Here is a 54,318-nt window from a genome sequence, read left to right on the forward strand (position 1 = left end):
GGTAGTGACCTTGATCGCCGACGCCGGGGCGGGGCAGAGCGTGACCCAGGCCGCGCGCGATGCGCTGCGGCGGGTTGACACTGTACTAGCTGAGAACTCTGGTCCGCTGAAGGATACGATAGCCAATGTTAGGACCTTCTCGGACGGACTGGCGCGCAACACAGGCAAGCTCGACGGCATCGTCGCGGGGCTGGAAAGAATGACCGCGGGCGGAGCGCAAGGTCCGAAGGTCACTTATGATCTACATGCTCCAAGAGATCTCGGATTGGCAGGAAAGGCCCTGACCGCATCATTGGCGGTTCCGGAGCCCACTGCCGTTGCAATGCTGCAGACGCAGCGCATGTTATTTGCCCCGGGCTACGACAATGCGGGCTTTGCCGATTTCCTGTGGGCCGATAGCGTTCCAAAGCTGCTACAGGCGCGGCTGATCGACAGCTTTGAGAATTTCGATATCGCACATGCTCCCTTGCGTACCGCCGATTTGAGCCAGGCTGACTACCAGCTCTTGATCGATATCAGGCGCTTTGGCATCTCCACGGACACCCCGCAGGTCGAGATCGAATTCTCCGCGAGGATCGTTGACAAGGAGGGCAAGGCAATAGCATCCCGGTTGATGGAAGCGAACGAGAAGCTCGAGAAGATCGAGCCAGCCGCCGCAGTCGCGGCATTCGATGTCGCATTCGCACGAATCGTGAAGAGCCTGATCAGCTGGACGGTATCATCAGTGGTGAAAACCTAGCTCGCTCTCCGCGGATAGGGCGAGCGAAGTCCACCACAATTCGTCGAGACAGACCAACCACGGAAGGATGCGAACAACCACCCGGACACGTGCGTCAGCCGAACCATAATCGTAGAGCGTCCAGTGCACGACCTCCGATGACAGCCGCTGCCAGGGCTGGGAATGCGACGCTTGTCTTGATGAGGATCAATTGGTTGGGCTGGACGAGGCTTAGCTTGGCGGGCAAGGAGAACTCAGATGGCCATCAAGGACGTCTTTTTGCCGCTGGTCGATGAACCCACCGCCCCGGCGCTTGCTGCAATCGAGAAATGCGTGGCCGTCGCAGCCCATCTAGGCGCGAGGATCACAGCGGTTGCAGCTGAACAAGACATAGTGGCGCGACCGAAAGTGGTGATCTCCGCCGACCTGGACAATGCCGCAGAAACTGAAGCCTTTCGCAGTGTCACAGATGCGAGAAGTCTTCTGAAGGCGTTCGAGAGCGGCGCTTCGCGCGTCGGGGTCCGGGCCGAAAGCCGTTTGCGTAAAGTTGCGCCACAAATGGTTGCGCCGGTCCTGGCAGAATGCGCAAGATTCAGTGATCTCACGTTGATACCCGTCAAATCACACGACAGCCGGACGGAAGCAATCGTCGAGGCGTTGCTGTTCGAATCCGGTCGTCCCCTTCTCCTCTGTCCCGAGGACCGCGCGGGCGAATTGCGGCCGACCTTCGACGATGTCATGATCGCCTGGGACAGTTCGGCGCGTGCGGCTAGGGCAGTCGGTGATGCATTGCCGATCCTTCAGGAGGCGAACTCGGTTCGGCTGGTCACTGTCACGGATGAGAAGAGCGATGCCATCATGCAGTCCGGAGCGCAGGTGCTCGATCACCTCAGGGAACATGACGTCTCTGCGGAATTTGAAACCGTGCCGATCGACGGTAGCTCGATCGGCAAGGTGCTCGCGAACTGGGCACACCTTAACGGGATCGACATTATCGTGATGGGGGCCTACCGCCATTCTCGGCTCAACGAGAACATCTGGGGCGGCGTCACCAAGACCATCCTCGGCAAGCCGCCGTGCTGGGTTATGATGTCGCATTAGGGCGCATTGCCTCACTAAAAATGTTACCGGACAACTTTCCTGTCGTGTCTGGGGCGGAGCTGCCGAATCAGTTCGGTGGCGGGTATGGCAGGGAAGATCAGCATGCGCGCAAAGCGCGAGATCACATCAGCGCTGGTGGAGCGTTATCGGGCGAGCGGACGGCTCGAGAAGGCACGGATCCTGGACGAGCTGTGTGCCCTTACGGGATGGCATCGTAAGCACGCGATCCGAGCACTGTCGGTGGACGGGGCATCGGGATCGGCCGTGCCGCGGCGACGGGGCCGCAGTTACGGAGCTTCCATTCGCGTTGCACTGATTGTGCTCTGGGACGCCTCTGACCGGCTCTGCAGTAAGCGGCTCGTCGCGATGATCCCGTTTTTGCTTCCGGCACTTGAACGGCACGGCAGATTGAAGCTTTCTGCCGATGAGAGGTCGAAGGTTTTGAAGGTGAGCGCGGCGACGATCGATCGCCTGCTGAGCGACGTAAAGATCGCAGCAGCCGGAGGGCGCCGACGGCGGGCGGGCTTTTCTAGTGCCGTACGGCGGCAAGTCCCGGTGCGTACATTCAATGACTGGGGATCACCTCCGCCGGGGTACTGCGAAGCGGATCTGGTTGCGCACGGCGGCATGTCCGTATCTGGCGCGTTCATTCAGACGCTAACAATGGTGGATATCGCAACGGGGTGGACCGAATGCTTTCCGCTCGTCGTGCGTGAAGCAGCTCTTGTGATCGAAGCTCTCGAGCGGGCGCAGAACCTATTTCCCTGGCCCATTCGGGGGCTAGATTTTGATAACGACAGCGCCTTCATGAACGACACGGTCGTGTCGTGGTGCCGTTCTCACGACGTCGAAGTCACTCGTTCCAGGGCCTACAAGAAGAACGATCAGGCATTCGTTGAACAAAAGAACGGAGCTATCGTTCGCCGCCTGGTGGGCTACGGGCGGTTTGAAGGCATTGATGCCGCTCGCTCATTAGCTCGCCTGTTTGCTGCGGCACGGCTGCACATCAATTTCTTCCAGCCCTCGTTTAAGCTGAAGGAGAAGCACCGCGAAGGTGCCAAGATGATCAAGCGCTATCTTCCTCCCGCTACGCCGTACGAAAGAGCATTGGTCCACCCGAGGCTCAATGAGGCATTCAAAGGTCGGCTGCGGGAGATTTACCGGACGCTTGATCCGGTGGCATTGCTGGCACAAATGCGGGACGCTCAGAATGAGCTGGGTAAGCGCGTCGATCAACGGGCTGGAAAGCCAGCGATGACTGTCGCGCAGGGGCATAGCGACTTAGCGGCCTTTGCCCGAGAGCTCGGCGACGGTTGGAAACAGGGTGAGCAGCGGGGCATTCATCGTCGTCGCTATGTGCGGCGCAAGCCTGTGCCACGTCGGCCATCGATGCTCGACCCCTACATTCCCATCATCGAGGAATGGCTCGCCGCGGCTCCGCACTTGTCCGCGGTCGATCTTCTCTCCCGGCTGGAAGCGCATGCGCCCGGTCGGTTCAGCGGCCATCAGCGGCGCACGGTGCAGCGATTGGTCAAGAATTGGCGATCAAAGGCCGCTCGACAGCTCATCAGCAGCACAGAGATCACACTATCGGGCCAAGCTTCGTGCCTTAGTATTTAAATCCTTACAGGTTCTTTCGCCGAAGCACCGCAAGCCGCTCGCTCGCTACGGCGCTCTGTAGGGCGCGCTTCGCGAGCAGCTTGCTCCGACTCGCGGCAGCCGATCCAGAAAAACACCAGGGTGCGCTTCGGTAACATTGTCATCTGAGGCAATATGTAGGGGCGCCGAGCCTCGTCGCGAAGCAGGATCCAGCCCGCGGCCCTCGCCCACACGAGGATCGACGTTGACGTCGACTTACCGTCTGGACAATTTTGCTGTCGCCTCGTTCGGCGGCGCTCGTCGGGTCCAGCCCTCGCCAGGTTTCTGTTGGCCGCGGCGATGAAAGGCTTGGCGGACCGGCCGACAGCGCCTCGAGGCGCCTTTCTGCAACGATTTCGGCGCCGGGTCAGGGCCGATTTGGCCCTCGCAGGGCGACCTGTTCGGCGGGCATGGCGCCAAAGCCTGACAACTCCACGGCCAATGACCGACCGCCCGGGCGTTCCACCAGAGAGCCCCGGCAATCGGCGCCGGTCTCGCGATGTGCTACCTAGCGATATCGCCTCGGTCCGGAGCCTCGATGCAACCTCCTCGTCCAGCCCTGCTTCGACACACGCTGATCGCAATATTCGCACTCGCGGCGATCGGGGCGGCGGGTTGGCTGGCTTACGTTCTGGCGCTCGATGCCGGCTTTGCGCGCATGCAGCGCGAGGCCAATGACCGGCTTGCGCTGATCGCCAGCACCTTCGATGCGACGGTCGCGCGCTATCGCTATCTGCCGGCGGTGCTGTCGCTCGCCGATCCCATCCGTGAGCTTTATCGCAGTCCAAAGGACGCCGCGGCGATCGCCGCCGCCAATCGCTACCTTCAATCCCTCAACCAGAGTGCGCGATCCGCGGAGCTATATGTGCTCGACAGTACCGGCCTCGCGCTGGCAGCGAGCAATTTCGACCAGGAGTCGAGTTTCGTCGGGCACGGCTACGCGTTCCGCGGCTACTTCGTCGATGCCATGCGCTTCGGCGAGGGCCATTATTACGCCGTCGGTGCAACGACCGGACAGCCCGGCTATTTCCTGTCGCATCGGATCACCGAGGGCGGCAAGACCCTCGGCGTCGCCGTGGTCAAGATCGATCTCTCCGCGCTCGAGGCCGAGTGGGCGCGTGCGGGCGACCTCGTGGCGATGGAGGATGAGAACGGCGTGATCTTTCTCGCCAGCCGCGAGGACTGGAAATATCGCCCGCTGGTGCCGGTCCCCGCCGCGCGCCTCGCAGAGCTGAACGCCGTGCAGCAATTCGGTCAGGCCATCGACCCGGCGCCGGTCTTCGTGCCCAAGGGCAATCGTCAGCGCATCCAGATCGGTCACGCGCGCGGCCGCGGCGATATCGAGCTCGGTGAGTACGCGCTTCAGATCCGTCCCGGCGACCAGGGCTGGAAGCTGCTGCTGTTCTCTGACGTGGTGGACGCCCGGCGCAACGCGGCGACGGTCGCGATCGCCGGCATGTTCGCCCTCATCGCGTCGCTGCTGGTGGTGCTGGTTGCCTATCAGCGGCGTCAGGTCGTCAGGGCCAAGCTCGACGCGCATGACGTTCTCGAGCGACGGGTAGCCGAGCGCACGGAGGAGCTGCGCCGCACCCTCGAAAGCCTCGTGCAGAGCGCCAAGCTCGCCAGCCTCGGTCAGGCGCTTGCCGGTGTCGCGCACGAGATCAACCAGCCGCTGGCGGCGCTGATCACGTACCTCGCGAGCAGCCGCGTCCTGCTCCGCCGCAACGAGGTCGATCGGGCGGCCGCAAACCTCGATCTGATGTCGTCGATCGCCGAGCGCATGAAAGCGCTGATCGATCATTTGCGGACGTTCGCGCGCAAGGAGACCGGCACGCGCAGCGCCGTCGCGCTCGCGCCCGTCATCGACAATGCGGTCCGCCTGCTGCACTACCGCATCGACCACGAGCAGATCGAGGTGGAGCGCCTCGCGCCTGCCGAGCCGCTCCATAGCCTCGCCAACCCGATCCGGCTCGAGCAGGTCGTGGTCAATCTGTTGTCGAATGCGATCGATGCCATGCGCGGGTCCGACCGGCGGGTGCTCCGGGTCGCGCTCTGCAAGGAAGGCACCAGTGCCATGATCGAGGTCGGCGACACCGGCGCCGGCATCCCACCCGAGCACCTCAAAGCGCTGTTCGACCCGTTCTTCACCACCAAGGAGACCGGCGAGGGGCTTGGCCTCGGGCTCTCGATCTCGTACGGGATCGTCAGGGAATTCGGAGGAGATATCTTGGTGGACAGCGCGCCGGGCAAGGGCTCGACTTTCAAGGTCGTCATCCCGCTCATGGATATCGCGTCGGGTGCGCAGCGGCAGGAATTGCAGGCATGAGCGGCTCCGTGCTCGTCGTCGACGACGAGGAGATCGTCCGCAATTCGGTGCGGCAATGGCTGGAACTCGGCGGCTTCACGGTCCGCGCCGCGGCCGGCGCCGACGAGGCCATGCGCCTGGTGAAAGACCTCCCGCCAGACGCCGTCCTGACCGATTTTCGCATGCCGCAGCGATCCGGCCTTGAATTGATGCGCGACATTCACCGCGCCGACCCGGACATTCCCGTGGTGCTCCTGACCGCGCATGGCGACGTGCCGCTGGCGGTGGCCGCGATGCGCGACGGCGCCTACGATCTGTTGCAGAAGCCTCACGATCCCGAGCTGCTCTCGGCGGTCATGACGCGCGCGGTCGAGCGGCGGCAGCTGAAATTGCAGCTTCGCCAGCTCGCAGATCGTCTCGCCGCGCCCGGCGCGATCGATGCGCGCCTGATCGGCCTGTCCAGGCCGACGCAAGCGGTGCGGGCCAGCGTGCTCGAACTCGCCGGCCATGATCGCGACGTGATCATCACCGGCGAGACCGGGACCGGCAAGGAGGTGGTGGCGCGGGCTCTGCACGATTTCGGGCCGCGCGCGAACGCCCCCTTTGTCGCCGTGAACTGCGCTGCGATTCCGGCCGAGCTGTTCGAGAGCGAATTGTTCGGCCATGAGGCCGGCGCCTTCACCGGCGCACGTGGCCCGCGCATCGGGAAATTCGAGCACGCCCATGGCGGCACGCTGCTGCTGGACGAGATCGAGAGCATGCCGCTTCCGTTCCAGGCCAAGATCCTGCGCGCCCTCCAGGAGCGCACGATCGAGCGGGTCGGCTCCAACAAGCTCCTGCCCGTCGATGTTCGCGTGGTCGCCGCCGCCAAGGGCGATCTCGCGGCCGCGAGCCGCCAGGGACGCTTTCGCTCCGACCTCTATTTCCGGCTTGCGGCGGCGGAGATCCACCTGCCGGCGCTGCGCGAGCGCGGCAACGACGTCCTGCTGCTGTTCGAGCATTTTGCCGCCGCTGCTGCCAGGGGCGCTGGTCGCGAGCTGTCGCCGCTGCGGGCGGACGATCTCGATGCGCTGCTCGCCCATGACTGGCCGGGCAATGTGCGCGAGTTGAAGAACGTTGCCGAGCGCTACGCGCTGGGGCTCGCGGCGACCGGCCGCAGCGTTGCCGAGATCCTTCGGCGCGGCGAGCCGGGAGCGCCGCAGCGGACGCTCGCCGATCGTGTCGCGGCCTATGAACGCGCGCTGATCGAGGCCGCCTTGCGCGAGCACGACTGGTCGATTGCCGCCGTCACCGAGGAGCTCGGCGTGCCGCGCCGGACGCTGAACGAGAAGATGGCGAAATACGCGTTGGCGCGGCCCGGCCGCAAGGAGCCCTGAGCCGGGAAGCCGTCGGCGGAAATCCGCTGATGGCGGCCGTCGCATCGGCGGATTCTTGCCGATGCCTTGGCCCTCGCGAGGCGATCCTCCTCGAAGATCTACCCTATTTCCAGCAGCTTTCCGTATTTCCGACGCGCCCCTCACGCTTGGCATGGCCGTTGCTGGAGCAGCGACGAAACCATCCGGTTTTCCAATAAATCAGCGGAGGAATGTCGTGAGTTCACAGGAAGCCTCAATTCAAACTGTCGGCGCACCCGTCACGGAGAGGCGCGCGAACACCGCCGACATGAAGCGCCGGCTGCGCGCGATCTTCGTCGGCTCGGTCGGCAATCTCGTCGAGTGGTACGATTTCTACGCTTATGCGGCGTTCTCGCTCTATTTTGCCAAGGCGTTTTTCCCTGACGGCGACGAGGTGGTGCAACAGCTCAATGCGGCGCTGCTGTTCGCGGCGGGCTTTCTGGTGCGCCCGCTCGGTGGCTGGCTGTTCGGCTATCTCGCTGATCGCCACGGCCGGCGCAATGCGCTGACACTGTCTGTCGTGATGATGTGCTTCGGCTCGCTGATCATCGCGGTGACGCCGACCTATGCCTCGATTGGCCTGGCCGCTCCCATCGTCCTCGGCCTTGCGCGAGTCCTGCAGGGGCTGAGCCTGGGCGGCGAGTACGGCACCAGCGCCACCTATCTCAGCGAGGTCGCCGACGAGAGGAATCGCGGCTTTTACTCCAGCTTCCAGTACGTGACGCTGATCGGCGGACAGCTCTGCGCCATCCTCGTGCTGCTTCTCCTGCAGAAGGTGTTTCTCTCGACCGACGAGATCCGCGCCTGGGGCTGGCGCGTGCCGTTTGCGTTCGGCGCCGTGCTCGCGGTCGTCGCTGCACTGATGCGCAGCAACCTTCACGAGACCGATGCCTTCAGGAGCAGCCAGGGTGCGACGAAGAGATCAGGCTCCATCCGCGCATTGCTGAACTATCCGCGCGAGCTGATGCTGGTGGTGGGCTTGACCATGGGCGGCACAGCGGCGTTCTACACCTACACCACCTATATGCAGAAATTTCTCCGTCTCTCGGTGAAGCTGACCGACGATCAGACCACCATGGTGACGGCGGGCAGCCTCGTCTTCGCGATGGTGCTGCAACCGGTCTATGGTGCGATATCCGACCGCATCGGGCGCAAATGGCTGCTGATCGGCTTCGGTGTGTCGGGCACGGTGTTCACCATCCCCCTGTTGACGTCACTGCAGGCCGCTCACGATGCATTTTCGGCGTTCCTGCTGATTGCCGCCGCCTGGATGATCGTATCGGGCTACACCGCGATCAATGCGGTGGTGAAGGCCGAGCTGTTTCCGACCAGCGTCCGCGCGACGGGGGTCGGGGTGCCCTATGCGCTGACGGTCTCGATCTTCGGCGGCACCGCCGAATCGATTGCGTTGTGGTTCAAGTCCGTTGGTCACGAAAGCTGGTTTTACTGGTACCTGACCGGCTGCATCGCAGTGTCGCTGCTGGTCTACCTGACGATGCGTGACACGAGGACGATGTCTGCGATGAACCGCCACGAATAGGTTTGTTCAGGCAAACGGCGCGGCCGAGATCGACCGCGCCGTCCTGAGTTTCCAGTACAGAGCGTCAGTACTCGTCTGGTGCGAACGCGCGACATCATCTGCGCGCCACCAATACCCCCACCAGGAACGCCACCATCAAAGATGGCAGCGGGGCCTCACGCACCATGCCGCGAACGATGTCGGACCAGTGCTGATCCGGAACGAGTCTCGGCGACCTGACTTCGGCGACCGGCTTGATACCCCACTCTGACGCGAGGTCGGCGATTTCGCTTGAGGCCAGGCGCACGCCGTCACGCACACGGAAGATCGCCGCATCCGCACGGTCGCGGGGCGCAAGCGGCATCACCGTCGCAATCGCTGTGCGCAACGTCATCTCGCCGTAGCCTTGCAGCCGTACCAATTCCTCGGGGTCGGAGGTCATGCGATTGTTTCCTCACAGCGCGAAGTGGCGCGCGATGGTGAAAACCATCGTCGCACACAGGACCAGCGTGGAAACCGCGCCGGCCACACCGCGTGCGAGATGGGCTCGCGTCAGGTGCCTGGTCATGATTCTGCTCCATGCTCACCATGGAAATGGCCGGGCTGGATGTTGGTTCCTTGAGCCGAGCCGAATCATCGAGGCCTGACTACTTCCGCAGCAATTCCCCCAGCGCCGCCGTCGCCTCCGCGCAGCGGATGTCGTCGATCTCCCGCGACAGGCTGAGCGCGCTGGATTTCAGCTCGTCGATCTTCCAGCTTTCCGGATGCTGCTTTTCGAGCTGGCTGAGACGCTTATTCAAATCGTCCAATTTCGACTGAAGCTGCCCGATGCTGGCGGCCCCATTCACGTTCCAAACGCGCTGTGCACGCATTCTCATTCCCCTGATAGTCTCACGGCCTTGTGAGCAGGGTTCGTGGCGGCAATGGGCGTTTCTTTTGTCCAGTCTTAGATCGTCTGGAACCGTTGCAGATCGGCAACGAAAGCGGCGGTGCGCACCGCGCGGCAGCTGCCTCGTCCTCCCTGGAATATTCCATTTTGCCGAAATTTGGAGGGGCGCGGCGGTGATCAGATCAGCCAAAAGCTCGGGCGAACGGCGCTCGGAGTGGTTCCGAGGACGGAATTCACAACGTCGTGTCTTTATTCGGAAACGATCATTTCCTAATATGTCACAATGCAAAAAGCCGTCGCAAAATCCGAGCCATCGGTCCATCCGCCCGGCCGGCCCCGGGAGTTTGACATGGATACCGCGCTGGACGGTGCCATCAGGGTATTTTGCGAGCGCGGCTATCATGCCACCTCGATTGGAGACCTCACCGCGGCCATGCGCCTTGCGACGGGCAGCGTCTACAAGGCCTTTCGCGACAAGCATGCCGTTTTCCTGGCCGCGTTCGAGCGTTACGTCGCGGTGCGTGGGGAGCAAACCCGCAGGGCGGCCGCGCGCGGTGCGAACGGCCGCGACAAGGTGCGCCGTGTGCTCCTGTCCTATGTCGAGCACTCCCAGGGCAGCGAGGGACGCCGCGGCTGCATCGTGGTCGGCAGTGCGATCGAGCTGTCGGCGGTCGATCCGGTGATGCGTGCGCGCGTCACGGCGCAGCTCAAGACCAACGAGGCCTTCCTCGCCGGTCTGATTCGCGAAGGGCAGGCTGACGGCTCGATTGCCCACCATGTCGAAGCCGACGACACCGCGCGGCTGATGATCTGCGTGACGCAGGGCCTGCGCGTCGTCGGCAAGGCACGCGTGCCGCTCGACGGCGAACGCCTGGTCGGCGTCGCGATGAAGCTGCTTGCCTGAATTTTTGCCAAATTAGGAAATGAACGTTTCCTATATGAGGAAATCGGAGACGCTGCAATGACGATGAATGCCACGATCGACGCCACGCCCGGGAGGGATTGCGGTGTCGCAGCGACTGACCTTCGTGCTCGCCGCGGCCTGTGGCATGGTCGCCGCCAACATCTACTACGCCCAGCCACTGATCGCCCCGATCAGTGCCGCGCTCGGCCTGTCGCATGCCGCCGCCGGCCTCATCGTGACGATGACGCAGATCGGCTATGGCACGGGCTTGCTCTTCATCGTGCCGCTCGGCGATCTCGTCGAGAACCGAACGTTGATCTGCACCGTCATTGCGCTCGGCGCGGCGGCACTCGTCGCGGCCGGGTTTGCGACCCATGCGTTGCCGTTCCTGATCGCGGCACTGTTCATCGGGCTCGGCTCGGTCGCGGTGCAGATCATCATCCCCTATGCCGCGCATCTCGCGCCGGAAGCCATTCGCGGCCGCGTCGTCGGTAACGTTTCGACCGGGTTGATGCTGGGCATCATGCTGGCGCGACCGGCCTCGAGCTTCGTCACCGCGGCGTTGTCGTGGCACGCGGTGTTCTTCTGCTCGGCGGCATTGATGGTCTCACTGATTGCTGTGCTTCGCCTCACGCTGCCGAAGCGCAAGCCGGTTGCGCGGATGCATTACGGCACGCTGCTGCTGTCGATGCCGCATCTGGTGCGCACCATGCCGCTGCTCAGGCGGCGCGCGCTCTACCAGGCCGGCCTGTTCGGCGCCTTCACCCTGTTCTGGACGGTGGTGCCGCTGCAACTCGCGAGCCAATTCGGCTTCGCCCAGAGCGGCATCGCGCTGTTCGCGCTGGCCGGCGTCTCCGGTGTGTTCGCGGCGCCGATCGCGGGACGGCTGGCCGATCGTGGTCATAGCCGCAGCGCCACGATTGCCGCGATGCTGTCCGTCGCGCTTGGCTTCCTGGTGACCCATATCGGCGCGGCCGGATCGATGCTCAACCTCGCCTGTCTCACTGTGGCCGCGATCGCGATCGATTTCGGCGTGCAGGGCAATGTCGTGCTCGGCTTCCGCGCCATCTTCGTGCTCGGGCACGAGCATCGCAGCCGCCTCAACGGGCTCTATATGGCGACGTTCTTCGCCGCCGGTGCGGCCGGATCCGCGCTCGGCACCTGGGCGTTCGCGCAAGGCGGCTGGACGCTGGCCTCGGCCATTGGCCTTGTGCTGCCGGTCGCCAGTCTGCTCTACGCGGCCACCGAATAGCGGTATGATTGTATTCCGAGGCCGTTTACCACGCCTTGGATCGGGCGGTCCCGCGGGTGCAGTTTCGGCCTCGCAGATTCCCTGCAGCTGTAGTACTTTGGTCGCAAGCGGCCGGGTCAACGGCGGCAGGGGAGGCGCTATGAGGCGTGCGGGACTGGTTGACGTAGCGCGACTACGGCCATGGTCGTGGCAGGCATTTCTGCTCGGATTCGTTTTGGTCGCATCATCGGCTGCACTTCAGGGCATCTGCGTCGCCCTCGGCGTAAAGCTCTATTTCGCGGCGTTCGTGCCCAGCATTTTCGTCGTTGGCATCCTCGCCGGCGCACCGGCGGCGGCGTTCGCCGCGCTGATCACCGTTCCCCTGGTATGGTGGGCCTTCATGCCGCCCTTCTTCGAGATCACCCCGCTGAGCACCGCCGATGCGGATTCCATCAACCTGTTCTTCCTGCTCGCCGTGCTCGCGATCGGCCTCGCCGATCTCTGCCGCGCGAGCATGATGATCAATCGAGGCGGCGGGTTGAAGCCTTCGGGCGAGAGCGCGGCAACGAATTCGCAATGAACGGCGGCGCGCGAGCAGCGCGTTGCGCTTGCGCAACAGTCCGGCAACCATCCGCACAGCTGCATCGCGCCGCTAACTTTTCAAAAAAGATTTGGCCGCAATTTCTCCCGCGGGATTACGAGGGAGTTTTCGACATGAACGGACTCGCCATTTTCGAGAACGTGCGCCGCTATCGCGGCATCGCATCGCTCTATCGCCAGACCGCGGCGTTTCGGCCGGGCCAGCGCTGGTCGCTGTTGGAGCAGGCCGGCGAGTGGGAAGCTCGCGCGCTCTCGGAGCTGGAAGCCTATTTCGCGGCCCGCGCCGATCACGCGGCTCCGCTCGCTGCCTGAAGCATTGGGCCATACCCGTGGCGACTACGGAGTTACCCCGGCATCTGCGTGTGCTAGCGACTTGCCGGGATCTCCACGACGGCCGGGACGCGCGATGACCACCTTCAACCGCATTTTCACGACAGAACGCCTGCTCCAGATCATCGTCATCCTGGCGGCGACGATCGCGATGAAGCTGATGGGCTGAACGCTCGCCGAGCGCCATCGCTCGCCGAGATCGGGCACCTCGGACAGATGGTTCGAGCCTTCCGAGCCCGGGAAATCGAACATCGCCTGCGCCGGCGGCAGGCGCACCTGGTCGCTGCGGCGGATCAGATGCCATTGCCGCACGATCGGCAGGCCCGCGGCGTCGAGCACGATGAGGCGGCCTTCGGCGAGTTCGGCGCCACCGTGTGCGCCAGGATGAAAGGCGATGCCGAGCCCGCGATCGCCGCCTGCTTGACGGTCTCGTTGCCGCGTGCCGCCGGTTGTGCCAAGGCATGTCACTTCCCCGGTGTGCTACGGGGATTGCCGCTGAGACAATCAACCTCTTTCAGGCCGCGGTAACCAACGCGTCCGAGGCGAACTTTCGATTAACGGTCGCGCAATCCTAAGCGTCGCAACCTGCAGTCCAGGGGCGCCGAGAGAGCGTGGGGATGCGGATCGAAGACATTTGCGGGCATGACGCCCGCACGCGGCGTCAAGCGATGGTTTGAGCATGCACCGCTTGTTCGTCGAGCAGCTTCGCTGCGCCACCGATGAGTCCGGACAGGTTGATCTCGCCAAGCTGGGCGAGCTCGTCAGCGCGGCCTATGAGGCCAGCGATCGCGAGCGCCAGCGGGTTATCGAGGCAAGCGCCCACTCGCCCGATGAGGTCGAGCAGGATCTGCTGCGGACCCAGGAATTCCTCGATACCATCGTCGAGAACATTCCGATTGCCGTGTTCGCGAAATGCGCGAAGGATTCCCGCTACATCCTGCTCAACCGCGCCGGCGAGGACTATTACGGCCTGACGCGCGAGCAGATGCTGGGCCGGACGCCGGAGGAGATATTCCCGCCTGACGTCGCCCGCATGGTCAACGAGCAGGACCGCAGGGTTGTCGCCAGCGGCATGCCGATGTTCCTCGAGGAACATCTGATCGAGGTCGGCGTGAAGGGCCATGACCGCGTCATCAACTCGCGCAAGATGCTGATCACGGACGGCTCAGGCGATCCGCAATATCTCGTTGGCGTAATCGAGGACGTGACCGAGCGCGTCAACACCCAGGAGCGCATCAGTCACCTTGCGCAACATGACGCGCTGACCGACCTGCCGAACCGCAGCGCATTCAACGCGGCGCTCGCCGAGCGGCTGGAACGCGCGCAGAAGGCGTCGACCAGCTTTGCGGTGCTGAGCCTCGATCTCGACCGCTTCAAGGACGTCAACGATGTGTTCGGCCATCCCGTCGGCGATATGATGATGCGGGCAACCGCCGAGCGTCTTGCCGCGGAAGCCGACGGCGCCTTCGTCGCCCGCATCGGCGGCGATGAGTTCATGATCCTGATGCCCGACGACGCCAGGCGCGAAGACGTGCTGTCGCTGGCCGAGCGCCTGGTCGAGGCAATCGGCAAGGAACTCGAGGTCGACGACTATCTGCCCCATGTCGGCCTCAGCGTCGGCATCGCAGTTTATCCCGATGACGGCCCCGATGCCGCGACGCTGCTGGCGAACGCCGATTCGGCGCTGTATCGCGCCAAGCGCGAGGGGCGGGGCAGGGTCTGCTTCTTTGAAACCGAGATGGACCGGGAACTGCGCGACCGCCGGCTGCTGCAGCACGATCTGCGTCAGGCGATGGAGCAGAACGAACTCCTGATCTACTTCCAGCCACAGGCGCGGATGGACGGCGAGATCATCGGATTCGAGGTGCTGCTGCGCTGGAAGCATCCGACGCGCGGTTTCGTGCCGCCGGACCAGTTCATTCCGCTTGCCGAGGAGAACGGGCTGATCATCCAGATTGGCGAATGGGTCTTGCGGGAGGCGTGCCGGGAGGCAGCTTCCTGGCCGCGGCCGTTGCAGGTCGGCGTCAATCTGTCGCCGGTCCAGTTCCAGGCTGGCGATCTCGAACGATCTATCCATCAAATCCTGCTGGAGACGGGGCTCGCGCCGACACGGCTCGAAGTCGAGATCACCGAGGGCGTGCTGATCGGCGATTTCGGCCGCGCCGTCAACCTGCTGCGGCGGCTGAAGGCGCTCGGCATCCGCATCGCGATGGACGATTTCGGCACAGGGTATTCATCGTTGTCTTATTTGCAGTCGTTCCCGTTCGACAAGATCAAGATCGATCGCAGCTTCATCCTGAACCTCGGGGCGACGCCGCAGTCGGCGGAGATCGTCCGTGCGGTCCTGAGCCTTGCACACGCCCTGCACATTCCGGTCGTTGCGGAGGGGGTGGAGACGGAGTTGCAGCGCGCCTTCCTGGCAGGTGAGACTTGTGAGGAGATGCAGGGCTATCTGATCGGCCGCCCCGAACCGATCGAACATTATTTCGATTTGATCAGCATCAACGTCGAACGTCGCCGTTACGCCTTGTGAGTTCCGATCGCGTGGCCCGATAGGAACCAACGCGCCTCTGCGCATTTCCTAAAAGTTAACGCAGGTTAAGCGCGGGCGCGCAAAAAATGTTTTGCACAACCGCCATCGGCGTGACGCAAATCAGGGTAATAAGACCTGCAATTGCGAGGGAGGGTCTCATGGAGAACGTACGTCGCTACCGCGCGCTGGCGTCCCTCTGTCGCCAGCAGGCGGCCTATCGGCCGCTCCAGAACTGGCAGCTGCTCGGTCAGGCCGAACATTTCGAACATCTCGCCGAGATCGCATTGAAGGCGCATTTCGACGCTTGCAATGCGCAACCCGAAGAGGACGCCACCGGCGACGCGGCATGGGAACATCCAGCTGCGGCCTGAGGGTGCTTTCGTCATTGCTCGGAAGAATTCCCCTGCGGCGGCCCGCCGCACGACCTTTGCCAAGAATTAATCGCGTGGACGGGACGTCGTAAGGTGACGATCTCCATGTTGGGTGCAAGGCGACTTACCCAACATGGAGATTTCGACATGACCCATCGCGAGAATTCCGACACCACCAGGACCCGTAGGATTCTGAAGCCGCGCCGGATTGCGCTGCTCGGCACCGTGGCCGCGCTTGGCGTGGCCGTGCTGGTTGCTTCTCCCGCGTCAACGCCGTTCGGCGTGACTTCCCTGATTTCGCCGGCGCAGGCAGCTGACAGCGCAGCGACGCCGCCGGGCTTCGCCGACCTCGTCAGCAAGGTCAAGCCGGCCGTCATCTCCGTGCGGGTGAAGATCGACCGCGACAACGACAAGAGCGCGATGCTGCAACAGAACCGGATGGATCAGGACGAGGATTCGCCGTTCGAGCAGTTCGGCTTCCGCTTCCCGGGCGGGATGAATGGCATGCCGCACCAGCATCACCAGGTGATCACGGGCGAGGGCTCCGGGTTCTTCATCTCCGCAGACGGCTATGCCGTGACCAATAACCATGTCGTCGACCACGCCGAGTCGGTGCAGGTGACGACGGACGACGGCACGATTTACACCGCGAAGGTGGTCGGCACCGACCCGAAGACCGATCTCGCGTTGATCAAGGTGGAGGGCAAGACGAACTTCCCGTTCGTGAAATTCTCCGATCAGAAGCCGCGGATCGGCGACTGGGTGGTCGCTGTCGGCAATCCCTTCGGCCTCGGCGGCACCGTGACGGCCGGCATCGTCTCGGCCAGTGGCCGCGATATCGGCAACGGTCCTTACGACGACTTCATCCAGATCGATGCGCCGATCAACAAGGGCAATTCCGGCGGTCCGGCCTTCGACATGAACGGCAATGTGATCGGCGTGAACACTGCGATCTATTCGCCGTCGGGCGGCTCGGTCGGCATCGGTTTCGATATTCCGTCCGCGACTGCAAAGCTCGTCGTCGCCCAGCTGAAGGACAAGGGGGCAGTGACCCGCGGCTGGCTCGGCGTGCAGGTGCAGCCGGTGACCGCGGAGATCGCCGACAGCCTCGGCCTCAAGGCGGCGCGCGGTGCGATCGTCGACAACCCGCAGGATGGCAGCCCGGCGGCGAAGGCCGGCATCGAGGCGGGCGACGTCATCACCGCCGTCAACGGCACGGCGATCAAGGACTCGCGCGATCTCGCCCGCACCATCGCCGGGTTGGCGCCGGGCACATCGGTGAAGCTCGACGTCCTCCACAACGGCGACAGCAAGACCGTGACACTTGCGCTCGGCGAGCTGCCGAATGAACAACAGGCCAAAGCCGACGCGGGCAAAACGCAGCAGGCCCCCGGCACGCCGCGCCTCGGCCTCAGCCTGGCGCCGGCCGGCGAGGTTCAGGGTGCAGGCCAGAAGGGCGTCGTGGTCACCGAAGTCGACCCGCAGGGACCGGCGGCACAGCATGGCATCCAGACCGGCGACGTCATTCTCAATGTCGGCGGCAAGGCGGTCGCCAATGTCGGCGACGTTCGCTCCGAACTGGCCCAGGCCAAATCGTCGGGCAAGCACAGCGTGCTGTTGCAGGTGAAGAACGCGGAGGCGACCCACTTCGTCGCGGTGCCGCTCGCATAGCCTCGCGCTCTCGATGGCAAAGTCAAAAGGCGGCCTGTGGGCCGCCTTTTTCGTGCGCGCGCGCGAGATACCCACAGGGCACCGATAACATTCTCGTTAACGGCAGCAATGGTGACCGGTTCGCCCGAAAAAGCCGCGTTCGCAAGTCAGACTTCGGAATAGTGTGTTGTGCTTCGGCTGCAATGAAGCCGCCGAGGTGAATTGCAAGAGTGAAACGTCACGGCCGGCTGTTTTGTGGAACCGACCGGCGGTTCGCATTTGATCGGTGCCGACATGGATCGATTGAAGCTCTCGCTGAAGCTTGCGCTGCTCGTAGCGCCGCTTGTGCTGTGGACCGGAAGCGCCTCGGGGCGCGATGACGGCCGCTTCACCGACTCGCCGCTCAAGCCCTGGTTCGACAGCCTGCGCAGCCATCTTGGTCCGTGCTGCTCCGATGCCGACGGCGTCGCTGTGGCCGACCCCGATTGGGAGTCCCACAATGGGCACTATCGAGTCCGTCTCGACGGGGAGTGGGTGGAGGTCCCCGATGAAGCCGTGATCACCGAGCCGAACCGCGCCGGCCGCACCATGGTGTGGCCGGTCAAGACTGTGTTCGGTGTTTCGATCCGCTGCTTCATGCCTGGCAGCATGATCTGACGCCGCGTCATCGCTTGCTGGATTTGCGCTTCGAGCTCTTCCTGGTCGTCTTTCTCTTGGTCGCCTTCTTGGACGTCTTCTTCTTGGACGTCTTCCGCTTCGACGCCTTCTTCGGGACCTTCTTGCCCTTCGCGCGCGCTTCGGACAAACCGATTGCGATCGCCTGCTTGCGGCTCTTCACGCGTCCGCCGCGACCGCCCGGTCCGCTCTTGGCGGTTCCCTTCTTGTAACGGCGCATTTCGCGCTCGACGTCGCTGCCGGCACTGCGTGAGTAGCGGCGCTTCTTTGCCTTGCGTGCCATCAACTCTCTCCCTTGGCCCAAGGAAAGAACCGTATTGCTGACGCAACGTTCCAACGGCGCGGGTCGCGCTTCAGAAGGAGTTCGCGAGTTCGATTTCCGCCTCCAGCACCTGGATGCGGCGCGCGGCTTCGGCAAAGGACAGAGCGCGATCGTACTGGGCTGGCTGATAGGCCTCTTCGCTGAGCCGTTTCAGCCGCAGCCCCTGGGCCCGGGTCATCTGATCCATGAGAAAAGCCTTGGCCTCATATTTACCGTGAACCTGCATGTCCGCTCTCCATCTCGAATTCGTGGCTTGACTATATGTTCTTATTTTGTTCTAACAAGCCATGGACAACCGAATTAATGAAATTCGACGCAAAATCAGGGCCTTGAGGCTTGAGATGGCCGATATCGAGGCGACCGTGCGCGATCTCGTCAATCGCGATCGAGACTGCACCGAACGGGTTCAGGCGCAGATGGATCTGCGCCGGAAAATCACTCTGCTGATCGCCGAATGGAAAGCCGCAGGCGGCGGCGAGGTGTTGCCCGACAGCCGTGACCGGGTGCGCCTTCGTCCGCCGAAGAGCGAGAGCAAGGCGGCAAGCGTGGCTGCGCCGCGCTGAAGCAGACGATGCATGTGCTGGATGGAGGCTTGTGGTGGAGGAAGACCCGGACACCTACCGGATTCTGAAACTGCGCGCCGAGATCCTCGAATTGGGCTCCGCGATCCGGCAGTTGCAGCGCGAGGGCCTCGACGATGCTGCGGCCCAGATCCTGATCATGCGCAAGCGGGCCAGGCTTGACCACCTCGTGAAGACAGCCTCCGCCGGCGGCTGCCTTAACATCACTGACATCCGACGCAGCTAAAGCAGTCGCGCAACGCGACATGCTGGAGCTCGTCCATGCCGCATGCCGACATGACCGCCGCGCTGCAGGCGGTGCTCGATGAAGTCTGCGCGGACATTCCCCCGGGGGATACGACGTTGCGCGAGCGCGTCGCCGCGAGCTTGCGTGCAGCCGCGCGCGAGGATGATTGCTCTCTCGAGGATTTGAAACAGGTCGGCCGCCGCGCACTGACCCGCACGCCGACGATGTGGCGTTAAGGGACGTCCGGCCGGAAAGCCCCGCGTCACCGCGGGGCTCCTATTGCGGCGCTTACTTGCTCGTACCGTTCTGGGGCTTGGTCATGCTGCCGCCCTGGTCGCTGCCGGGGCCGGCGCCACCCTGGCCCGACGCGTCGGGAGCAACGTTCTTCTTCATGTTCGCTCCCGTCGTGGTCTGCGACATGGAGGAATGGTGCTTCTTGTGCGACTTGGCCTGCGCGGCGAACGGCGCGGCGGCGAGGCCGGTTGCCAGCATCACGGCAAGAGCGAGCTTGATCGTCTTCATGTGAAGGAACTCCCTGAGTTGAATTGACGCAGGCAGCCAACCGCTTTCGGTCGCAGGAGTTCCGAACAAAGTGTCAAGATTGCTTGTCCTCGCTGAGGATGAATACAATTCCCGTCAGCGCTGCGCCAATCGCAAACGTCGTCACCAGAGTCGCGGCAAAAACGAATGCCGCCGAACGCCCGCTCTGGTTCAGCAACTCGGCGACCGCAGGATTGGCCAGGATGAGCGCGAGCGTGAATGCAAGACCGAGTGCCGCGCCCATCATCGCGTGCGTCATCAACTTGATGACGCCGGTGGAAGAGATGAGGCTCGACGATTTTTTTGCGCGCATGGCTCTGCCGCTCGAACTGGCAGGCAAACGCGAGCGACGATCGCGGGTTCCAGCCCCGTGAAAGAATTGTCATGACCCGCTTCATCCGGCGTTCATCCGGGCCTTGCGAAGATGGATCACCGTCAACACGGGAACATTTGATATGGGTAAAGTGGTCTTTCTCTATCGCTCGTTGGCGTACCGTAACGCGGCGGCCGACATGCTGCGCAAGGCGCGCAAGCTGCCGCGCGGTGCCGAGCGCAGCGCGGCCCGCCGTTATGCGACGGCCTTGCGCGATCTTGCGCAGACGGAAGCCTGGCTCGAGGGGCGCGTCGCCGACGAGCCGCGGCCGATGCCGCGATTGAAACTCGCTGCGTCGCGTTAACCGGAGGCGCGCTGAAGCTCCAGAGAGTCGCTGGCTTCGAACTTGTCCTGCGCTTCCGATGTTGCCGCGCTCTTGCGCGTCAACGGAACGTCGAGGCGGCACAACAGGCCCTCCGGACGCCAATCAAATTGCGCCTGTCCGCCGAGTTGGGATTCCACACTGGCCAGCAGGCTTCTCGTTCCGAAGCCACGCGCTTTCGGCGCTCTGACCCGGGGACCGCCGGTTTCTTCCCAAGTCAAGGTGAGGAGATCGTTCTCGGCCTGCCAGCCGATCGTGAGCCGTCCCGACCGTGTCGAGAGCGCGCCATACTTCGCCGAATTGGTGAAGAGCTCGTGCAGCGCCAGCGCCAGTGTCTGCGCCGTCGCCGGCAGCAATTGCACCTCCGGGCCCGCAAACTTGATCTGTCCGCCCACCGAGTAGGGTGCAAGCTCCTCCTCGATCAGCCTCGATAGCTCGGCGCCCCGCCAGCTCGACAGCGACAGGATGGTGTGCACGCGCGCGAGCGCGTTGATGCGGCCCTCGACCGCGTTGACATAAGCCTTGACCTCGTCGGCGCGGGTCAGGCGCACGATCGACTGTGCGAGCGCGAGTGCGTTCTTGGCGCGATGATCGACCTCGCGCGCCAGCAGGTTCTGTCGCTCCTCGGCGCGCTTGCGTTCGGTGATGTCGACCGTGACGCCGCTCACCCGCACGACGCGGCCGTTGGGATCGACGGTTGCGGCCGCCGTGCCGACGCACCAGCGCACCTCGCCATCAGGCCGGCGGATACGAAACTCGCCTTCATAGGCGTGAGTGCCGGTGTTGAAGGCGGCAATGGCCCGGCTGAACTGGTCGGCGTCGTCGGGATGCAGCAGTGCCTGGACGCTGGCCGAGGTGACGTTGAAGGTCTCCGGCGTCACGCCGAAAATGCGGTACTGGCCCTCGTCCCACATCCAGTCGCCGTTGATCCAATCCCAATCCCAGGATCCCATCTTGCCTGCAGCGATCGCCATGCTGCGACGCTCTTCGCTCTCGCGCAGCTTTGCGGTGGAATTCTCGAGCTCAGCCGTGCGGGCGCGGACGCGATCCTCGAGATCCTGGTTCAGCCGTTCGAGCTCGCGCGTCTTGCGGTACAGCTCGGCAAACACCTTGACCTTGGCACGTAGCACCTCCGGTATGACAGGCACCGGCACGTAGTCGACCGCGCCCATCTCGTAGCCGCGCAAGCGGTCGATGTCGCTGACTTGAATCGCCGAGATGAAGATCATCGCAGTCTTCTGGAAGCGCGGATGCTCGCGGATCATCGCGGCGAGCTCGAAGCCATCGAGCTCGGGCATGCAGACGTCGACCAGGATCACCGCGATCTCGGTCTTGAGCAGCACCTCCAGCGCCTCGCGGCCTGACGAGGCGATCACGAGGTTCTCGCCGAGTTCCTTCAGGATCACCTCGTAAGCAAGCAGCTTGGCCGGCTGGTCGTCGACGAGGAGGATATTGACCTTTTCATGGTCCATTCGCGGATCCCACTCAGCGATGCAGCCACATGCGGATTGCAAGCAGCAATTGATCGGTATTGACGGGCTTTGCCAGATAATCCGAGGCGCCGGCCTCCAGGCATTTTTCGCGGTCGCCCTTCATCGCCTTCGCCGTCAGCGCGATGATCGGCAGGCGCAGGAACGCCGGGTTCTCCCGGATCACGCCGATGGTCTGATAGCCATCCATCTGCGGCATCATGATGTCCATGAGCACGATGGCGATTTCAGGGTTGGATTCGACCAGCGTCACCGCCTCGCGGCCGGTGGTCGCCGTCAGCACTTTCATGCCGCGGCGCTCCAGCACGCTCGATAGCGCGAAGATGTTGCGGGCATCGTCGTCGACGAGCAGTGCGGTCTTGCCGATCAGATCCTCGTCGGAACTATTCAGCTTCTCCAGCATGCGCTGCTTCTCGACCGGCAGCTCCGTGATCACGCGATGCAGGAACAACGCGGTCTCGTCGAGCAGGCGCTCGGGCGATTCCACGCCCTTGACCACGATGCTGCGCGCCATGGTGTGGAGTTCGGCATCCTCTTCCGCGGAGAGTTCACGGCCGGTGAACACCACCACGGGAACGTTCGACAGCGCATCGTCGCGACGGATCTGGTCCAGCACCTCGAAGCCGCTCATGTCGGGCAGCCTGAGATCGAGCACCACGCAATCGCAGGGCACCTCGCGCAGCGTCGAGAGTGCGCCGGCACCGGTGTCGGTGGTGACGATCTCGATGTCGTCGTGATGCAGCAGCTCCCGGATCGACAGCTGCTCGGCTGCGTTGTCCTCGACGATCAGGAGCCGCTTGCGCCTGGGACGCGCATATTCCTTGATTTGGGTCAGCGCCGCGGCGACGCCCTCGGTCGTCGTCGGCTTGTTGACGAAGGAGAACGCGCCGCGGGCCAGCGCATGCTGGCGATCCTCGTCGAGGGTAATGATCTGCACGGGAATGTGGCGCGTCAGCGGGTTGTGCTTGAGCTGGCTCAACACCGTCCAGCCGAGCATGTCGGGCAGGAACACGTCCAGTGAAACGGCGCTCGGCTGGTATTGCTTGGCAAGCTCGAGCGCTTCGGCGCCGCGCGCGGCCACGAGCACCTTGAACCCCTTGTCGCGTGCAAGATCCACCAGGATGCGGGCATAGTGCGGATCGTCCTCGACGATCAGGAGGATGCTGTCGCCGGGTTCGAGATTGAGCCGGTCGTCGGGTAGCTGCTCGATGACGCGTTCGGGCGCAGCGGCGATCGGCTGAAGCGCCGGCGTCTGATTGTATTGCTGCGGCGCCGGCGTCGCGCGGGGCGCCAATGTCGGGCCCGAATATTTCAGCGGCAGATACAGCGTGAAGGTCGAGCCTATGCCCGGGGAGCTGCGCAGATGGATCTCGCCCCCGAGCAGGCTCGCGAGCTCGCGGCTGATGGCAAGGCCGAGACCGGTGCCGCCGTATTTGCGGCTGGTGCCGGCATCCGCCTGCTGGAACGCCTCGAAGATCAGCTTTTGTTTCTCGGGCGGAATGCCGATCCCGGTATCGGAGACCTCGAAGGCGATGACGGCCGGCGCAGAGTTCAGCACCGGATGATCCGTGCTCCAGCCGCCGAGCGCGCCGGCGACCTTCAGCCGTACCTCGCCTTCGGCGGTGAACTTGAAGGCGTTGGAGAGCAGGTTCTTCAACACCTGCTGCAAGCGCTTGGAGTCGGTGACGATGCTGCGCGCGAGGTTCGGATCGACGTCGATCTTGAACGAGAGATTGCGGTTCTCCGCCTCGTGGCGGAACGGCCGCCCGACCGTCTCGAGCAGGTTCGTCGTGAGGATTTCCTCGGCGTCAACAGTCACCGTGCCGGATTCGATCTTGGAGAGATCGAGAATGTCGCTGATGAGGTTGAGGAGATCGGTGCCGGCGCCGTGGATGGTGCGGGCGAACTCGACCTGCTTGGCGGAGAGGTTGCCGTCCGGATTGTCGGTGAGCTGCTGGCCGAGGATCAGGATCGAATTCAGCGGCGTGCGCAGCTCGTGGCTCATATTGGCCAGGAATTCCGACTTGTACTTCGAGGTCAGGGCGAGCTCGGTCGCCTTTTCCTCGAGCGCGCGGCGGGCCTGCTCGATTTCCTGATTCTTGCGCTCGACCTCGACGTTACGCTCGGCGAGCTGCTGGGCCTTCTGCTCGAGCTGGTCGTTGGTCTGCTGCAATTCGCGCTGCTGCGTCTGCAGCTCGCCGGCGAGCTGCTGCGACTGCTTGAGCAGGCCTTCGGTCTGCATGGTCGCTTCGATCGAATTGAGCACGATGCCGATGGAGTCCGTCAGCTGCTCCAGGAACGTCATCTGCGAGGTCGTGAACGTGGTGAGCGAGGCGAGCTCGATCACCGCCTTGACCTGGCCCTCGAACAGCACAGGCAGCACCACGAGGTTCTTCGGTGCGACGCGGATCAGCGCCGAATTGATCGGCACCACGTCGGCGGGAATGTCGGCGACCACGCGGGGACGCCGGTCGAGCGCGCACTGGCCGATCAGGCCGTCGCCGAACGGCAACACGCGTGGATAGGGATAAACGCCGTCGCCGGCATACGAGGCGAGCAGCAGCAACTGCGGATTGTCCTCGCTCTCGACCTGGTAGATCACGCCGGTATGTGCGTTCACCAATGGCGACAGCTCGGTCAGCAGCAATCGGCCGACGGTGGTCAGATCGCGTTGGCCCTGCAGCATGTTGGTGAATTTTGCGAGGTTGGTCTTCAGCCAATCCTGCTCGGTGTTCAGCTCCGTCGTCAGACGGAGGTTCGTGATCATCGTGTTGATGTTGTCTTTCAGCTCGGCGACTTCGCCGCGGGCGTCGACCTGAATCGACCGCGTCAAGTCGCCCTTGGTCACGGCGGTCGCCACTTCCGCGATCGCGCGCACCTGCGAGGTGAGGTTGGCTGCCAGCAGGTTGACGTTGCCGGTGAGATCTTTCCAGGTACCGGCCGCGCCGGGCACGTCGGCCTGACCGCCCAATCGACCTTCGACGCCGACCTCGCGCGCCACCGAGCTCACCTGATCGGCGAAGGTCGCGAGCGTCTCGGTCATGTTGTTGATGGTGTCGGCGAGCGCCGCGACTTCGCCCTTCGACTTCACCGTGAGGTTCTGCTTGAGGTCGCCATTGGCGACCGCGGTCACCACCTTGACGATGCCGCGGACCTGCTCGGTCAGGTTCGCCGCCATGAAGTTGACGGTATCAGTGAGATCCTTCCAGGTGCCGGCCACTCCGGGCACCTGCGCCTGGCCCCCGAGCTCGCCTTCGGTGCCGACTTCGCGCGCCACGCGGGTGACTTCACCGGCAAAGGCGTTGAGCTGGTCCACCATGGTGTTGATGGTGTTTTTCAGCTCGAGGATTTCGCCCTTCACGTCCACGGTAATCTTGCGCGACAAGTCCCCGCGCGCCACGGCGGTGGTGACTTCGGCGATATTGCGGACCTGCGTGGTGAGGTTTGCGGCGAGCAGATTGACGTTGTCGGTGAGGTCCTTCCAGGTGCCGCCGACGCCGGGCACGACGGCCTGACCGCCCAGCCGGCCCTCGGTGCCGACCTCGCGCGCGACGCGCGTCACTTCGGCGGCGAAGGAGCGGAGCTGCTCCACCATGGTGTTGAGGGTGTCCTTGAGCAGCAGGATTTCGCCGCGCACGTCCACCGTGATCTTCTTGGACAAATCGCCGCCGGCGATCGCGGTCGCGACCTCGGCGATGTTGCGGACCTGGGCCGTCAGGTTCGAGGCCATGAAGTTGACGTTGTCGGTGAGGTCCTTCCAGGTGCCGGCAACCCCCGGCACTTCGGCCTGGCCGCCGAGCTTGCCTTCGGTGCCGACCTCGCGTGCGACGCGCGTGACTTCGCCGGCAAAGCCATTGAGCTGGTCCACCATGGTGTTGATGGTGTTTTTCAGCTCGAGGATTTCGCCCTTCACGTCCACGGTGATCTTGCGCGACAAGTCGCCGCGCGCCACGGCCGTCGTCACCTCGGCGATGTTGCGGACCTGCGCGGTGAGGTTGCCGGCCATCGAATTCACGGAGTCCGTCAGATCCTTCCAGGTGCCGGCGACGCCGGGCACGTTGGCTTGGCCTCCCAAACGTCCCTCGGTGCCGACCTCGCGCGCGACGCGCGTCACCTCGCCGGCGAAGCGGTTGAGCTGGTCGACCATGGTGTTGAGGGTGTCCTTCAGCTGAAGGATCTCGCCGCGAACGTCCACCGTGATCTTGCGCGAGAGGTCGCCGCCGGCGATCGCGGTCGCGACCTCGGCGATGTTGCGGACCTGGGCCGTGAGGTTACCCGCCATCGAGTTCACGTTGTCGGTGAGATCCTTCCAGGTGCCGGCGACGCCCGTCACCTGGGCCTGACCGCCGAGCTTGCCTTCGGTGCCGACCTCGCGCGCGACGCGCGTGACTTCGCCGGCGAAAGCGTTGAGCTGGTCCACCATGGTGTTGAGCGTTTCCTTCAGCTGAAGGATCTCGCCCGATACGTTCACCGTGATCTTCTTGGACAGATCGCCCTTGGCGACGGCAGTGGCGACCTCGGCGATGTTGCGGACCTGACCGGTGAGGTTCGAGGCCATCGAGTTGACGGAGTCGGTGAGATCCTTCCAGGTGCCGGCGACGCCGCGCACCTGGGCCTGACCACCGAGCTTGCCTTCGGTGCCGACCTCGCGCGCGACGCGCGTGACTTCGCCGGCGAAGGCGTTGAGCTGGTCCACCATTGTGTTGATGGTGTCTTTCAGCTCCAGAATTTCGCCGCGCACGTCCACGGTGATCTTCTTGGACAAATCGCCGCCGGCGACGGCTGTCGTCACCTCGGCGATGTTGCGAACCTGAGCGGTCAGGTTCGACGCCATCGAGTTCACGCTTTCCGTGAGGTCCTTCCAGGTGCCGGCAACGCCGAGCACGTTGGCCTGGCCACCCAATCGTCCCTCGGTGCCGACCTCGCGGGCGACACGCGTGACTTCGCCGGCAAACGCATTGAGCTGGTCCACGCAGGTGTTGAGCGTCTCCTTCAGCTGAAGGATCTCGCCCGACACGTTCACGGTGATCTTCTTCGACAAGTCGCCGCCCGCGATCGCGGTGGCGACGTCGGCGATGTTGCGGACCTGCGCGGTCAGGTTCGACGCCATGAAGTTGACGTTGTCGGTGAGGTCCTTCCAGGTGCCGGCGACGCCCGGCACCTGCGCCTGGCCGCCGAGCTTGCCTTCGGTGCCGACCTCGCGAGCCACGCGCGTCACTTCGGAGGCGAAGGAGTTGAGCTGGTCCACCATGGTGTTGATGGTGTCCTTCAGCTCGAGGATTTCGCCGCGCACGTCGACCGTGATCTTGCGGGACAAGTCGCCGCGCGCCACGGCGGTGGTCACGTTGGCGATGTTACGGACCTGTGCGGTCAAGTTACCGCACATCGCGTTGACGGAGTCGGTGAGGTCTTTCCAGGTGCCGGCGACACCTGGCACGATGGCTTGACCGCCGAGCTTGCCGTCGGTGCCGACTTCGCGCGCGACGCGCGTCACTTCGGAAGCGAAGGAGCGCAACTGGTCCACCATGGTGTTGATGGCTTCCTTGAGCTGAAGGATCTCGCCGCGCACGTCGACCGTGATCTTCTTGGACAAGTCGCCGTTGGCGACCGCGATCGTCACCTCGGCGATGTTGCGAACCTGGTTGGTCAGGTTGTTCGCCATCGAGTTGACGCTCTCGGTCAAGTCCTTCCAGACGCCGGTCACCTCAGGCACCTGGGCCTGGCCGCCGAGCTTGCCCTCGGTGCCGACCTCGCGCGCGACGCGCGTCACCTCGGAGGTGAACACGCCGAGCTGCTTGATCATCGTGTTGACGATGGTTGCCGATTGCAGGAATTCACCGCGCAGCGGGCGGCCCTCGACGTCGAGCTTGACGGTCTGGATCAGGTCGCCCTGCGCCACGGCCGCGACCGCGCGGGTCACCTCGCGGGTTGGCCACAACAGATCGTCGATCAGCGTGTTGACGGAGCCTTCCATGTCGGCCCAGGAGCCGCTGGCGAGCCCGAACTTCACGCGCTGCCGGGTCTTGCCTTCGCGTCCGACCACCTGGCCGACCAGCTCGAGCTGCTGCGCCATGCGCTGGTTGGCCGCGATGATGTCGTTGAGAGTGTCGGCAATCTTGCCGTCGATGCCGAGATAATCGCCGCTCATGCGCACCGAAAAATCGCCGCTGCGCATCGCCTGAAGCGCGAGCAGCAGTTCGGCCCGGGAATCCGGCTCCGAGGTGCCATTGGGTTTGGCTTTTGGGACGCGACGACCGGAGCGTGATGCTGTTCCGGAATCGAGGTCGCTCATTCTCATTTCCCCCGCAGGCGCCGGCCGAATCCAATGGCGTGACGCGACTGTTCAAATAGAGCGTCAGCCAAATTCGAAATCAAGCGCCACGGTTGCGACGCGAGGAATTGGAACTCGCCGTGCTCAGCCCGGCTGAAGTAACCGCGAGGGTTGCCGAGAGTTCCAATGGATTACGTAAAAATTCTCTCCCCTTAGCACGGGTTAAGATTGTTCCAATTCCGAAACTCCGGGTCTACTTGCCCAGGAACGCCCGCACGGGCCGGGAGGTTAGCTCGCAAAGACAGGGAGACCTCAATGAAAGCCGGACTGGCCGTTCTCATCGCCGTACTGTTCGCCACCGGGGCGGCGCTCGCCCAGACCGGGGCGCCAAGCGGGCGCGGGGCCGTGACGGGCGATCCCGCGGCCAGCTCCGCCACCCCGCCAGCGGGCTCGCCAACCACGGGGACTGCCGCCCGGTCGAACCCCAGCGGTAGCGGCACGTCGACCTCCGGCGGGAAGGATGCAAATGGCGACGCCGGCCGGGACAGAATGCCCGACAGCGATCGCAACGTGCGGCCGACGAACCAGCAGCCTCATCCTGAGGACAACAAGTAAGGCCGCTATTTGTCGGCCATGGTGCGCTCCGCATCCTTCAGTTGGGAGCGGAGCGTCGGGAGCTGGTCGCGCGCGAAGGCTGCAAGGGCTGAATTGTCGGCGACCTTCAAATAGCGTTCGAGCAGGCTGATGACGGATTCATACTCGGGGATCTGCGCCGCATAGAAACTTCGGACGTAAGCCGGTCCCTCCGTGTCATCGGGCTTGGCGATGCCGACGCCGGCTGCTTTTGTCTTGCTGACGCGCGGTTCGGTCCCGATGGCGTCCTGAATCTGCTTCAATGCCTTGTCGCGCTTGAGCGCTTCATCGGCGCGGAGCGCGGCGAGGTTCTTGACCTCGGCATTGCCTTTGAGATCGGTGCTCTCCAGCAGGCCTTGCTGGAAGCGGCTGAACGCGTACAGGCCGCTGATGACGTCGGTTGCATCCGGCGCGCGATCGCCGCGGACTTGCTCGCCGGTGCTGTCGGCAAACGCCGCGGTGCTGATGAGGGCCAGGACAACGGCGATAAATATCCGCATGCGGACCAATGACCGCTGGTGCGCGAAGTTCCAGCGGACGTTACGATCCCGTAACGGCGGTTGCGGGGCAGGGGTTCAGTACCCACGTGTCGTCCATGAAACAGTCTGACATCTTCAGGGATAATGCCGAGAACTGCCTGCAACTGGCCGAGCGCTCGGAAGGGAAACCCGCCTATCGGCGCTATTTGCGCATGGCGGACGCCTGGACGGCTTTGGCCAAGGAGCAGGATTGGCTCGATGGCGAAGTCCCGCCCCTTAAGGTTGGAATCCTGGAAAGCCGGAGCGCCTGACCACTCTCTTTTTGTGAATCTGCGTGTGAGGCCGCTCACGGAATGGGCGGCGCCGATCTACGATCATCCGGGAACGGTCGATCGCCTGATTTTTGTTTCCAGAAGGAGGTTTTCGCGATGACTCCACGTCTGGCACTTCTTTCATTCATCTTGGCCTTTGGTGTCTCGGTCGCGTTTGCGGCGGTGACGACGGTTCGCCAGGTGCATCACGAAAATGCATCCGTTGCGGTGCATTCGGCGCATAGCTAGCGCCCGCCTCTCTCGCGCTTCCCTCGGAACATTCGACGCGTCGAAGCGTAGGCGCTTCGACTATCGGAAGAAGCGAGAGGACATCATGGCACATTCCGACCAAGGCATCATCAAGGACAACCGCGCGGAGGAGCAGCCGCGCGACAAGCGGCGCGCGCAGACCGTGCACAAGACCGACCAAAAGCGATCGCCGTCGCGTGAGGCGACGCGCGATCCCAAGCTCAACGACGACAGCAAGACGCCGGGCTCCGGCATGACATCGGACGATTCCGGAGCGGCGCCGAGCGGCTAATCAGGCGAGGAACGATTCCTCTGACGAGGAGTCGACAGATTGCTTCCGGTGACATGCCCCCGGTGCTCCGGAAGCAATTTCCAAGAGCGGCCCTGGCACGCCCCGTGCCGGGGCCGTTTGCCGTTCGCGGGATCAATCCTCGGAATCGCCGTTGCTTTGCACATGCCCGTCGGGCCCCCGGCCGAAGACGCCGAAATCGCTCGACTTGACGCCCGCCACGGCGTCGATGCCCGCCGCGGCCAGCCCAAGCTTGAGCAGTTCGCGGACTGCTGCCGCTCGCGTCGGCATGCGGTGCTTGAATCGGAAATCGTCGATGGCGGCCAGTTCTTCCGGTGCCAGCATGACCTGAAGGCGCTCGGCGCGAAGGTCGTTCATGGTCAATCACACAAATTGAGCCGATTGAGTAGCCTACTCAACCGACGAACTTGATGTGAGTTCCGCAAAACTCCGAAAGTTCGCCAGCTGAGTAACAATCTAAAGTAAATCAATGGGTTATTATTGAAACCAGTTGTGCCGTGGCGCATTCTCTAGGAAAGGGAGATAGGCCATGACAGACGAAGTCAGGTTACCCCGCAAGCTTGCCGATGAGCCGGAAGGATCAAAGCCGGTCCGTCCCAGTCACCAGAAGGTCATCGATCAGGTCGAGCGCTGGGCCAATAGCCCTGGCCTGCAGCCACCGAGGAAGGAAGATGCGAAAGCGGTCTGAGCCCCACACCTTCGAACAGCAACTCGACGCACAGAGACTGCGGCTCGAGCAGGAGTTGTCGCGCCTGTCGGAGGGCAGTGAGCGCGATGCCGTTGCCGCGCGCATCGAGCAGCTTCAGATTGCTGCGGCGATGTACGATTTTCTGGTGCCGCGGGACGAGCCTGTCACGCCTCACTGAGCGCGCTCTGAGCGTTCCGCCTGGATGCCGCGTGAAGTGATGCGGAGCTTTCGCCTCAACAACCATGCGGAGACCGAGACGACCGCCCAGGCCAGGATGGCGGCCAGGAATGCCCCGATCACGCTGGCCGCGACAAGAGCGTAGAAGGTAGCGGCGAACGCCACAAGACCAATGCTCCCCAAGCCGGCCCCCGCAGCATCGAGAGCTGCGGCCTGCTGCCCGCGCCTTCGCCCCGAGAGACCCGCCTTCTCCTTGGCCTGGCGCTCATGGCTTTCGATCAGCGTCGCGCTGGCGCAGAAGATCGCAGGGAGCGCGAGAAAGAGCCCTCCGACGGCGAGGCCAAAGCGTGCAGTCACGGCGCCCGCGAAAACCGTCGCCAATCCGCCCAGCAGGAAGCGAATGCCGTACTCGTACCACCGTGTTTGCTTCAGGGCCGACGATGATAGTTTGACCGGCATCAGGCGTTGCCCCCGAGGCCCGCGAGCAGACCGAAGGCGACCGCAAGCCACACGACTGACGCGACGAGGGTCGCAGGCAGCGCCGCGAGATGAAATCTCATCAGGAGATGGCAGACGGCGAGGCTGTAGCAGCCGAGGGCTATTGCCCCATAGATCATGGTCCAGCTTTCTGCCGCAGCATATCGGGGGCCGTGTTGGACGACGGCGATGCTCAGCGTGGCCAGCGCAACCGATGGCGCCGCGGCGAGGAGGCCGGCAAAGCTCTTGGGCCGCAAGATGTCGCCGAGAATTGCGAAGGCTGACACGATCATGCCGCCGGCGATGAAGCGGAGGAGATACTCGGTCATCGCCGAGCCCGGGACGCCATGCGTGATCGGCCGAGCGTAAGCGGACGTAGAATTCTCTCGATGGCGATGCCCAAGCTGAAGCCGGCCAGCACATCGCTCGCCCAATGCGCAAGCAGGACGACGCGCGTCAGCGAAAGCCCCACGGCGAGAACGCGAACGATCCGCCGCGGCGCTGTCGGAAGCAGGCCAGCGGCGGAGGCGAGGGCGCCCATGTGGACGGCGTGGCCGGACGGAAATGCATCTCGCGATCGCCCCGATAAGGGAACCCCGTGGCAATGGCCCAGAGCCGTCAGCCGATCCGGTCGCGTCTGATCGAACACCGACTTCAGCACATGCGGCAGCGCGGCGGTGACCAGCGACACCAGCACGATGTGATTTGCGGTCGGACGCTGCCTGGGCTCGCGCAGCTGGGCATAGACCCATCCAGCCAGGGCAAGCCCCATCAAGACATGCTCATCGGCTCCCCAGGTCAGCGTCTCGGCTGCATGCTCCAGTTTCGCGTTTGTGTGGTTCGCGATCTCCGTGGCGATCGCATTATCCACGCGTGTCGGTGTTACGGTGAAGAGGGCCATTGATCCAATGTGAACGAGCTATCATCATGACAGTTGCGTTACGCTCGTGTGACAACGGATCTTCTGGCCCACCGGTTCCCTTATGGCTGCCCGGATCCACCGGCTGCGCCATACACCTGTCCCGTCGCATAGCTCGCATCGGCGGCCGCGAGCTGCACGTAAATCGAAGCGAGTTCGGCAGGCTGACCGGGGCGGCCGAGCGGCGTCATGCCGCCGAATTTTTCCAGCTTCTCCATCGTGGCGCCGCCCGACACCTGCAGCGGCGTCCAGATCGGTCCCGGGGCTACGCCATTGACGCGAATGCCCTTGGATGCGAGCTGCTTGGCCAGCGACTTCACGTAATTCATGGTCGCGGCCTTGGTCTGCGCATAGTCGTAGAGATCAGGTGAGGGATCATAGGCTTGCTCGGATGTCGTGCCGACGATGCATGATCCGGGCTTGAGATGCGGCAGCGCCGCCTTGATGATCCAGAATGGCGCATAGATGTTGGTTTTCATGGTCGCGTCGAAATCTTCCGACGAGACGTCGAGGATCGAAGCGCGCGTCTGCTGCCGCGCCGCGTTGTTGACGATGATATCGAGCCCGCCGAGGCCCTGCACGGCCCGCTCGACCAGCGTCTTGCAGAAAGCTTCGTCCTTGAGGTCGCCGGGAATCGCAAGCCCGGTGCGTCCCTCCTTCTTGATCAGCGCGATCACCTCCTGGGCGTCCGGCTCCTCGGCCGGCAGGTAGTTGATGGCGACGTCGGCGCCTTCGCGCGCATAGGCGATCGCCGCAGCCCGGCCCATGCCGGAATCGCCGCCGGTGATCAGCGCCTTGCGGCCAGAAAGGCGGCCAGAGCCCTTGTAGCTGGTCTCGCCGTGGTCGGGCGGCGGCTCCATCTTGCCGGCCAGACCGGGCCACTGCTGCGACTGCTTCTTGAACGGCGGCTTCGGATAGCGGGTGACGGGATCGATCAGGTCCTGCTCGGCCATCGTGTTTCCTTTCGCTGTCGAAGATGCCAGCGAGGCCGCAGCGAGCGTGGCGCTCGCGGCCTGAACGATGTGCCGGCGGGATAGTGAGGTCTTGTCTTGCTGGGCCATGCTGCTCTCCGCGATGTCGCGATCTCAATGCGCCGGGTGCCGCAACGTTGCTAGGAAAGCAAGGACGCCGGCCGAGCCGGCGTCCTCGAGGGGCCCTTCAAAAAAGATTACTTGGACTGACCGACACTCGGCGCCTTGCCGAGTTCCCTGGCCATATCGAGATGGTGCTTGAGCGTCGGCAGGGTCTTGCCGGCCCAGTCCTTCAGCGCGGAATTGTCACCGCCCTTGGCGTAGCGATCGAACAGCGAGATCGCGTCCTCGTGTGCGCTGACCTGGTAGGAATTGTAGTCCGAGCTGAAATCCTTGCCCGAGGCGCTCTTGAGCTTGTCGAGCTTGCTCTGGTGCGAGCTGTCGAGCGCCGTCGGCAACGTGGCTTGCACCTTGCCATCATTGACGAGCGCCTTGAGCTCGCTGCTGGTCTTGGTGTGGTCAGTGACCATCTGTTGCGCGAAGGTTTTCTCCTGCGCATTGCCCTTCTGCTCGGCGAGCTTGCTCGATTCGATCTCGAACATGTCGCTGATGGCGACTTCCTTGACGAAGTCAGCGGTGGCCGGCGCGACTCCCAGCGCGGAGTTGACGCCGGTCTTCTCACCGAGCGACTGGGCGAGGGCAGGGGTTGCGAGCAGCACGCAGGCGGCGACGATGATGGATCGTTTCACGGGCGGACCCTCCAGATTGAGCGCGGCCGTCAGGGCCGCGCGATGTTGCGCCGACCAACACCGCCTTGAGGCGGAGGTTCCTATCAGCTAATCCCTCGGATTCCGGCCGGTACGTCGGTTGATGGGATCGGTGGCCTTCCGGCGCAGCCGTTCCGGCAGGAACGGTTCGGCGGGGGTCGCCGTCGCTTCGGCGCGTACATCCGCGTGGTGCTGCGCCTGCTCATGCGAGGTGCGGTTGTCGTTGATCTGCCGCTTCACGTCGAGGCCGCCGACGGGGTCATTCACGCCATGCTGGGTGTCACGAAAATCGCTCATGGTTCACCTCGTTCCCGGGACATTGCGGGCGTCTTTGCTGAAACCAAGAACAGCGCGTTCCCGGCGATGTTCCTGCGTGGTCGCAGATGCCATCAGGAACGATCGCCCGTTCGAGCCCGTTGATTCACACATTGTCTGAGTGGAGAATCGAAATGTTGAATCAAGGTGAGCTGGACCGCAGCGAGATGGGCCGATTGATCGGCAGCGACAAGGTCGAGGGAACGTCGGTCTACGGCGCCGATCGCAACAAGATCGGTTCAATCGAACGTGTGATGATCGACAAGGTCAACGGCAGGGTATCCTACGCTGTGCTCGGCTTCGGCGGATTTTTGGGCCTCGGCAACGACCATTATCCCCTGCCGTGGCAATCGCTGAAATACGACACCGAGCTCGGCGGCTATGTCACCGGCATCACCGCCAAGTCGCTCGAAGGCGCCCCGAAATATGCTGAGAGCAGCGATTGGAACTGGGGCGACGATGCTGCGCTGCGCGGGATCAATGCCTATTACGGCGTTCCCGTCGCCTGAACGTTTCTGCAGAAAGGAACATCGATGAGCAAGGAACGGCCCACTGACGATCCCCGGGATCGGACCGACTGGGGTTCGCACAGGCAGACGGACACACCCTGGAAGGGCACTCCGGAGAAAGAACAGGGATCGGACAAGGTAAAGCCCGACCTCGAGAAATGGCAGGAATCGAACACGCACTGATGAGTGCGCGGAGCTGGTGAAGCGCGGGCACCCCGGTGACGCGCTTCTTTTTTGCGCAATGCAATCACGAATAGCGGCGTGGCTCCCGAGCCGCGGAACCATGCTTCAATGCTGCGGTTAGGCCTCCCGGCGTGGGCGTATGTCGAGGCCGTTTGCCGAAAAAGTCCCGATCGAGGTGCTCGCAGTGGATGCTCAAACCCGGGAGCATGGGCCGTCCGCGGAGCAACCGCAGAAGGTCGAAGCTCCGAAGAACTCGCCGGAATCAAAGCAGCCGACCAGGGAGCAATCGGGCAAGGCGGACAAGACGCCGTCGCTGCGCGACCGACTTGCCGAGCACTGGTTGCTCGCAACCGTCGGCGCCATCGTGCTGATCGCAGCCTTGGTCGGCGGTCTGCTCTATTGGCTGGATGTCCGCCATTATGAATCGACCGACGATGCTTTCGTCGCCGCGCGCAGCTTTTCCGTGGCCTCGAAGGTCGGCGGCTACGTGACCGACATTCCGGTCACGGACAACCAGCACGTCGGCGCCGGCGATCTTCTCGCCAAGATCGACGAGCGCGATTACCGCATCGCCGTCGATCAGGCCGCGGCGCAGGTCGAGGTTTCCAAGGCCAACATTGCCAATGTCGAGGCGCAAATCGATTCCCAACAGGAGCAGATCAAGCAGGCGCAGGCCCAGCTCGAACAGGCCCGGGCCCAGCTCCAATTCTCGCAGGAGGAATCCGCGCGCGCCCAGGATCTGGTCGAGAAGGGCGCGGGCACCGTGCAGCGCCAGCAGCAGACCCGCTCCGATCTGCAGGCCCAGCAGGCCAACACCGAACGCGCCAACACGGCGGTGATAGCGGCGCAGGTCGGCATCAAGACGCTGCAAGCCCAGCTCGAAGGCGCCAAGGCGCAGCTCGAGCAGTCGCAGGCGCAGCTCGATCAGGCCAGGCTGAACCTGCAATACACCAGCGTCGTCGCCGCGCAGTCCGGCCGCGTGGTCAAGCTCTCCGGCGCCAAGGGCACCTTCGTCACGGCAGGACAGAGCCTGATGATGTTCGTGCCTGACGAGGTCTGGATCGTCGCCAACTACAAGGAAACCCAGCTTGCCGACATGCGGCCCGGCCAGCCGGTCGAGATCCGCATCGATGCCTATCCCGCACGCAAGCTGACCGGCCATGTCGATTCCGTGCAGCCCGGCTCCGGCACCGCGTTCAGCCTGCTGCCGGCCGAGAACGCCACCGGCAATTACGTCAAGGTGGTGCAGCGCGTGCCGGTGAAGATCGTGGTCGACAATTGGCCAGCCGATCTGCCTGTTGGTCCCGGCATGTCGGTCGTGCCCTGGACCAGGGTGCGATGACGGACGCGACGCGGGACGGCGCATCCGCCGGAGGTTGGTCGCCGGAACGCTCGGCGGCCGGCGGGCACAATCCCTATCTCATTGCCTTCGTGGTCTCGATCGCGACCTTCATGGAGGTGCTCGACACCACCATCGCCAACGTCGCGCTGCGCCACATCGCCGGCGGTCTTGCCGTCGGCATCGACGAGAGCACCTACGTCATCACCAGCTATCTCGTCGCCAACGCCATCGTGCTGTCGATCTCGGGCTGGCTGTCGACCGTGATCGGCCGCAAGCGCTTCTACATGATGTGCGTGGCGACGTTTTCGGTGGCGTCGCTGCTGTGCGGCTTCGCCTGGAATCTGGAGGCGCTGGTGCTGTTCCGGATTCTCCAGGGCCTTGGCGGCGGGGGCATGGCCACCAGCGAGCAGGCGATCCTCGCCGACTCCTTTCCGCCGCAGAAGCGTGGACAGGCCTTTGCGATCTACGGCGTCGCCGTGGTCGTCGCGCCGGTGATCGGCCCGACGCTCGGCGGCTGGATCACGGACACCTACAGCTGGCACTGGGTGTTCCTGATCAACGTGCCGATGGGGCTGCTCTCGCTGTTCCTGGTCGGCACGCTGGTCAAGGAGCCGTCCGGCGCGGAAGAGGAGCGGCAGGAACTGCTGAGCAGGGGCCTGCGCGTCGACTATGTCGGCTTCGCGCTGGTCGCGATCGGGCTCGGCTCGCTCGAATTCGTTCTCGACGAAGGCCAGCGCAACGACTGGTTCGGCTCGAACATGATCATCGTCTTCGCGGTGCTGTCGGCTGTGTCGCTGCTCGCGCTGATTCCATGGGAGCTGACGCGTGAGGATCCGATCGTGGACCTCCGTCTGCTCGGCCGCAGCCAGTTCGCCGCCTGCTTCCTGGTCATGCTCGCCACTGGCGCGGTGCTGATCTCGACAACCCAGATTCTGCCGCAGCTGCTCCAGACCGAGTTGAACTACACGGCCACGCTGGCCGGACTCGCCTTGTCGCCCGGCGGGATCGCGACGTTGATATTGATGCCGGTGGTGGGCCGCCTCGTCGGCACGGTTCAGCCGAAATATCTGATCATGTTCGGCGCCGCCATCGTTGCATTGTCGATGTGGCATCTGACCGGAATCAATGGCGACATCACCTACGGCTATGCGGCGCTGTCGCGCATCTTCCTCGCGATGGGTCTGCCCTTCCTGTTCCTGCCGGTGACGACGGCGTCCTATGACGGTGTGCCGCCGGACAAGACCAACCAGGCCTCGGCGCTGATCAACGTCGCCCGCAACATCGGCGGCTCCATGGGTGTCGCGCTGGCGCAGACGGTATTGGCGCAGCGCCAGCAATTCCATCAGAGCCGGCTGATCGAGCACGCCGCGCCGTCCGATCTCGGCTACCAGCAGACCATCGATGCGATGACCCGGTACTTCCAGGCTCAGGGCTCGAATGCGAGTGATGCCGCTTCGCAAGCGGTGGCCTGGGTCGGCAAAACCTTGCAGCAGCAGGTCGACTTCCTCGCTTATATCGACGTGTTCTGGACGCTCGCCATCATCGCGGTGCTGATGATCCCGACGGCCGCCGTGCTGCGTCCGATCGATCTCGGCGCACCGTCGCGGGGGCATTGAGCTCCTTCCGTCATTCGAGCGCAGCGAAGCGATCCGGAGTCGCTCCGCGAAAAGACTCTGCCGCGAGCGCCGCGCAAGGACGATGGTGCGAGACGGAACTCACCCCACCGCTTCCTTCTGCCCCGGCCCCGCATGCACATGCACCTGTTTCGCATGCAGCGGTTCGCCGCATTCGGAGCACACCATGACAGGATCGAACAGCTTGCCGCAGGTCTTGTGCTGGTGCAGCAGCGGGCGGCCGCGCTCGTCGCCCATATGGGTGTCGCCCCAATGCACCATTGCCATGATGACAGGGTAGAAGTCGAGGCCCTTCTGCGTGAGGATGTATTCGTAGCGTTTCGGCGCCTCGGAATAGGGCACGCGCCGCAGGATGCCGAAGCGCACCAGCTTCTTCAGTCGCTCCGAGAGAAGATGCCGGGTGATCTGGAGCGAGGACTGGAACGCCTCGAAGCGGCGCACGCGCAGGAAGCATTCGCGCAGGATCAGGAGCGTCCAGCGGTCCCCGACCACCGCCACGGTGCGCGAGAGCGAGCAGGGCTCTTCCTCCAGCATGTCCCACTTCATGATCCGGTCTCCGGCCTCGATCGCCTAAGTCTGAAAAAGGAACTGACCTGAATGATCAGCGATATTCTAAAAAAAGCTTACCATACGGGGCCTGAATTTGACCCCAGTTCTATTTTAGAACTATAGCCTTCGCTCCAATCACAGACTTTCACCGGAGGAGGCGACCTTGCCCAAGCGAAATGCGACCGTGGCCGTGATCGGGGCCGGCGATTTCATCGGCTCCGAGATCGCGAAGAAATTCGCAGCCGAAGGCTTTTCGATCTACGCCGGCCGCCGCAACGGCGACAAGCTCGCGGCGCTGGTGAGGGACATCGAAGCGGCCGGCGGCGAGATCCACGCGCGCTCGCTGGATGCGCGAAAGGAGGAGGAGATCATCTCCTTCCTCGACGACGCCGACAAGCATGCGCCGCTGGAGGTCTGCATCTTCAATGTCGGCGCCAACGTCAATTTCCCGATCCTCGATACCACCGAGCGCGTGTTTCGCAAGGTCTGGGAGATGGCCTGCTATTCCGGCTTTCTCGCGGGTCGCGAGGCGGCGCGGCTGATGCTGCCGCGCGGCGGCGGCAAGATCTTCTTCACCGGTGCGACGGCGTCCTTGCGCGGCGGCAGCGGCTTTGCCGCGTTTGCCAGCGCCAAATTCGGACTGCGCGCGGTGGCGCAGGCGATGGCACGCGAGCTTGGGCCGAAGAACATCCATGTCGCCCATCTCATCATCGATTCCGGTGTCGACACCGAATGGGTGCGGCAGCGTCGGCTCGAGTCGCTCGGGCCCAACGCGCTCGACAATCCCGATCTGCTGATGCCGCCCTCCGCGGTCGCCGATTCCTATTGGCAGCTCTATCAGCAGCCGAAGAGCGCCTGGACCTTCGAGATGGAGATCCGCCCGTTCGGCGAGAAATGGTGAACACGGCGCCAAAGTCCGGCTAGACTGATCTCGAGCAAAATTCTTGGAGGATCTGTAAGTGAAGACCGCGATCACCGAACTGTTCGGCATCGAGCATCCCATCATCCAGGGCGGCATGCATTTCGTCGGCTTTGCCGAGCTGGCCGCCGCCGTCTCCAATGCCGGCGGCCTCGGCATCATCACCGGGCTCACGCAGAAGACGCCGGAGCTCCTCGCCAGGGAGATCGCCCGCTGCCGTGACATGACCGACAAGCCGTTCGGTGTGAACCTCACCTTCCTGCCGACCTTTGCGGCGCCGCCTTATCCGGAATACATCGCAGCCATCGTCGAGGGCGGCATCAAGGCGGTGGAGACCGCGGGGCGCAGCCCGGAAGCATACATGCCTGCCCTGAAGGCTGCCGGCATCAAGGTCATCCACAAATGCACCTCGGTTCGCCACTCGCTGAAGGCCGAGCGCATCGGCTGCGATGCCGTCAGCGTCGACGGGTTCGAGTGCGGCGGCCACCCCGGTGAGGACGACATCCCCAACATGATCCTGCTGCCGCGCGCGGCGGAGGAGTTGAAGATCCCGTTCGTGGCGTCCGGCGGCATGGCCGATGGGCGCAGCCTCGTCGCGGCGCTGTCGCTGGGTGCATCAGGCATGAACATGGGCACGCGTTTCATCGCGACCAGGGAAGCGCCTGTTCATCAGAACGTGAAGAACGCGCTGGTGGCGGCGACCGAGCTCGACACCCGCCTGATCATGCGGGCGCTGCGCAATACCGAGCGCGTATTGAAGAACGCCAATGTCGATCGCCTGCTCGAGATCGAGCATGCCCGGGGTGACAAGCTCACGATCGACGACATCCACGACCAGGTCGCGGGCGTCTATCCCAAGATCATGCTGGACGGGCAGATGGATGCCGGCGCCTGGAGCTGCGGCATGGTCGCGGGACTCATCCACGATATCCCCTCCTGCAAGGAACTCGTGGATCGCATCATGGATGAAGCGGAACAAATCATCCGCAACCGTCTGATAGGGTTCCTGGATGGGACGGGTACGACGCGAAAGGTCGCGTGACACCGCCAAACTTCTTAACCAAGGCGGCAGTTGACCGCTGGAATTACGCGCGGCGCCTCCTAAATAGGAGCAAATTACTCCTTGACGATCAATTTCAGGAGGCGTCTGTGGTCCTGAAAAGCGTTCCCGTTGCGGTTGCCCTTGCGCTCGTGCTTGCGGTGGGCGGTTTCGCGCGCGCGGACGACTACAAGCCTGACGAATATTTTGGTCTCGATCTCTCCAAGGCGGTCCTGTCGCCGAAGCGGCTCGGGCCCGAGACGCAGTTCGCGCCGGTCGCGCTGGAGGCGAAGGGCGGCAACGAAACACAGGCCCATGCCCAGCCCGTCGACGTGCCGAAGAAGGTTGCGGCCGAACGCGTGCACGTGTCGGAGCCGAAGATCGCTCGCACCAAGGGCACTCAGCCGCGCGGTGCAGCGCGCACCAGGCTCGCGCACCGCCACGGCAATCCGCTGGACGCGCAGGCGATGGACGCGCGCATCCAGACCTGGCCGTGCCGTTCCGGCGGCATCTGCAACTGGAAGCACTGAGCCGGTCCGAGACCGTCACCTCCGCGTCGCAAAACCGTCGGCGCGGAGTCAAGGAAACGTAAGCTAAAGCGGGATGGCTTTAGTCTGAATCGATTTGGGATTCCCAAATCAGTTTGTTTCTGATTCACCATGCTGGCTGGATAGGAGGCCAGCATGGATGGGCAAGCCTTACTCTCTGGATCTCCGTAAACGTGTCGTAGCCGCGATCGAGGGCGGGATGTCGCGCAATCGAGCCGCCAAGCAGTTTGGGGTGGCGATCAGCACGGCCATCGGCTGGATGCAGCGGGTCGAGAAGACCGGCAGCGTTGAGCCTAGCCAGATCGGCGGCTACAAGCCGAAGGCAATTTCGGGCAAGCACGCGGTCTGGCTGTCACAACGGATCAAGGATGGCGATTTCACCATACGCGGTCTCGTTGCCGAGCTTGCCGGACGTGGCCTGAAGGTCGACTACCACTCGGTGTGGGACTTCGTACATGCCGAGAAGCTCAGCTTCAAAAAAAAGCGTGGCGGCTGGCGAGCGCGATCGACCTGAGGTCGCGCGGCGGCGAGCCCAGTGGACAAAGTATCAAGATCGCGTCGAAGCTGAGCGGCTGGTCTTCATCGACGAGACCTGGACCAGGACCGATATGGCACCCTTGCGGGGATGGGCGCCGCGCGGGCACAGACTACACACCAAGGTTCCCCACGGCCGCTGGAAGACCATGACCTTCCTGGCGGCCCTGCGCCATGACCGGATCGAGGCGCCATGGTTCATCGAGGGGCCGATCGACGGCGTGAGCTTTCGCATCTATGTCGAGAAGGTTCTTCTGCCCGTCCTTCGACCCGGCGATATCGTCATCCTGGATAACCTCGGCAGCCACAGGAGCAAGGCAGTTCGCCAGCTCATCCGTTCGGTCGGTGCCAAGCTGTTTTTCCTGCCAAAATACTCGCCCGACCTGAACCCGATCGAACAGGTCTTTGCCAAGCTCAAGCATCTGCTCCGCAAAGCCGCCGCGCGAACCGTCGACGCAGTCTGCGCCGCAATCGGCCACGCCCTCGACGCCTTCACCTCCGAGGAATGTGCCAACTACCTCAAAAACTCAGGCTATCGAACTTAATGCCATCAGGCTTTAGCCGTCAAACGGCGCAGGCACCTTCCGTCGCGAATCGACGAAGGTCTCCTGAATGGCAACGCTCCGCGCCCCGGGCGCATGGACTCGGCGGCAGTTCTTGGTTCGCTCCGCGTCCTCACTCGCCGCCGCCTCGCTCGCAAAACCTTCCATCAGTCGCGCCGCTGACCGCCCGCAGGTCACGGGCGGGATTCAATCCGGCGACGTCTCGGACGGCGCTGCCGTGATCTGGGCCCGTTCCGACCGGCCCGCCCGGATGCGGGTGGAGTGCTCGACCGTCGAGAGCTTCAGGACGATCATTGCGTCAGCGTCGCGCGAGGCTCTGCCGGATGCCGATTTCACCGCAAAGCTGCGGCTCGACGATTTGCCCGCCGGGCAGGACATCTTCTACCGCGTGCGGTTCGACGACCTCGCGACCGGTCTCGCCGGCGAAAGCCGCGTCGGCCATTTCCGCACCGCGCCGCTTGCAGGACAATCAATCTCGTTCGTATGGTCGGGCGACGTCGCAGGACAAGGCTGGGGCATCGATAGCTCGCGCGGCGGCTATCGCAGCTATCGCACCATGCTTGAGAACCGTCCGGATTTCTTCATCCACTCCGGCGATCACATCTATGCCGATTGCACGATCCCGTGCGAGCAGAAGCTGCCGAACGGTGAGATCTGGCGCAACGTCGTGACCGAGGAAAAATCGGAAGTCGCGCATACGCTGGCGCAATTCCGTGGCAACTACAAATACAACCACCTCGACGAGAACTTCCGCGCGTTCCATGCGGAGGTGCCGATGTTCGCGCAATGGGACGATCACGAGGTCACCAACGATTGGTCGCCGACCGGCAGCTACGACGAGGCCGGCTATGAGGACGACGGCACGCCGCGCCTGGTCGCGCGCGCCCGTCGCGCCTTCTTCGATTTCATGCCGATCCGCAATGTCGGCGCGCGGCCGGGGCGCGTGTATCGCAAGATTCCCTACGGCCCGCTGCTCGACGTCTTCATGATCGACATGCGCAGCTATCGCGACGAAACCTGGAACAAGGGCCATGATCATCGTGGCTGGATTCTGGGTGCCGAGCAGCTCGCCTGGCTGAAGCGCGAGCTCGCCGCCTCGCGCGCGACCTGGAAGGTGATTGCGGCCGATTTGCCGATTGGCCTGATCAGTCTCGATGCCGTGGCCCTCGGCGACGGCCCGCCTGACCGGCGCGAGCACGAGATCGCCGATCTGCTCGCATCCATCAAGCGCGCCGGGGTCCGCAACATCGTCTGGCTCACCGCCGACATGCACTACACGGCTGCCCACTACTATGATCCAAACAGAGCGCAATTCAGCGATTTCGAGCCGTTCTGGGAGTTCGTCTCCGGTCCGCTGCATGCCGGCACCTGGGGGCCGGGCGAACTCGACGACACGTTTGGCCCGGTCGCGATGTACCGGAACGGCGCCAGCGAAAGCCAGGGCGAGAACCTCGCGCCCTGCTTCGGCCTGCAATTCTTCGGCCGTGTGGACATCGACGGTGGGAGCGGCGTGATGACCGTGACCTTGAAGGACGTCGGCAACCGCGACCTCTGGTCGGTCGACCTCGTGCCGCAGCCGCAGGCCCGTCCGGCCGTGGTGGCGCAGCATTCGTGAGGGGCCGCTGGTTGTCCAACCTCTCCCGCGAGCGCGGGGCAATCGCACACGGTGTGCAGGATGCAGCATCGGCAGCGGGCTCCCTGTCCCGCAAGCGGGAGAGGCGGAGCCCGCGCACGATGCGTTCGTATGCGATGGCCTGCCCCGCAAGCGGCAGGGAGGCTCCTAACCCGATCTTGATTGGCCGTCACGTGCCTGTCGCGCTATGATGCCCGTTCCCGCCACCTCTTTTCCATCATCGAAGAGTCTGCTCACGCGGCATCGCCGCGTGCATCCGGCGGCTGGAATACCTCAGGAGCCTGTTCAATGGACCATCTGAAAACACGGGGCATCAGCATGCCCAAGCTCGGCCTCGGCACCTTCCGCATGCAGGGCGATGCCTGCCGCGATGCGGTCGAGGGCGCGCTGTCGATCGGCTATCGCCACATCGACACCGCCGAAATGTATGCCAACGAGGATGCGATCGGTGCCGCGCTCGCGACGGCCTCCGTGCCGCGCGGCGAACTGCATGTCACGACCAAGGTCTGGCACGAGAATCTCACGCCGGATGCGATCCGCCGCGCCTTCGATGCCAGCCTGACCAAGCTAAGGCTCGATCACGTCGACCTCTATCTCGTGCATTGGCCGTCGAGATCGGCGAACTGGGGCGCGGTATTCGAGGCGCTGATGAAGCTGAAGGAAGAGGGGCGGACGCGCGCGATCGGCGTCGCCAATTTCACCACGGCGCTGCTCAAGATCGCGGTCGAGGACGTCAGGGCGCCGATCGCCTGCAATCAGGTCGAATATCACGCGATGCTGGATCAATCGAAGGTGCTGGCCTATCTCAAGGCGACGTCGATCCCGCTCGTCGCCTATTGCCCGCTCGCGCAGGGACGTTTTGCGACCGATCCGGTGCTTGTCGAAATCGGCGCGAAGCACAATGCGAGCGCCGCGCAGGTCGCGCTGAAATGGCTGCTCGACCAGGACGGCGTCGCCGCCATCCCGAAGGCGTCACGCCGCGAGAGCCAGCAGGCCAATCTCGACGCCCTGAAGATCAAGCTGGACGATGCCGATCGCAAGAAGATCGCTTCTCTCCCGAAGGACAAGCGTTGCGTCAATCCCGGGTTCGCGCCGGCATGGGATTAGTGCCTTTTACCCTCTTCCTTGTGGGAGAGGTAGCTTTGCGAAGCCGGGTAAGGGGTCTCTATCCTTACGGACAATCTTTCGAATGGAAAGAACTCCTCATCCGGCGCTTCGCGCCACCTTTTCCCACACCCAGGAGCGCACGTGGCAGAACGCAGTCGGCCAAAGACTTGCGGGCGATTGAGCCTCCACAATTCAGCTGATACATGTTGGCTTGTGGCCCAGGCTGTGTGAAAACGCTCTGTTTGGCGTGATTCGCGCGATAAGATTCCCCGCGATTTGCGGGGAATCCGATGAAGCGCTTTGTCGAAGGGTTGGATCGCGGCCAGAACACCCTGTTTCCGGCCTCGCTCGATGACTATGTGACCGAGGATAATCCGGTGCGAGCGGTCGATGTGTTCGTCGACAGTCTTGATCTCGACAAGCTCGGGTTCGACGGTGTGCAACCACTCGACACCGGCCGTCCGAGCTATCACCCCAGCACGATGCTCAAACTCTACGTCTACGGCTATCTCAATCGGATTCCGTCGAGCCGGCGCCTGGAGCGGGAATGCCAGCGCAACATCGAGATGATCTGGTTGACCGGGCAACTGGCGCCGGACTTTAAAACCATTGCGGACTTCCGCAAGGATAATGGCAAGGCCATTCGTGAGGTCTGTCGCGAGTTCGTCGCGCTATGCCGCAAGCTAGATCTGTTCAGTGCAGCTAGCGTTGCCATTGATGGATCAAAGTTCAAAGCTGTCAATGCACGGGACAAGAACTTTACCGAGGCCAAGATGAAGAGGCGCCTTGAGCGGATCGATGAGAGCATCACCCGCTACCTCTCACAGCTTGAAACCGCCGATCGCCATGGCGATGCAGTGCCGGAGGCGAAGGTTGAGCGGTTGAAAGGCAAGATCGAAAAGCTCAAAGAGGAGATCGTTCGGCTCAACGCGATCAACGAGGAGATGATGAAGAGCGATGACAAGCAGATCTCGCTCTCCGATCCTGACGCGCGCTCGATGGCCACAAGTGGCAAGGATACCGGCATAGTCGGCTACAACGTGCAGATGGCAGTTGATACGCAGCATCATCTCATTGTGGCCCACGAGGTGACCAACGTGGGCAGCGATCGGCAACAGCTCGCGAACATGGCGAGGCAAGCGCGTGACGAGATGGTTGTCGAGACGATCGATGCCGTCGCTGATCGCGGCTACTACAACGGCGAAGAGATCCGTGCCTGCGAGGAGACAGGCATCACGGTCACATTGCCAAAACCGCTGACCTCAGGAGCGAAGGCCGCAGGCCGTTTTGGCAAGCAGGACTTCATCTATGTTGCGGCCGAGGACATCTATCGCTGCCCTGCCGGCGATCGGTTGACGTACCGCTTCACCGGTCAGGAGGACGGCAAGATGCTGCGCCGTTACTGGACGACCGCTTGCCAAAGCTGCTCGCTCAAAGCGCAGTGTACGACTGGCCCCGAGCGACGTATCGCGCGGTGGGAGCACGAGGCTGTGCTGGAGAGGGTTCAGCAGCGGCTTGACCAAGATCCCAACAAGATGACTTTGCGTCGTCAAACGGCCGAGCACCCGTTCGGGACCATAAAGGCCTGGATGGGGGCAACGCACTTCGTGATGCGAAGACAGCACAAAGTCGCGACCGAGATGGCGCTCAATGTGCTCGCCTACAATCTAAAACGTGTAATAGCCATTCTGGGCTGCCGAACACTGCTGGAAGCGATGCAGACGTAGAGGAGTTTGCGCTCGAACCAACTCCAGACTCGAAGCCCGGTCCCGGGCCTCTCGACCTGTCACTCGACAAAAAGGGTTATCGCACAGCCTGGGCCCGCTGCTGACATTCACGCGAACCACCGCTGCGTCCGCTATCAGGCGTAGACCGGGCCGGCCCTGAAACAGGTTTGAAGTCGCAGTTTGACCCTGAACGGACATCTGCCCATCTACCCATGGGTCCCAATAAGCTGTAGATTGCCCACGATGTCCCGCTGATCGTCATCCCACGCGGCCGCCGGGGGGACCGAATGCATCAAGTGAAGCGGCGAGACGTCTTGGCTCTGCTCGGAAGCGTGCCAGCGGCATGGCCGCTGCTCACCTTCGCCGAGGCGCCCGAACGCATGCGGCGGATCGGTGTCGTGATGGCCTACGCGGAGGAGGACCCCAACGGGCAGATACAGATCGGGGCCTTCCGAGAACATCTACCGAAACTTGGCTGGATCGAGGGCAGCAATGTCACCATTGACGTTCGATATGCAAGGGGTGATCCGGCGCGCGCTCGGGAAATGGCTGCCGAGCTGCTCCGGCAGAGGCTCGACTTGATTGTGTCCAATTCCAACCTGGTCACTACCATACTTCAGACGCAGGTCCGCACGATCCCGCTTGTGTTCGTATCAGTCTCCGATCCTGTCGGTAGTGGCTTTGTCAAGGATCTGGCGAGGCCGGGTGGCAACATCACCGGCTTTGCCAATTTCCCGCCTTCCATGGGAAGCAAATGGCTGGAGAAACTGCACGAGGTGGCGCCGCAGGCCGAGCGCGTCGGACTGCTTCTGCACCCGGAGCCGCCAAATCTCGGGTATCTCAAGTCGGCTCAAGAGGCAGCGCCGTTGCTTAATTTGAGGCTGGTTGACCTCAGGGTGCATGACCGCGCCGAAATTGAAAGCGCTTTCACGACATTTGTAGGCGACGCTCGCAGCGGTTTGATCGTCGCGCCCAATATCGTCAGCTTCGCGAATAGCGCTCTCATTGTAGCGTTGGCCGCGAAGTATCGGTTGCCCTCGATTTATCCGTTTGCTTTTTTTGCCAGGGAGGGTGGGCTGATTTCTTACGGGTTCGACGAGCGCGAGCAATTTCGGCAAGGCGCCGTCTATGTCGATAAGATCCTAAGGGGCGCAAAGCCCGCCGAACTACCTGTGCAGTATCCGACGAAATTCGAGATTGTGGTCAATCTTAAGACCGCGAAAGCGCTTGGGCTTGATGTGCCTTTGCAAGTTCAGCAATTCGCCGACACCATCATCGAATGAGCCGGTCCAGCAATAGCGACCAACGTGATCGAAGGACGCGACGTCGCCTACTGGCCCATCGCTGACCTTCACGCGAACCAACACGGCATCCGCTATCCAGCGTAGACCGGACCAGCCCTGAAGCAGGTTTCAAGTCGCAGTTTGACCCAATTCGGACATGGGCTGTGCGGACTATCACTTGGTCGGTTAAGTCGGTAGAGTGCCACCGGGATGAGGGCGGTATGCGGCGGCGGGACTTTCTAACTCTTGCAGGTGCGGTGGCGTGGCCGCTTGCGGCGCGTGCGCAGCCAGCGGAAATGCCGGTGATCGGCTATCTATCTGAGAACACTCTTTCGGCAAATTTACACGCGGCCTTCCTGCGGGGGATGGCTGCGTTAGGCTACGTAGAAGGCAAAAACCTCCTAATCGAGGACCGACACAAGCCGCAGTCATTGCCTGAAGCTGCGGCTGATCTGGTTCGTCGTAAGGTGAACGTCATTTTCGCGTCAAACCCGGGCGCGCTTTCCGCCGCCATCAAAGCCACGACCAGCATACCTGTGGTTGGAATGGATTTGGAGAGCGACCCCGTTGCGAAAGGATACGTTCAAAGTATTGCCCGCCCAGGCGGCAATATCACGGGAGTGTTTTTAGATATCCCTGAGCTGTGCGGAAAGCAGCTAGGTCTGCTGAAGGAAATCGTTCCCGGGCTATCTCGCATAGCCATCTTTGGCATCCCCGGCCACAACGCGCCGCAATTCGCAGCAACTGAGGCGGCGGCGGGGGCGGTCGGGGTCAAGGCCGAAGTTCTGGAGGTCAAGGTCGCTGATGATTTAGAGGGCGCTTTGGAGGAGGCCAGAGTGCGGCCGGTCGAAGCCGGTATCTTGTTGCCATCCCCTTTCACGTTCCAGTATTCGAAGCTGATCGCGGAATTCGCGCGCGCCAAACGGCTCCCGCTCATTTCCTTGTTCGCCGAGTTTCCAAGAAACGGCGGCCTCATGGGTTATGGACCGAACTTGGACGACTTGTATCGAAGATGCGGAGAGTACGTCGGCAAGGTTTTGCACGGTGCAAAACCAAGCGAGTTACCGCTACAGCGTCCGGAGACGTTTGATCTGATCATCAACGTCAAGACTGCAACGGCGATTGGTGTCGAGTTGCCAGCACGTCTTCAACTGCTCGCCAATGAGCTGGTCGAATAGAGTTCGGACTTCCGCTGTTGGCCCGCTGCTGACCTTCACGCGCACCCCCGCAGCGTCCGCTATCCGGCGTAAACCGGATCAGCCCTGAAATAGGGTTGAAGTCGCAGTTTGACCCATTGCCGACGTCAGACCGCACCATAGAAGTGTCGATATTGCCAAGCGGCTTCCTTTTGCAATTGAGATTCAGACCACGACTGGTTCTGGAAGCGCATAATCCAGGTCGCAAGTGCCTCTCCGAGCGTTGGCGAGATCGAAAGGCCGGCGACATTACATCCACTCGCAAAATAGAAACCTGTTGCTCCGGGAGCTGGGCCGAGAACATGATGGCCGTCAGCGGTCATTGTCGGAATGCCGCCACGAAATTCCCGCACCTGAGCGGTTTCCAGGACTGGGAGCTGATCCTTGACGTCAGTCGCGGCGGCACGAAGCACTTCGATGTCGAGCGGCATATCCTTCACATCGAAGCTCGCTCCCAACGACTGCATATCGAAAAATTGGGGCCTTTCCTCGTAGACGCCCCAAAGCAAGCCACCGTGACAGGGACGCGCATACACGGCGGCATCCATGATTCGAACCATGGGCAGATCAGCACGCACGCCATCCAAAGGCTCCGTGATGATCAGTTGCTGTCGGGTCGGCACCAACGGCACGCCAATCCCGCTTGCCTCCGCTACCTGTCGCGTCCATGCACCGGCCGCATCGACAACGATCGGGCTTTCAATGATACCTTTCGCGGTGGTTACGCCGGTCACGTTGCCGGCCGTAATATTGACAGCAAGTACGTCCGTCTTCGGAAGTAAGGTGGCGCCCTGAGCCGCAGCGGCTCTGGCAAACCCGACAGCCACCTGCGCCGGATCGAAATACCTGTCGTCACCGATTCTCATCGCCGCTACCACGCCTGTCGGCTTCAAGAATGGATTGAGGCGACTGGCCTGCTCTGGAGAGATCAGATCGACATCAAGCCCCATGCGGCGGCCGCGCTCAAGGTCGTCCTTGATAACCTCCGCATCTTGCGGGCGACGCGCGATCCTCAGGCTGCCCGAATGCACCCAATCTAGAGGCTGGCCGGTTTCTTCCGTGAACGTTTCGATCTTCCGGCATGCGTCCTTGATGAGGCCTATCATCAAGTCGCCCTTGCGAACGCAGCTCACCATACCAGCGGCGCGAGGCGACGTTTGCGATCCGATATCATGCTTATCGATGAGGACGCCTCTGAAACCCTTGCGTTTACTCAGGTAGTAGGCAGTCGCCGCGCCCAGGGCGCCAGAACCAATGACAATCGCGTCGGCCTTGCTAATCATGGTGCAATGCCCTCGAAATGCGATGGCGACGAAAGACTAACACGCGGCGAGGGCGCTGACCATTGCGATCCTTTCAGTAGGTAAGGTCAGCTGTTGGCCCATCTGCGAAGTTGCGCCGCGTCCGACGGAAGTCCGCTCATCGCGGCAGAGCGGACCTGATTTGCTCAACCTGAGTTCTTCGCAGTTTGACCCAAACCCGACATCGGTCGGGTCGAAATCCCGCGCGCAACGGTTCCTGCTGCGCCTTGAGTTGATACGTGAACCTCGCAGCAGCCGAACCATACTCACATTCATGGACGCTAATATTGATTCGGGGACAGTAGGAGAGTGTGCCGTGCTGGTGCTGCGTTGGATTTCGCTGATCGCGGCGAGGGGGCTTTGGCTGATGCCATTGCTGGCGCAGGAGCGCGGTCGCGTTAGGCCGGCTCATTCCGACATCGTATTGATGAAAAGCAAGGAGGGAACATGCGCAAATCCGTCCGTGGTACCTTTGTCGCCGTGCTAGGTGTTGCCTTTATCGGTGCAACCCTCACACCAATTGCAGCAGAGGAGCCTTACAAGGCTCAACTCGACACCTTGCGAAAATCGCTGGAGAAATATCAGGACTACAAGGCAGCCGTGCGCGACCGCTACCTGTCGACGGTGGGCTGCGTGCATTATTCCGGGGAGAAAGTACCGCACCGCATGGAGTATGCCAAAGGCGCTATGGGAGTGCACTTTGCCAATGTCACAGTGCAGGGCGCTCCTGATCCGATGAAGCCCAACGTATTGATCTACGAACCCGTGGGCAAGGAATTGAAGCTCGTGGCTGTCGAGTGGCTGGTGCCTCTAACGGCCGATACCAAGCAGCGCCCCTCTCTCTTCGACCAGCCCTTCATGGGCCCGATGGAAGGACACTGGCCGCTCATTCCAAAGGAGTTTGTACATTATGATTTGCATGCCTGGTTGTTCAAAGAGAACCCGCTCGGCATGTTTGCGCCCACCAATCCGAATGTTAGCTGCGAGGGCTACGACTTTTCCCTGCTGGAAGAGCCGACCATGATGGTGCCGGGCCCATAAACAAATCGCGAGGTCAGCTTGGCCCATAGCCGACGCAGATCGATGCCGGCTGTTCGCCGCTGTTGGAGCAGAGCAGGCCTGGCAGATTGATGCGTACCGATTTGCGCGCACAGAAAATGGCCCCTTGCGGGGCCATTTCCAGTTTGCGTTGCGCATTAGTCCCAGTGGCGATGATGACGCTTGATCACGACGACATTGTCGCGATGGTGCCAGCCGCGATGCCAGCCGTAGTCACGATGCTCGCGGAATTCGGCGCGGGCGCCGTACGGGCCGTGATGGCCGTGCTTGACGATCACAGTCTCAGCACTTGCCAGCGTCGGCGCCGCAACCGCGAGCGCACCCAGAGCGGCAACGACATAACCAAGCTTCTTCATGATGTCCTCCTCCAATCGAATGCAAATTTAAACGGCGCATTCGCATGAACGTTCCGGAGGAACGGCAAGAGAATTCTGAATGGATGTTCAGGATCAAACAATGGTTAATCGCAGCGCTGCTGCAGCGGCGTCGGCGCGCCGGTCTTGACGTATTTGCCGTCCCTGATCGTGTACTCGCCGCGTTCGCTGCGATTATAGATCGCGCGCAGGCTGCCGTCCTGCGAAAGCATCAGTCCGAATTCGCGCGTCTGCCGAAGCGAAGGGAAGTACACCATCAGATTGAGCAGGCCTTCGGCGTCGACGGTGGCGGACACCACCTCGTTCTCATCCTTGGCGTCGCCGAAATTGCGCCCGTACATCACCCGGCCGTCCTTCCGGACCTCGTAAGTCAGCAGCGCGCCCTTGTCGCGGTCTGGCCTGACAGCACAGTCGACGGCCCACGAGCCGAGCAACCCCCACTGCTCGACCGTCGCCGCGAGCGTCTCGGCATGCGCGAGCGGCGCGAACACGATCCAGAGCACCGCGGCCGTGGCCCAGCGGCTCAAACAACGCGTCATATCCTGAAAGGCCCCGCCTCGAAGAATTCCAAAGTGTATATCCCGACGCGGTCGCGACCTCTAGGCGCGCTTCTCGACATTGGCGCTGCGCGCCGGCACGCCGAACTCCTTGCGGCAGACCTCGGCGAGTACGGCGACCCCCTCCCGGATCTGCTGATGCGACGGGCTCCCAAAGCACATCCGGAGGCGTGAGCCGGCGTAAGCCTTGTTGGTCGACCACTCCGGTCCGGGATTGATCGCGACACCGGCGGCAAGCGCAGCCTTGTGGAGTTTGAGCGTATCGACCTGGTCGGGCAGCTTCAGCCAGAGGAAGATGCCGCCCTTCGGCTCCTCGAATTCGGCCGCGGTCCCGAACTGTTCGTTGAGCGCTTCCATCAGCGTATCGAGCTTGGCGCGTAGCGCTTTCGTCAGCGTCGGCACATGGCTCGCGAAATGCTGAAGGCAATAGGTGCCGAGCACCATCTGCTCCAGCGCCCCGGAGCCTGCATCCGTCTTCAGCGCCAGCATTCGCGACATCGCATCCCAGGGTGCCACGATGAAGCCGACGCGCAGCGCCGGCGCGATCGACTTCGAGAACGAGCCGATATGGATCACGCCGCCGTGCTGGCTCATCGCGTAAATCGCCGGTGGCCGTTGTCCCGACCAGACCAGATCGCTATAGCAATCGTCCTCGAAGACGGGGACGCCGTACGCGGCGGACAGTCGCAGCAACTCGGCGCGGCGCGTCTCCGGCATGATGGTGCCGGTCGGATTCTGCACGGTCGGAATGGTGTAGATGTATTTCGGCCGGATGCCGCGGTTCTTCAGCTCCGCCAGCGCCGCGGCCAGCACGTCCATGCGCATGCCGTGCTCGTCGAGGGGAACGCCGACGGCGTTGACGCCCAGCCGTGCGAGCCGGTCGAGCGAACCCTGATACGTTTCCTGCTCGACGATCACGGTGTCGCCGCGCGCCAACAGGGCGTTGTTGACGAGGTCGAGCGCCTGCAGCGAGCCGGAGACGATCATGAGGTCGTCGACCGTGCAGCTGATTCCGGCGTCGCGCTTCAGTTTTGTCACCAGGAATTCGCGGAGCGGCACGTAGCCCTGGGGCCCATGCGCCAGTCCGTAGGTGGCGAGCGAACGGCCCTCGCGTTGCAGGGCCAGAGTGGCCGCCTCGATCAGCTCATCGACCGGCACCTGCTCGGAATCGTTGTTGCCGCCGACGAAGCTGTATTTGGCGAGGCCCGTCCAGCGTGCAGAGGGGGCCGGCAGCCCTGCGGGAAACAGGGGCCCGAAATCGAAGCTGAACGTCATGGCAGCGCTCCTCGTTGTTTTTATTGGGCGGCCGGCCTGATCCGGGCCGGGCGCCGCGATCTGATGATGTCATCATGCCAGTGTTTTGCCCGACGCGTCAAACGGAATTCGTAAAATCAGCATTCGCGTCGTGCGCGGCCGCTATGCCGTTGATTTTTGGATCCGGCTACTGTGCATGGGGTTGTTTTCGTGTTTCGATCTGGGCCGCGACAGCGCTCGCACGAGCTGCTTTACTTTTTGCCGACCGTCCTGGTCGGGCGTCCCTGGCTGATGAAAGCGTAATGCGCATTGGCGACGCCGCCAACCATCAAGGCCTCGACCGCCGGCTCGGCGATCTCGCCGGTGGCGGCCCAGTCGACGATGAAATTGGCCCCGGTCCCGCCGCGCACGTCATCGGTCGGAATGAAGATCGAGATGGTGGCGAGCGGCTTCACGGCGACCGGCGCCTTCAGATAGCTATCGACCTGCTTGCCCGCGGTGTCGAAATAGGCGATGCGCCTGACCACCAGTGCTTGCGTCTCGGACGCATTGTGGACGCTCAGCGTCACCGAAAAATCGACCCGCAGCTTGCCCTGGCTCATCGCGACGCTGGAATAGGCCGGCACGTAGAAGCCGCCGGTCACGGCGAGTGGCTCATTCGGCATGGCTTGAAGCGAATCGGCAAAAGTCTGTTCGAGGTTCACTTTGGGCTGCGCGGAGGCTTGCCC

Annotated in this window: 59 protein-coding genes and 1 pseudogene (2 of these 60 only partly in view); 37 read left to right on the top strand and 23 right to left on the bottom strand. The window is 63.0% G+C overall.

The features are described 5' to 3' along the window. The 6 genes from ACVW16_RS27765 to ACVW16_RS27790 all read left to right on the top strand — a co-directional run. A protein-coding gene (locus ACVW16_RS27765; protein WP_456737940.1) for an ABC-type transport auxiliary lipoprotein family protein crosses the window boundary here: on the top strand, nt 1–739 show its 3' portion. It extends 371 nt beyond the left edge of the window; 739 of the gene's 1,110 nt are visible here — the last part of the coding sequence; its start codon lies off the left edge, out of view; it ends in the stop codon at nt 737–739. Nucleotides 740–976: 237 nt separating this feature from the next. Continuing rightward, entirely contained in the window at nt 977–1,819 is an 843-nt protein-coding gene (locus tag ACVW16_RS27770; RefSeq protein ID WP_456737941.1) for a universal stress protein, read from the top strand. A gap of 84 nt (nt 1,820–1,903) precedes the next feature. Further along, a complete protein-coding gene (locus ACVW16_RS27775; RefSeq protein ID WP_456701696.1) occupies nt 1,904–3,439 on the top strand; it encodes a DDE-type integrase/transposase/recombinase in 1,536 nt (511 codons plus the stop codon). A 556-nt stretch (nt 3,440–3,995) separates the two neighbouring features. Continuing rightward, complete coding sequence (locus ACVW16_RS27780; RefSeq protein WP_456737942.1) at nt 3,996–5,783, top strand: sensor histidine kinase; 1,788 nt, start codon at nt 3,996–3,998, stop codon at nt 5,781–5,783. Further along, on the top strand, nt 5,780–7,138 hold the full coding sequence (locus ACVW16_RS27785; RefSeq protein ID WP_456737943.1) for a sigma-54-dependent transcriptional regulator: 1,359 nt from the start codon (nt 5,780–5,782) through the stop codon (nt 7,136–7,138). The genes ACVW16_RS27780 and ACVW16_RS27785 overlap by 4 nt, the downstream gene beginning before the upstream one ends. Nucleotides 7,139–7,424: 286 nt before the next feature. Beyond that, nucleotides 7,425–8,696: an MFS transporter gene (locus ACVW16_RS27790; protein ID WP_456705200.1), complete on the top strand. Its 1,272-nt coding sequence runs from the start codon at nt 7,425–7,427 to the stop codon at nt 8,694–8,696. Between the two features lie 94 nt (nt 8,697–8,790). Here the strand turns inward: ACVW16_RS27790 and ACVW16_RS27795 are convergent, their stop codons facing one another. Continuing rightward, a complete protein-coding gene (locus ACVW16_RS27795; RefSeq protein WP_456702229.1) occupies nt 8,791–9,117 on the bottom strand; it encodes a hypothetical protein in 327 nt (108 codons plus the stop codon). A gap of 205 nt (nt 9,118–9,322) precedes the next feature. Then, complete coding sequence (locus ACVW16_RS27800; RefSeq protein WP_456702230.1) at nt 9,323–9,547, bottom strand: hypothetical protein; 225 nt, start codon at nt 9,545–9,547, stop codon at nt 9,323–9,325. 366 nt (nt 9,548–9,913) lie between these two features. Between ACVW16_RS27800 and ACVW16_RS27805 the strand changes: the two genes are divergently transcribed. The 4 genes from ACVW16_RS27805 (at nt 9,914) to ACVW16_RS27820 (ending at nt 12,611) form a co-directional block, all read left to right on the top strand. Continuing rightward, a complete protein-coding gene (locus ACVW16_RS27805; protein WP_456702231.1) occupies nt 9,914–10,468 on the top strand; it encodes a TetR/AcrR family transcriptional regulator in 555 nt (184 codons plus the stop codon). Between the two features lie 67 nt (nt 10,469–10,535). Then, complete coding sequence (locus ACVW16_RS27810) at nt 10,536–11,720, top strand: MFS transporter (RefSeq protein ID WP_456802529.1); 1,185 nt, start codon at nt 10,536–10,538, stop codon at nt 11,718–11,720. Between the two features lie 214 nt (nt 11,721–11,934). Further along, entirely contained in the window at nt 11,935–12,279 is a 345-nt protein-coding gene (locus tag ACVW16_RS27815; protein ID WP_456702233.1) for a DUF4118 domain-containing protein, read from the top strand. 134 nt (nt 12,280–12,413) lie between these two features. Continuing rightward, on the top strand, nt 12,414–12,611 hold the full coding sequence (locus ACVW16_RS27820) for a hypothetical protein (protein ID WP_456702234.1): 198 nt from the start codon (nt 12,414–12,416) through the stop codon (nt 12,609–12,611). A gap of 204 nt (nt 12,612–12,815) precedes the next feature. Here ACVW16_RS27820 and ACVW16_RS27825 read toward each other — a convergent pair. After that, nucleotides 12,816–13,063: pseudogene (locus ACVW16_RS27825) on the bottom strand (LysR substrate-binding domain-containing protein); the annotation flags it as partial. Between the two features lie 245 nt (nt 13,064–13,308). Between ACVW16_RS27825 and ACVW16_RS27830 the strand changes: the two are divergent. From ACVW16_RS27830 to ACVW16_RS27845, 4 genes are all read left to right on the top strand, one after another. Then, nucleotides 13,309–15,162, top strand: coding sequence for a putative bifunctional diguanylate cyclase/phosphodiesterase (locus ACVW16_RS27830; RefSeq protein ID WP_456802530.1), 1,854 nt, complete (start codon nt 13,309–13,311; stop codon nt 15,160–15,162). Between the two features lie 158 nt (nt 15,163–15,320). Beyond that, nucleotides 15,321–15,533: a hypothetical protein gene (locus ACVW16_RS27835; protein ID WP_456702236.1), complete on the top strand. Its 213-nt coding sequence runs from the start codon at nt 15,321–15,323 to the stop codon at nt 15,531–15,533. Nucleotides 15,534–15,680: 147 nt separating this feature from the next. Continuing rightward, the gene (locus ACVW16_RS27840; protein ID WP_456737945.1) at nt 15,681–17,204 is read left to right on the top strand and encodes a Do family serine endopeptidase; all 1,524 of its coding nucleotides are present in this window, start codon (nt 15,681–15,683) and stop codon (nt 17,202–17,204) included. A 273-nt stretch (nt 17,205–17,477) separates the two neighbouring features. Then, entirely contained in the window at nt 17,478–17,840 is a 363-nt protein-coding gene (locus tag ACVW16_RS27845) for a hypothetical protein (RefSeq protein ID WP_456737946.1), read from the top strand. 7 nt (nt 17,841–17,847) lie between these two features. Here the strand turns inward: ACVW16_RS27845 and ACVW16_RS27850 are convergent, their stop codons facing one another. Both ACVW16_RS27850 and ACVW16_RS27855 read right to left on the bottom strand, forming a co-directional pair. Continuing rightward, complete coding sequence (locus ACVW16_RS27850; RefSeq protein ID WP_456702239.1) at nt 17,848–18,141, bottom strand: DUF6496 domain-containing protein; 294 nt, start codon at nt 18,139–18,141, stop codon at nt 17,848–17,850. Nucleotides 18,142–18,211: 70 nt separating this feature from the next. Further along, on the bottom strand, nt 18,212–18,406 hold the full coding sequence (locus ACVW16_RS27855) for a DUF3072 domain-containing protein (protein WP_456702240.1): 195 nt from the start codon (nt 18,404–18,406) through the stop codon (nt 18,212–18,214). A 115-nt stretch (nt 18,407–18,521) separates the two neighbouring features. Here ACVW16_RS27855 and ACVW16_RS27860 point away from each other — a divergent pair, with 115 nt between their 5' ends. Genes ACVW16_RS27860 through ACVW16_RS27870 form a run of 3 tightly spaced genes read left to right on the top strand, consistent with a single transcriptional unit; the run spans nt 18,522 to nt 19,223 of the window. After that, complete coding sequence (locus ACVW16_RS27860; RefSeq protein WP_456737947.1) at nt 18,522–18,743, top strand: hypothetical protein; 222 nt, start codon at nt 18,522–18,524, stop codon at nt 18,741–18,743. A gap of 34 nt (nt 18,744–18,777) precedes the next feature. Beyond that, entirely contained in the window at nt 18,778–18,987 is a 210-nt protein-coding gene (locus ACVW16_RS27865; protein ID WP_456737948.1) for a hypothetical protein, read from the top strand. A gap of 35 nt (nt 18,988–19,022) precedes the next feature. Then, nucleotides 19,023–19,223 carry a hypothetical protein gene (locus tag ACVW16_RS27870; RefSeq protein ID WP_456702243.1) on the top strand — a complete coding sequence of 67 codons (201 nt, stop codon included), beginning with the start codon at nt 19,023–19,025 and terminating at the stop codon, nt 19,221–19,223. 52 nt (nt 19,224–19,275) lie between these two features. Here ACVW16_RS27870 and ACVW16_RS27875 read toward each other — a convergent pair whose 3' ends face one another. Further along, a complete protein-coding gene (locus ACVW16_RS27875; RefSeq protein WP_456702244.1) occupies nt 19,276–19,509 on the bottom strand; it encodes a hypothetical protein in 234 nt (77 codons plus the stop codon). A 73-nt stretch (nt 19,510–19,582) separates the two neighbouring features. Beyond that, a complete protein-coding gene (locus ACVW16_RS27880) occupies nt 19,583–19,840 on the bottom strand; it encodes a hypothetical protein (RefSeq protein ID WP_456737949.1) in 258 nt (85 codons plus the stop codon). Between the two features lie 142 nt (nt 19,841–19,982). Here ACVW16_RS27880 and ACVW16_RS27885 point away from each other — a divergent pair, with 142 nt between their 5' ends. Then, the gene (locus ACVW16_RS27885) at nt 19,983–20,204 is read left to right on the top strand and encodes a hypothetical protein (RefSeq protein ID WP_456702246.1); all 222 of its coding nucleotides are present in this window, start codon (nt 19,983–19,985) and stop codon (nt 20,202–20,204) included. Here ACVW16_RS27885 and ACVW16_RS27890 read toward each other — a convergent pair. Further along, nucleotides 20,201–21,694, bottom strand: coding sequence for an HWE histidine kinase domain-containing protein (locus ACVW16_RS27890; protein WP_456702247.1), 1,494 nt, complete (start codon nt 21,692–21,694; stop codon nt 20,201–20,203). The two genes, ACVW16_RS27885 and ACVW16_RS27890, sit on opposite strands and share 4 nt — an antisense overlap. A 13-nt stretch (nt 21,695–21,707) precedes the next feature. After that, nucleotides 21,708–28,004: a HAMP domain-containing protein gene (locus ACVW16_RS27895; protein ID WP_456702248.1), complete on the bottom strand. Its 6,297-nt coding sequence runs from the start codon at nt 28,002–28,004 to the stop codon at nt 21,708–21,710. A gap of 294 nt (nt 28,005–28,298) precedes the next feature. On the opposite strand from ACVW16_RS27895, the gene ACVW16_RS27900 reads away from it, so the two are divergent. Further along, nucleotides 28,299–28,598, top strand: coding sequence for a hypothetical protein (locus ACVW16_RS27900; RefSeq protein ID WP_456702249.1), 300 nt, complete (start codon nt 28,299–28,301; stop codon nt 28,596–28,598). A gap of 5 nt (nt 28,599–28,603) precedes the next feature. Here the strand turns inward: ACVW16_RS27900 and ACVW16_RS27905 are convergent, their stop codons facing one another. Continuing rightward, nucleotides 28,604–29,116, bottom strand: a complete 513-nt coding sequence (locus ACVW16_RS27905; protein WP_456737950.1) for a DUF4142 domain-containing protein — start codon at nt 29,114–29,116, stop codon at nt 28,604–28,606. A gap of 8 nt (nt 29,117–29,124) precedes the next feature. On the opposite strand from ACVW16_RS27905, the gene ACVW16_RS27910 reads away from it, so the two are divergent. The 3 genes from ACVW16_RS27910 to ACVW16_RS27920 all read left to right on the top strand — a co-directional run bounded on the left by ACVW16_RS27910 (nt 29,125) and on the right by ACVW16_RS27920 (nt 29,947). Next, on the top strand, nt 29,125–29,406 hold the full coding sequence (locus tag ACVW16_RS27910) for a hypothetical protein (protein WP_456737951.1): 282 nt from the start codon (nt 29,125–29,127) through the stop codon (nt 29,404–29,406). Between the two features lie 117 nt (nt 29,407–29,523). Next, the gene (locus ACVW16_RS27915; RefSeq protein WP_456702252.1) at nt 29,524–29,655 is read left to right on the top strand and encodes a hypothetical protein; all 132 of its coding nucleotides are present in this window, start codon (nt 29,524–29,526) and stop codon (nt 29,653–29,655) included. Between the two features lie 85 nt (nt 29,656–29,740). Next, the gene (locus tag ACVW16_RS27920) at nt 29,741–29,947 is read left to right on the top strand and encodes a hypothetical protein (protein WP_456737952.1); all 207 of its coding nucleotides are present in this window, start codon (nt 29,741–29,743) and stop codon (nt 29,945–29,947) included. A 132-nt stretch (nt 29,948–30,079) separates the two neighbouring features. Here the strand turns inward: ACVW16_RS27920 and ACVW16_RS27925 are convergent, their stop codons facing one another. After that, on the bottom strand, nt 30,080–30,322 hold the full coding sequence (locus tag ACVW16_RS27925; RefSeq protein WP_456702254.1) for a hypothetical protein: 243 nt from the start codon (nt 30,320–30,322) through the stop codon (nt 30,080–30,082). Between the two features lie 172 nt (nt 30,323–30,494). Between ACVW16_RS27925 and ACVW16_RS27930 the strand changes: the two genes are divergently transcribed. After that, complete coding sequence (locus ACVW16_RS27930) at nt 30,495–30,653, top strand: hypothetical protein (protein WP_456702255.1); 159 nt, start codon at nt 30,495–30,497, stop codon at nt 30,651–30,653. Beyond that, nucleotides 30,637–30,831 (top strand): hypothetical protein, encoded by a 195-nt coding sequence (locus tag ACVW16_RS27935; RefSeq protein WP_456702256.1) that lies wholly within the window; start codon nt 30,637–30,639, stop codon nt 30,829–30,831. Before ACVW16_RS27930 ends, ACVW16_RS27935 begins: the two co-directional genes overlap by 17 nt. Here the strand turns inward: ACVW16_RS27935 and ACVW16_RS27940 are convergent. The 6 genes from ACVW16_RS27940 to ACVW16_RS27965 form a co-directional block, all read right to left on the bottom strand. After that, nucleotides 30,825–31,289 carry a DUF3147 family protein gene (locus ACVW16_RS27940; RefSeq protein WP_456737953.1) on the bottom strand — a complete coding sequence of 155 codons (465 nt, stop codon included), beginning with the start codon at nt 31,287–31,289 and terminating at the stop codon, nt 30,825–30,827. The two genes, ACVW16_RS27935 and ACVW16_RS27940, sit on opposite strands and share 7 nt — an antisense overlap. After that, entirely contained in the window at nt 31,289–31,636 is a 348-nt protein-coding gene (locus ACVW16_RS27945) for a DUF3147 family protein (RefSeq protein WP_456737954.1), read from the bottom strand. Before ACVW16_RS27945 ends, ACVW16_RS27940 begins: the two co-directional genes overlap by 1 nt. After that, entirely contained in the window at nt 31,633–32,208 is a 576-nt protein-coding gene (locus ACVW16_RS27950; protein ID WP_456702259.1) for a phosphatase PAP2 family protein, read from the bottom strand. Before ACVW16_RS27950 ends, ACVW16_RS27945 begins: the two co-directional genes overlap by 4 nt. A gap of 80 nt (nt 32,209–32,288) precedes the next feature. Further along, a complete protein-coding gene (locus ACVW16_RS27955; RefSeq protein ID WP_456738321.1) occupies nt 32,289–33,179 on the bottom strand; it encodes an SDR family oxidoreductase in 891 nt (296 codons plus the stop codon). A gap of 215 nt (nt 33,180–33,394) precedes the next feature. After that, nucleotides 33,395–33,946 carry a DUF4142 domain-containing protein gene (locus ACVW16_RS27960; RefSeq protein ID WP_456702260.1) on the bottom strand — a complete coding sequence of 184 codons (552 nt, stop codon included), beginning with the start codon at nt 33,944–33,946 and terminating at the stop codon, nt 33,395–33,397. Nucleotides 33,947–34,033: 87 nt separating this feature from the next. Beyond that, nucleotides 34,034–34,261, bottom strand: coding sequence for a hypothetical protein (locus tag ACVW16_RS27965; RefSeq protein WP_456702261.1), 228 nt, complete (start codon nt 34,259–34,261; stop codon nt 34,034–34,036). A 152-nt stretch (nt 34,262–34,413) separates the two neighbouring features. Here ACVW16_RS27965 and ACVW16_RS27970 point away from each other — a divergent pair, with 152 nt between their 5' ends. The 3 genes from ACVW16_RS27970 (at nt 34,414) to ACVW16_RS27980 (ending at nt 37,929) form a co-directional block, all read left to right on the top strand. Continuing rightward, nucleotides 34,414–34,788: a PRC-barrel domain-containing protein gene (locus ACVW16_RS27970; protein WP_456737955.1), complete on the top strand. Its 375-nt coding sequence runs from the start codon at nt 34,414–34,416 to the stop codon at nt 34,786–34,788. A gap of 367 nt (nt 34,789–35,155) precedes the next feature. After that, nucleotides 35,156–36,313 (top strand): HlyD family secretion protein, encoded by a 1,158-nt coding sequence (locus ACVW16_RS27975; protein WP_456705202.1) that lies wholly within the window; start codon nt 35,156–35,158, stop codon nt 36,311–36,313. Continuing rightward, the gene (locus tag ACVW16_RS27980) at nt 36,310–37,929 is read left to right on the top strand and encodes a DHA2 family efflux MFS transporter permease subunit (protein WP_456737956.1); all 1,620 of its coding nucleotides are present in this window, start codon (nt 36,310–36,312) and stop codon (nt 37,927–37,929) included. Before ACVW16_RS27975 ends, ACVW16_RS27980 begins: the two co-directional genes overlap by 4 nt. A gap of 99 nt (nt 37,930–38,028) precedes the next feature. On the opposite strand, the gene ACVW16_RS27985 is transcribed toward ACVW16_RS27980, so the two are convergent. Next, nucleotides 38,029–38,493, bottom strand: coding sequence for a winged helix-turn-helix transcriptional regulator (locus ACVW16_RS27985; RefSeq protein WP_456702264.1), 465 nt, complete (start codon nt 38,491–38,493; stop codon nt 38,029–38,031). A gap of 166 nt (nt 38,494–38,659) precedes the next feature. Here ACVW16_RS27985 and ACVW16_RS27990 point away from each other — a divergent pair, with 166 nt between their 5' ends. The 9 genes from ACVW16_RS27990 (at nt 38,660) to ACVW16_RS28030 (ending at nt 49,027) form a co-directional block, all read left to right on the top strand. Continuing rightward, nucleotides 38,660–39,397: an SDR family oxidoreductase gene (locus tag ACVW16_RS27990; RefSeq protein ID WP_456737957.1), complete on the top strand. Its 738-nt coding sequence runs from the start codon at nt 38,660–38,662 to the stop codon at nt 39,395–39,397. 58 nt (nt 39,398–39,455) lie between these two features. Then, the gene (locus ACVW16_RS27995; protein ID WP_456702266.1) at nt 39,456–40,457 is read left to right on the top strand and encodes an NAD(P)H-dependent flavin oxidoreductase; all 1,002 of its coding nucleotides are present in this window, start codon (nt 39,456–39,458) and stop codon (nt 40,455–40,457) included. Between the two features lie 107 nt (nt 40,458–40,564). Beyond that, on the top strand, nt 40,565–40,984 hold the full coding sequence (locus ACVW16_RS28000) for a hypothetical protein (RefSeq protein ID WP_456737958.1): 420 nt from the start codon (nt 40,565–40,567) through the stop codon (nt 40,982–40,984). Nucleotides 40,985–41,141: 157 nt separating this feature from the next. After that, a protein-coding gene (locus tag ACVW16_RS28005; protein WP_456704075.1) for an IS630 family transposase occupies nt 41,142–42,081 on the top strand; the annotation gives its coding sequence in 2 pieces (ribosomal slippage) (nt 41,142–41,477 and nt 41,479–42,081; 939 coding nt in all). Between the two features lie 67 nt (nt 42,082–42,148). After that, nucleotides 42,149–43,714 carry an alkaline phosphatase D family protein gene (locus ACVW16_RS28010; protein WP_456737959.1) on the top strand — a complete coding sequence of 522 codons (1,566 nt, stop codon included), beginning with the start codon at nt 42,149–42,151 and terminating at the stop codon, nt 43,712–43,714. A gap of 306 nt (nt 43,715–44,020) precedes the next feature. Beyond that, nucleotides 44,021–44,839 carry an aldo/keto reductase gene (locus ACVW16_RS28015; protein ID WP_456737960.1) on the top strand — a complete coding sequence of 273 codons (819 nt, stop codon included), beginning with the start codon at nt 44,021–44,023 and terminating at the stop codon, nt 44,837–44,839. A 290-nt stretch (nt 44,840–45,129) separates the two neighbouring features. After that, on the top strand, nt 45,130–46,566 hold the full coding sequence (locus tag ACVW16_RS28020; protein ID WP_456802190.1) for an IS1182 family transposase: 1,437 nt from the start codon (nt 45,130–45,132) through the stop codon (nt 46,564–46,566). 287 nt (nt 46,567–46,853) lie between these two features. Continuing rightward, nucleotides 46,854–47,849, top strand: a complete 996-nt coding sequence (locus ACVW16_RS28025; RefSeq protein WP_456737961.1) for an ABC transporter substrate-binding protein — start codon at nt 46,854–46,856, stop codon at nt 47,847–47,849. A 221-nt stretch (nt 47,850–48,070) separates the two neighbouring features. Then, a complete protein-coding gene (locus ACVW16_RS28030) occupies nt 48,071–49,027 on the top strand; it encodes an ABC transporter substrate-binding protein (protein WP_456737962.1) in 957 nt (318 codons plus the stop codon). A 125-nt stretch (nt 49,028–49,152) separates the two neighbouring features. On the opposite strand, the gene ACVW16_RS28035 is transcribed toward ACVW16_RS28030, so the two are convergent. Next, nucleotides 49,153–50,328 (bottom strand): NAD(P)/FAD-dependent oxidoreductase, encoded by a 1,176-nt coding sequence (locus ACVW16_RS28035; protein ID WP_456737963.1) that lies wholly within the window; start codon nt 50,326–50,328, stop codon nt 49,153–49,155. Nucleotides 50,329–50,793: 465 nt separating this feature from the next. Between ACVW16_RS28035 and ACVW16_RS28040 the strand changes: the two genes are divergently transcribed. Beyond that, nucleotides 50,794–51,387, top strand: coding sequence for a hypothetical protein (locus ACVW16_RS28040; RefSeq protein ID WP_456737964.1), 594 nt, complete (start codon nt 50,794–50,796; stop codon nt 51,385–51,387). A gap of 155 nt (nt 51,388–51,542) precedes the next feature. Here the strand turns inward: ACVW16_RS28040 and ACVW16_RS28045 are convergent, their stop codons facing one another. The 4 genes from ACVW16_RS28045 to ACVW16_RS28060 all read right to left on the bottom strand — a co-directional run. Then, nucleotides 51,543–51,761: a hypothetical protein gene (locus tag ACVW16_RS28045; RefSeq protein ID WP_092227754.1), complete on the bottom strand. Its 219-nt coding sequence runs from the start codon at nt 51,759–51,761 to the stop codon at nt 51,543–51,545. Between the two features lie 104 nt (nt 51,762–51,865). Continuing rightward, on the bottom strand, nt 51,866–52,318 hold the full coding sequence (locus ACVW16_RS28050) for a hypothetical protein (RefSeq protein ID WP_456737965.1): 453 nt from the start codon (nt 52,316–52,318) through the stop codon (nt 51,866–51,868). 60 nt (nt 52,319–52,378) lie between these two features. Further along, complete coding sequence (locus ACVW16_RS28055) at nt 52,379–53,611, bottom strand: aminotransferase-like domain-containing protein (RefSeq protein WP_456737966.1); 1,233 nt, start codon at nt 53,609–53,611, stop codon at nt 52,379–52,381. A gap of 230 nt (nt 53,612–53,841) precedes the next feature. Beyond that, nucleotides 53,842–54,318, bottom strand: the 3' portion of a protein-coding gene (locus ACVW16_RS28060; protein ID WP_456738322.1) for a DUF3124 domain-containing protein. The gene runs 27 nt beyond the window's last position; the window shows 477 of its 504 coding nt (coding positions 28–504); the start codon falls outside the window, past its right edge — the gene reads right to left on this strand; its stop codon occupies nt 53,842–53,844.

The sequence above is a fragment of the Bradyrhizobium sp. USDA 4474 genome (assembly GCF_054057515.1).

Excerpts from the sequence above, each read along its gene's own strand:
- ACVW16_RS27770 (WP_456737941.1), top strand. The coding sequence starts at position 977 with ATGGCCATCAAGGACGTCTTTTTGCCGCTGGTCGATGAACCCACCGCC.
- ACVW16_RS27775 (WP_456701696.1), top strand. The coding sequence starts at position 1,904 with ATGGCAGGGAAGATCAGCATGCGCGCAAAGCGCGAGATCACATCAGCG.
- ACVW16_RS27780 (WP_456737942.1), top strand. The coding sequence starts at position 3,996 with ATGCAACCTCCTCGTCCAGCCCTGCTTCGACACACGCTGATCGCAATA.
- ACVW16_RS27785 (WP_456737943.1), top strand. The coding sequence starts at position 5,780 with ATGAGCGGCTCCGTGCTCGTCGTCGACGACGAGGAGATCGTCCGCAAT.
- ACVW16_RS27790 (WP_456705200.1), top strand. The coding sequence starts at position 7,425 with ATGAAGCGCCGGCTGCGCGCGATCTTCGTCGGCTCGGTCGGCAATCTC.
- ACVW16_RS27795 (WP_456702229.1), bottom strand. The coding sequence starts at position 9,117 with ATGACCTCCGACCCCGAGGAATTGGTACGGCTGCAAGGCTACGGCGAG.
- ACVW16_RS27800 (WP_456702230.1), bottom strand. The coding sequence starts at position 9,547 with ATGCGTGCACAGCGCGTTTGGAACGTGAATGGGGCCGCCAGCATCGGG.
- ACVW16_RS27805 (WP_456702231.1), top strand. The coding sequence starts at position 9,914 with ATGGATACCGCGCTGGACGGTGCCATCAGGGTATTTTGCGAGCGCGGC.
- ACVW16_RS27810 (WP_456802529.1), top strand. The coding sequence starts at position 10,536 with ATGCCACGATCGACGCCACGCCCGGGAGGGATTGCGGTGTCGCAGCGA.
- ACVW16_RS27820 (WP_456702234.1), top strand. The coding sequence starts at position 12,414 with ATGAACGGACTCGCCATTTTCGAGAACGTGCGCCGCTATCGCGGCATC.
- ACVW16_RS27830 (WP_456802530.1), top strand. The coding sequence starts at position 13,309 with ATGCACCGCTTGTTCGTCGAGCAGCTTCGCTGCGCCACCGATGAGTCC.
- ACVW16_RS27835 (WP_456702236.1), top strand. The coding sequence starts at position 15,321 with ATGGAGAACGTACGTCGCTACCGCGCGCTGGCGTCCCTCTGTCGCCAG.
- ACVW16_RS27840 (WP_456737945.1), top strand. The coding sequence starts at position 15,681 with ATGACCCATCGCGAGAATTCCGACACCACCAGGACCCGTAGGATTCTG.
- ACVW16_RS27845 (WP_456737946.1), top strand. The coding sequence starts at position 17,478 with ATGGATCGATTGAAGCTCTCGCTGAAGCTTGCGCTGCTCGTAGCGCCG.
- ACVW16_RS27850 (WP_456702239.1), bottom strand. The coding sequence starts at position 18,141 with ATGGCACGCAAGGCAAAGAAGCGCCGCTACTCACGCAGTGCCGGCAGC.
- ACVW16_RS27855 (WP_456702240.1), bottom strand. The coding sequence starts at position 18,406 with ATGCAGGTTCACGGTAAATATGAGGCCAAGGCTTTTCTCATGGATCAG.
- ACVW16_RS27860 (WP_456737947.1), top strand. The coding sequence starts at position 18,522 with ATGGCCGATATCGAGGCGACCGTGCGCGATCTCGTCAATCGCGATCGA.
- ACVW16_RS27870 (WP_456702243.1), top strand. The coding sequence starts at position 19,023 with ATGCCGCATGCCGACATGACCGCCGCGCTGCAGGCGGTGCTCGATGAA.
- ACVW16_RS27875 (WP_456702244.1), bottom strand. The coding sequence starts at position 19,509 with ATGAAGACGATCAAGCTCGCTCTTGCCGTGATGCTGGCAACCGGCCTC.
- ACVW16_RS27880 (WP_456737949.1), bottom strand. The coding sequence starts at position 19,840 with ATGCGCGCAAAAAAATCGTCGAGCCTCATCTCTTCCACCGGCGTCATC.
- ACVW16_RS27885 (WP_456702246.1), top strand. The coding sequence starts at position 19,983 with ATGGGTAAAGTGGTCTTTCTCTATCGCTCGTTGGCGTACCGTAACGCG.
- ACVW16_RS27890 (WP_456702247.1), bottom strand. The coding sequence starts at position 21,694 with ATGGACCATGAAAAGGTCAATATCCTCCTCGTCGACGACCAGCCGGCC.
- ACVW16_RS27895 (WP_456702248.1), bottom strand. The coding sequence starts at position 28,004 with ATGAGCGACCTCGATTCCGGAACAGCATCACGCTCCGGTCGTCGCGTC.
- ACVW16_RS27900 (WP_456702249.1), top strand. The coding sequence starts at position 28,299 with ATGAAAGCCGGACTGGCCGTTCTCATCGCCGTACTGTTCGCCACCGGG.
- ACVW16_RS27905 (WP_456737950.1), bottom strand. The coding sequence starts at position 29,116 with ATGCGGATATTTATCGCCGTTGTCCTGGCCCTCATCAGCACCGCGGCG.
- ACVW16_RS27910 (WP_456737951.1), top strand. The coding sequence starts at position 29,125 with ATGACCGCTGGTGCGCGAAGTTCCAGCGGACGTTACGATCCCGTAACG.
- ACVW16_RS27915 (WP_456702252.1), top strand. The coding sequence starts at position 29,524 with ATGACTCCACGTCTGGCACTTCTTTCATTCATCTTGGCCTTTGGTGTC.
- ACVW16_RS27920 (WP_456737952.1), top strand. The coding sequence starts at position 29,741 with ATGGCACATTCCGACCAAGGCATCATCAAGGACAACCGCGCGGAGGAG.
- ACVW16_RS27925 (WP_456702254.1), bottom strand. The coding sequence starts at position 30,322 with ATGAACGACCTTCGCGCCGAGCGCCTTCAGGTCATGCTGGCACCGGAA.
- ACVW16_RS27930 (WP_456702255.1), top strand. The coding sequence starts at position 30,495 with ATGACAGACGAAGTCAGGTTACCCCGCAAGCTTGCCGATGAGCCGGAA.
- ACVW16_RS27935 (WP_456702256.1), top strand. The coding sequence starts at position 30,637 with ATGCGAAAGCGGTCTGAGCCCCACACCTTCGAACAGCAACTCGACGCA.
- ACVW16_RS27940 (WP_456737953.1), bottom strand. The coding sequence starts at position 31,289 with ATGCCGGTCAAACTATCATCGTCGGCCCTGAAGCAAACACGGTGGTAC.
- ACVW16_RS27945 (WP_456737954.1), bottom strand. The coding sequence starts at position 31,636 with ATGACCGAGTATCTCCTCCGCTTCATCGCCGGCGGCATGATCGTGTCA.
- ACVW16_RS27950 (WP_456702259.1), bottom strand. The coding sequence starts at position 32,208 with ATGGCCCTCTTCACCGTAACACCGACACGCGTGGATAATGCGATCGCC.
- ACVW16_RS27955 (WP_456738321.1), bottom strand. The coding sequence starts at position 33,179 with ATGGCCGAGCAGGACCTGATCGATCCCGTCACCCGCTATCCGAAGCCG.
- ACVW16_RS27965 (WP_456702261.1), bottom strand. The coding sequence starts at position 34,261 with ATGAGCGATTTTCGTGACACCCAGCATGGCGTGAATGACCCCGTCGGC.
- ACVW16_RS27970 (WP_456737955.1), top strand. The coding sequence starts at position 34,414 with ATGTTGAATCAAGGTGAGCTGGACCGCAGCGAGATGGGCCGATTGATC.
- ACVW16_RS27980 (WP_456737956.1), top strand. The coding sequence starts at position 36,310 with ATGACGGACGCGACGCGGGACGGCGCATCCGCCGGAGGTTGGTCGCCG.
- ACVW16_RS27985 (WP_456702264.1), bottom strand. The coding sequence starts at position 38,493 with ATGAAGTGGGACATGCTGGAGGAAGAGCCCTGCTCGCTCTCGCGCACC.
- ACVW16_RS28010 (WP_456737959.1), top strand. The coding sequence starts at position 42,149 with ATGGCAACGCTCCGCGCCCCGGGCGCATGGACTCGGCGGCAGTTCTTG.
- ACVW16_RS28015 (WP_456737960.1), top strand. The coding sequence starts at position 44,021 with ATGGACCATCTGAAAACACGGGGCATCAGCATGCCCAAGCTCGGCCTC.
- ACVW16_RS28020 (WP_456802190.1), top strand. The coding sequence starts at position 45,130 with ATGAAGCGCTTTGTCGAAGGGTTGGATCGCGGCCAGAACACCCTGTTT.
- ACVW16_RS28025 (WP_456737961.1), top strand. The coding sequence starts at position 46,854 with ATGCATCAAGTGAAGCGGCGAGACGTCTTGGCTCTGCTCGGAAGCGTG.
- ACVW16_RS28030 (WP_456737962.1), top strand. The coding sequence starts at position 48,071 with ATGCGGCGGCGGGACTTTCTAACTCTTGCAGGTGCGGTGGCGTGGCCG.
- ACVW16_RS28035 (WP_456737963.1), bottom strand. The coding sequence starts at position 50,328 with ATGATTAGCAAGGCCGACGCGATTGTCATTGGTTCTGGCGCCCTGGGC.
- ACVW16_RS28040 (WP_456737964.1), top strand. The coding sequence starts at position 50,794 with ATGCGCAAATCCGTCCGTGGTACCTTTGTCGCCGTGCTAGGTGTTGCC.
- ACVW16_RS28045 (WP_092227754.1), bottom strand. The coding sequence starts at position 51,761 with ATGAAGAAGCTTGGTTATGTCGTTGCCGCTCTGGGTGCGCTCGCGGTT.
- ACVW16_RS28050 (WP_456737965.1), bottom strand. The coding sequence starts at position 52,318 with ATGACGCGTTGTTTGAGCCGCTGGGCCACGGCCGCGGTGCTCTGGATC.
- ACVW16_RS28055 (WP_456737966.1), bottom strand. The coding sequence starts at position 53,611 with ATGACGTTCAGCTTCGATTTCGGGCCCCTGTTTCCCGCAGGGCTGCCG.